This window comes from Sphingobium sp., from assembly GCF_036170395.1.
GTDB lineage: Bacteria > Pseudomonadota > Alphaproteobacteria > Sphingomonadales > Sphingomonadaceae > Sphingobium.
Window position 1 is genome coordinate 1 of the sequence record NZ_JAVHPD010000046.1, and the last position, 55,888, is coordinate 55,888.

Here is a 55,888-nt window from a genome sequence, read left to right on the forward strand (position 1 = left end):
CGCACGCACAGGTCGAGATTGGCGAGCGGCGCGCCATCCGCCAGCACGACATGGATATCGACGCCGAGCAGGTCGGCGTGCATCCCGAGCGGCTTCTTGACCGGCACCTTCCCGTTGATGGTGAAGCAGGTCGGTTGGGCATGGAGGACGATGCGCCCGTCGGGATCGATGCCCTGCTGACCGGTGGTGAGCAGATCGTCGATATCCGCCTGCTCGACGCGGTAGCCGCCCATGTCGCGCTCGACCGTAACGACATCGCTGACGAGGGAGCCGCCCGAGAAGCTGACCCACACATCCTCGATATTGGTGCCAGCGACCCGCTCGGCCTGCTCCACCGTCTCGCGCACGGCGAGTTCGGTGCGCTCCATGTCGGCGATGAAGCCGCGCCGCACCCCCCGGCTCTCGCGCTGGCCGGTGCCCAGGATCGCGAGTTCGCCGGTGTCGGTGCGGCCAGCGATCAGCGCCGACACTTTCCAGGAGCCAATGTCGACCGCCGTGATGAGCTTTTCGACCTTGGGCTGCGGCATGGTTTAGCCTTCCTCGCCTTCGCCCGAGCGCTTCGCCGCTGCGCCGTCCGCCGGCTTCTCCTCGACCCGGCCCTGCGGCAGGCGGAGGACGAAACGGTCCGGATCGCGCATGTCGAACTTCACAATGCCGCGCCCGAGCAGCCGGTTGACCCCGTCCATCCGCGCGAAATTGACCAAGGCCGACGCCGAATCCTTCGCGCCCTCCGGAAGGGAGAGCGTCTCGCCCGATTGAAAGCGCAGATCCCAGCGCCGGTTCCCGACCCAGGTCGCGCCCGCCAGCATCGGCTTCAACGCCGGCGCATTTTCCATCAGCGTGTTGAGCCCCGCCGTCTGGCGGTTGGCGTTGGGACCGACGACCAGCGGCAGATCGGGCATGGCGCTGGCCGATACCGACTGGAGCACCACGCCGTTGACGTCGATCAGATGCAGCTGGCCGCCATGCTGCCACACCGCCACCGGATCGCGCTCGACGATATCGACCACCAGAGTATCGGGCAGGCGGCGAGAAATGCGGGCGTCCTTGACCCAGCCGAGCTTCAGCATCTCCTGCCGCACCCTGGGCAGGTCGAGCGAGAGCATCGAACGGTCCACCTGGCCGAGAGCAATATTATAGACGGGCAGCTCGTCCATCCGCTCGACGCCGCGCACCTCGACCTTGTCGACCTCGAAGCCCGCGCGGGCCGCGATCTCGGCCGCCTGCTGCTTCGCCATGCCCGGCAGGCCGGCGAAAATGGCGATACCGATGGCGATGCCGCCGACGATCGCGACGATCGCCCAGCTCGCCAGGCGCTGGAGCGTCGCTTCGCTGACCGGCAGCATCTCGATCAGCCGGTCGATGCTGCTCTGGCGTTTGAGCGCGCGGCCGCCACCGCGGGTCGCCCGTCCCTTGGCGCTGCTGAGGCGAGCGGCCCCGCCGCGCCGGATGCGTGCATCAGCCATGTCTCTCACCCCCCATTGCGGTACTGGGGGCGCGGCCCAGCGCCTCCTCGACGATCATCTCGACCAGAGTCGCATAGTCAATCCCCAGCTTCGCCGCCTGTTCGGGGACGAGGCTCAAAGGAGTCATGCCGGGCTGGGTATTGACCTCCAGCAGGAACAACCCTTCAATCCCCTGCGTGTCGTCCCAACGGAAGTCTGACCGCGACGCGCCCCTGCAACCCAGCAACTGATGCGCGCGCAGCGCGATCGCCTTGCACGCCTCGCCGATCTCCGGCGGAATGTCGGCGGGGCAGACATGCTCGGTCATCCCGTCGGTATATTTGGCGTCGAAATCGTAGAAGCCGCTCTTGGGCCGCAATTCGGTGACGAGCAGCGCCTCATCGCCAAGCACGGCAGTCGTGAGTTCGCGGCCCCGGATATAGGGTTCGGCCAGAAGCTGGGGGAAATCCTGCCACGGCCCCACGCTGTCGCGGGCGATGGGATTGCCGTAATTGCCCTCCGCCGTGACGATGGCCACACCGACAGAGCTGCCTTCGTTGACGGGTTTCAGCACATAGGGGCGCGGGAGAGGATCGGCCGTGAACAGGCTTTCGCTGTCCACGATATGGCCGCCGGGCACGGGGATGCCATGCGGCACCAGCGTCTGCTTGGTCAGCTGCTTGTCGATCGCGATGACGGAAGTGGCGAGGCCGCTATGGGTGTAGGTGAGACCCATGAGGTCCATCAGCCCCTGGATCGTGCCATCCTCGCCGGGGACGCCATGCAGCGCGTTGAACACCACGTCGGCCTTCGTTTCTGCGAGGCGTTGGGCGACGTTACGGTCCATGTCGATCCGCGTGACGCGATGGCCGCGCTCCTCCAGCGCCTTGGCGACGCCCTCCCCGCTCGACAGCGATACGGGGCGCTCCGCCGACCAGCCGCCCATAAGGACCGCGACATGCCAGGGGCCGCGGGTCATGCGAAAAAATCCAGAGGAAAACCGTTCGGGCTGAGCAAAGTCGAAGCCCCGGACAGAGCCGCAGGCGAAGTCGCTTCGCTCCGCTCAGCAGAGCCCTTCGACAGGCTCAGGGCGAACGGGGTTTGGAAGGGGCTCACTGGCTCACCCCCACACGCTGGATTTCCCATTCCAGCTCTATTCCGCTTGTCTCTCTCACCCGCCGCCGCACTTCCTCGCCCAGCGCTTCGATATCGGCGCTGGTGGCGTTGCCGAGGTTGAGGAGGAAATTAGTGTGCTTCTCACTGACCTGCGCGCCGCCGATCGTCAGGCCACGGCAGCCGGCTTCGTCCACCAATTGCCAAGCCTTGTGACCGGCCGGGTTCTTGAAAGTCGATCCGCCGGTCTTGCTGCGCAGCGGCTGGCTTTCCTCGCGCGCGGCGGCGATGCGGTCCATTTCGGCCTGGATCCCGGCGGGTTCGCCGGGATGGCCGCGAAAGGTGGCGCTGACCACCACCGCGCCTTCGGGCAAAGTGGAGTGGCGATAGGTATAGCCGAGGTCGGCGTTGGAGAGCGTCACCTGCTCGCCTGAGCGAAGGACGACCTGCGCTTCGATCAGGATGTCGCACGTCTCCCGTCCGTAGGCGCCGCCGTTCATCCTAACAAAGCCGCCGACCGTCCCGGGAATGGAGCGCAGAAATTCGAGGCCAGCGATCCCAGAGTCGCGCGCCGTCGAAGACACGAGAATGCCGGACGCGCCGCCCCCGCAGACAAGGCTAGTGGCGTCCTGTTGCTCCACCGTTGCGAAAGGCTTGCCGAGGCGCACGACCACGCCTGGCACGCCGCCGTCCCGAACGATGAGGTTGGAGCCGAGGCCGAGCGCCATCACCGGCACCGACGGATCGAGGTCTCGCAAAAAGGCGGACAGGTCATCGGCATCCTTGGGCTCGAACAGCCATTGCGCCGCGCCGCCCGCCTTGAACCAGACGAGCGGCGCGAGCGGCGCGTCGGCTTTGAGCGAACCTCGCACTGCGGGCAAGTCCCCCTCCCGCTTGCGGGAGGGGCTAAGGGAGGGCATGTTCGGGGCGGCGGTGGTCAAGTAACAAGCCCTCCCCCGACCCCTCCCGCAAGCGGGAGGGGAGCTTTATGCTCTACCCTTTCAGTTACCGCTGCTGCGAGCCCCGCCGCCCATTTGGTGATATCGCCCGCACCCAGGCAGATGACCATATCGTCCGCCTGGATGTCGGCGGCGAGATGCGCGGCGAGATCGGCGGCGTCGGCCACGGTGGCGGCGTTGCGATGCCCGCGCCGCTTCAATCCCGCGACAAGCGCGGCGCTGTCCACGCCCTCGATCGGCTGCTCGCCGGCGGTATAGACGGGCGCGGCATAGACGATGTCGGCATCGTTGAACGCCTGCTGGAACTCGTCCATCAGGTCATGGAGGCGGGTGAAGCGATGCGGCTGAACCACGGCGATGACGCGCCCCTTCGCCCCTTCGCGCGCGGCGGCCAGGACGGCCTTGATCTCGACCGGGTGGTGGCCGTAATCGTCGATGACGGTGGCCACGCCGTCGCCCACCGCGATTTCGCCAACCTTGGTGAAGCGGCGCTTGACCCCGCCGAACTTGGCGAAGCCGGTCTGGATGGTCGCGTCGTCTATGCCCATCTGGAGGGCGACGCCGATCGCGGCCATGGCGTTCAGAACATTGTGGCGGCCCGGCATCGGCATCTCGATTCCCTCGATGCGGCGGGTAGAGCCGTCGCGCTCGCGTATCTGCACGTCGAAGCGGTTGCCGCCGGGGATGGGCTGGACATTGTCGCCGCGAATATCGGCCTGCGCCGAAAAGCCGTAGGTGACGATGCGGCGGTCCTGCACGCGCGGCAGGATCGCCTGCACTTCGGGATGATCGAGGCAGAGCATCGCCGCGCCATAGAAGGGCACATTGCCGACGAACTCGACGAAAGCGTCCTTCACCTTGTCGAAGCTGCCATAATGGTCGAGATGCTCGGGATCGATATTGGTGACGACCGCCAGCGTGCCGTCCAGCCGCAGGAAGCTGCCGTCGCTTTCGTCCGCTTCCACCACCATCCAGTCGCTGTTGCCGAGCCGCGCGTTGGACCCGTAGCTGTTGATGATGCCGCCGTTGATGACCGTCGGGTCCACCCCGCCCGCGTCGAGCAGCGCCGCCACCATGGAAGTCGTCGTCGTCTTGCCATGCGTCCCCGCGACCGCGACGGTGGATTTGAGGCGCATCAGTTCCGCCAGCATCTCGGCGCGGCGGATGACGGGGATGCGGTTTTCCAGCGCCAGTTCGACCTCCGGGTTGCCGCGCTTGATCGCGGTGGAGGTGACGACCACCGCCGCGTCGCCCAGATTTTCGGCCTGGTGGCCGATCATCACCTTGATGCCCTTTTTCCGCAGCCCCTCGATCACATAGCCTTCGGCCATGTCGGACCCTTGCACGGTGTAGCCGAGATTGTGCATCACCTCGGCGATGCCGGACATGCCGATGCCGCCGATGCCGATGAAATGGATCGTGCCGATGTCGGTGCCGACACCCTTCATATACGGGATTCCTTAAATGTAGAACCGTTCGGGCTGAGCGAAGTCGAAGCCCCCCGCTGAGCCGAAGGCGAAGTGCCTTCGCTCCGCTCAGGCGAGCCCTTCGACAGGCTCAGGGCGAACGGGGGTTGAGCCTCTTCGTTCACGCCGGAACCCCCGCCAGATTGAGCGTCGTCGGCACCGGCCCGACCTTGACCGGATCGTTCATGACCGGCGCCTTGCCGATGCTTTCGAGCAGGTCGGCCATGTCGCGCGCGGCATTGGGGCGGCCGCAGGTCCAGGCGCGTTTGGCCGCATTCTGCAGCGCGCCCGGTTCCATCGCCATCTTCTGCATCTGCTTGGCGAGTTCGACCGCGGTGAAGCGGCTCTGCGGGATGGTGCGCGCGCCGCCGGCCTCGGTCATCTCCTTGGCGTTGGCGGTCTGGTGATCGTCCATTGCGCTGGGCAGCGGAATGAGGATCGCGGGCCGGCCGGCGCAGGTGAGTTCTGCGAGCGTCGACGCGCCTGCGCGCGCGATCACCAGATGGGACCAGCCGAGCTTTTCAGGCACGTCATTGAAATAGGTGGCAAGATCGGCAGGAATCTCCATCTCCGCATAGGTCTTGCGCACCCGCTCTATGTCCTCAGCGCGGCATTGCTGCGTCACCTGAAGCCGGCGGCGGAGCGCGACGGGCAGCATGGAAAGACCCTCAGGCACCACGCTCGACAAGATGGTCGCCCCCTGGCTGCCGCCGATCACCAGCACGCGGAACACGCTTTCGTCGGTGAGGGCGGGAAATTCCTCCTCGCGCAGCTGCTTGACTTCCTCGCGGACGGGATTGCCGACCAGATGGACCTTGTCGGCATATTTGCTTTTGAGGCGCTGCAAGTCGGGATAGGCGGTGGCGATGGCGTTGACCCGCCCCGCCAGCAAGCGGTTGACGCGACCCAGCACGGCATTCTGCTCATGGATCGCGGTCGGCACGCCATCCGCCAACGCACCCAGCAGCGCGGGCATGGCGGGATAGCCGCCGAAGCCCACGACTGCGGTCGGGCGGAAGGTTTCGTTCAAGCGGCGCGCCATCGCCCGCCCCGCCAGGATCGCTTTCAACGCGCCCGGCCAGCTCATCGGGTTCTTCGTCATGCGCCCGGCGGGCATGACATGCACTTGAGCCGCCTCAAAGATGCCGGGGATTTTCGCGCCCCGTTCATCGGTAACCAGCGCCACGCGATGACCGCGCGCCATCAGTTCCTCGGCAACCGCATGGGCGGGAATCATATGGCCCCCCGTCCCGCCAGCGGCGAGGACGAAGTGACGGGAAATGCTCATCGGCCGCTCCATTTGACGACGGTATGCCGGCCCATGAAGGGATTGCGCCGCGTGAAGGCGAGCAGCAGGCCGACCCCGATACAAAGCGCCAGCATAGAGGAGCCGCCATAGCTGATAAAGGGCAGCGTCATGCCCTTCGATGGAAAAATCTGCGCGTTGACGCCCATGTTGATGATCGCCTGAAGCCCGAACTGGGTCGTAAGGCCGGCGGCGGCGAGGATGGTGAACACATCCTCCTCGTCCAGCAGGCGCAGCAGCACCCGCACCACGATGGCGAGATAGACGCAGGCGATGGCGATGCAGGCAAGCAGGCCGAACTCCTCGCCGATCACGGAGAAGATATAGTCGGTATGCGCTTCGGGCAGGCGGAACTTGTTGAGGCCCCCGCCCGGCCCCACGCCGGTAAAGCCGCCATGGGTGATGGTGCGGAAGGCAAGGTCGGTCTGGTCCGGCCCGGTGTCCATCTGCACCCCGATGCCGAGGAAATCGTTGATCCGCTGGCGGCCATTTTCATAGAACATATAGGCCGCGACCAGCCCGGCGAGACCCGCGCCGCCGAGCATCGCGATCCAGCGCATTTCGAGGCCCGATAGCAGCAGCAGGCAGCCCCAGCAGGCGAGGAAGATGACGGTCTGGCCGAAATCGGGCTGCTTCATCAGGATGGCGGCGATTAGCAGCGTCAGCGCGCCGGTCAGCGGCACGACCGGCAGACTCGCATCCTTTGCGCGCAGCGAGAGCAGCCAGGCGAGAGTCACGACATAGGCCGGTTTCAGGAATTCGGACGGTTGAAAGCGGAAACCGGGCAGGTCGATCCAGCGCTTCGCGCCGTTCACCACCGATCCGAGCAGCGGCACGCACAGCAGCATGACGAAGAAGAAGGCGCACAGGAAGATCGCCAGCCGTCGCGCCTGCGGCCGGGGCAGCATGGAGATGACGAGCATGACGGGCAGGCCGAGGAACACCCACATCAGCTGGCGGTAGAAATAGATGAGCGGGTTGACCGCGACCGTCGCCGTCGAACGGTCGATCGCGGCAACGGGCGAGGCGGCGGCGACGGCGACGAGGCCGATCGCCATCAACGTGACGATCAGCGACAGGAGAACGCGGTCGATCTCCCAGAACCAGATGGCGAGCGCGGTGCGCTCGCGCGGAACGGTGCGGCCCTTGAAGCCCTTCACCAGTTCGCCCGGTCTGAACATTCCTGTCGTGCCTTCCCTGTTCATGGCCCCTGCCCCCAAGCCTTATTCCAGCGCCTCGACGGCCGCGACGAACGCATCCCCACGCGCCTCGAAGTCGCGGAACTGGTCGAAACTGGCGCAGGCGGGCGAAAGAAGCACGACATCGCCCGGCTGGGCGATGCGCGCGGCGCGGCGGACGGCGGCGCTTAGCATCTCGCTGTCATCGACCGCCATATGGGGGCGGAGCAGGTCGGCGAACATATGCCCCGCTTCGCCGATGGTATAGGCGTGGGCGATGTTGCCATAATGCGGCACGCACTCGTCCAGATTGTCCGACTTGGCGACGCCGCCCAATATCCAGTGGATGCGGGGCTTGCCGTCCTTCGCCGGCCATGCGGCGAGAGCGGGCGCGGTCGAGGCGGCATTGGTCGCCTTGCTATCGTTGACGTAGAGGACGCCGTTGTGGGTGCCGACCGCCTGCATGCGATGGGGGAGACTGGCGTAGCTGGTCAGGGCGTTGAATATGGTAGGCAAATCAATGCCAAGCGCGCGACAACAAGCAATCGCAGCTTGTGCATTTTGCAGATTATGCGGCCCTTGTAGGGACGGCCATCCCGACTGGTCTGTCACGGCCACACTGTCGAGTTCAACAGCCTCCTGTCCCGACCAATCATCTAGTATTTGATAATTTGCCTCGGTAGCAGCATCAACGATCGCAATACCGGTTGCAGACTGCATCGCAAACAGCCGCGCCTTCGACGCGACATAGCCCTCAAACCCGTCATAGCGGTCGAGATGATCGGGCGTGATGTTGAGCAGCACCGCCACGTCGCAATCGAGGCTGCGGGTCAGGTCGATCTGGTAGCTGGACAGTTCCAGCACATAGACGCCCACGCCGTGCAGGTTCGGCTCCAGCGGCGGTTGGCTGAGGATCGGCAGGCCGATATTGCCGCCCATCACCGTGGGATAGCCCGCCTGCTCGATGATATGGTGGATCAGCGCCGTGGTGGTCGACTTGCCGTTGGTGCCGGTGATGCCGACGACCTTGTGCGGGGGCAGTGTCGGGCGGGCGAGTGCGAACAGTTCGATATCGCCGATGATCGGCACGCCGGCGATCTTCGCGCGCACGGCGATGGGGTGGCGGTTCAGCGGTACGCCCGGCGACACGACGATGCCGTCGAAACCGGCAAGGTCGATCTCCATCGGATCGCCGAGTTCCGCCTTGCCGTCCACCAGCGCCCGTGCTTCCTCGCGGCTGTCCCACGCTACCACGCGCGCGCCGCTCGCCACCAGCGTCTCGACCGTGGCGAGGCCGGACCGCGCCAGCCCCAGCACGGCATAGGTCTTCCCCGCAAAGGCGCTGCTGACGATCATCGCAGCTTCAACGTCGCAAGGCCGGCAAGCGCCAGCACGAAGGCGATGATCCAGAAGCGGATCACGACGGTCGGCTCGGCCCAGCCCAGCTGTTCGAAATGATGGTGGATCGGCGCCATCTTGAAGACGCGCTTCCCCGTGCGCTTGTAGAAGAAGACCTGGATGATGACGCTCATTGCCTCCACGACGAACAGCCCACCGATGATCCCGAGCACGATCTCATGATGCGCCGTCACCGCGATCACGCCGATCGTCCCGCCTAACGCAAGGCTGCCAGTGTCGCCCATGAACACCGCGGCGGGCGGCGCGTTGAACCAGAGGAAGGCGAGACCCGCGCCAATGATCGCCCCGCACAGGATCACGAGATTGCCCGCGCCCGGCACATGCGGGATGCCAAGATATTCGGCGAAGTCCGCGCGGCCGACCAGATAGACGATAGCCAAGAAGGCCAAGCTGGCGATGATGACCGGCATGGTGGCGAGGCCGTCCAGCCCGTCGGTCAGGTTCACCGCATTGCCGAACGCCACGATGACGAAGGCGGCGAAGCAGAAATAGAGGGGGCCAAGCTCGATCGCGGGACCATTGTAGAAGGGCACGTAAAGCGCCGTGTTGCCGTGGCTGTGGACGATCATCCAGGCGGCGACGCCGGCGATCAGGAACTCGAACAGCAGGCGCATCCTGCCCGACAGCCCCTTGTGGCTGGCCTTCGTCACCTTGTCATAATCGTCGAGGAAGCCGATCGCGCCGAATCCCAGCGTCACGAACAGGCAGGCCCAGACATAGATGGAGCTGAGGTCCATCCACAGGAGCACCGAGGCGACCATCGAGGTCAGGATCATGAGGCCGCCCATTGTCGGCGTGCCACGCTTGGCGAGGTGGCTTTGCGGGCCGTCGTCGCGGATCGGCTGGCCCTTGCCCTGGCGCACGCGCAGCCAGCCGATGAATTTCGGGCCGATGACAAGGCCGATGACGAGCGCGGTAAAGATCGACGCGCCCGCGCGGAAGGACAGATAGCGGACGAGGTTGAACACCCCCGCGAAATCAAGCGTCTGGGCAAGCCAGTAGAGCATCAGTTACTATCTCCGTCGCGGGCGGCGTCGGCAAGCGCGGCGACGAGGCGGGAGAGGCCCACCCCGTTCGAGCCCTTGACCAGGATCGCGTCGCCCGCGCGCATTTCATTCTGGATGAGAGGGATGGCCGAGGCGGTGTCGGGCACATGGGCGTGGGGCACGGCGCCGAGTGCGCTGGCGAGCGGCTGCATCTCGTCTCCGACCAATATGGCATAATCGACTTGGGCGCCCTCGATCGGCGCGGCGAGGCCAGCATGGAGCGAGGCGCTCTGGTCGCCCAGCTCGCGCATTCCACCGAGAATGGCGATGCGCCGGTCGGCCTTCTCACGGCCGAGCTGCTTCAGGGTCGCCGCCATGGAGAGCGGATTGGCGTTGTAGCTCTCATCGATCAACAGCGCTTCGCCGCCCGCAACCGGCAAAATGCGGCGCTCGCCCCGCCCCGGCAGGCCCGGCATTTCCGCGAGCGCGAGGCCGGCGGCAGCAAGATCGCCCCCCACAGCCTCCACCGCCGCCAGCACGGCGAGCGCATTCGACACCCAATGGTCGCCGGGCGCGGCAATGGTGAAGCAGAGTTCGGCGTCGGGCAGTCGCGCCGTAACCAGGCTGCCGCCCCCCGGCGCCGGCACCGCTTCGATCGCCCGGACATCGGCCTCGCCGCTCATGCCGAAGGTCAGGATGCGCGCGGCATGGCGCTCCGCCTTGTTGTAGAGCAGCGCCACATGCGGGCTGTCATAGGGGATGATCGCGGTGCCGCCGGGCTCCAGCCCCTCGAATATCTCCGCCTTCGCCTCGGCGATCTTCGCTTCGGTGCCGAAAAATTCGATATGGGCGGGCGCGATCGCGGTAACGATCGCGACATGGGGCCGCACTTGCCGGGTGAGCGCGGCGAGTTCGCCGGCATGGTTCATGCCCATTTCGAACACGCCATAGGCGCTGTCACGCGCCATCCGCGCGAGGCTGAGCGGCACGCCGACATGGTTGTTGTAGCTTTTGACCGATCGGTGGGCTTGGCCCGGCGCGGCGCGGTCCAGCGCCTGGAACAAGGCCTCCTTCGTGCCGGTCTTGCCGACCGATCCGGTGACGCCGATCACCTTGCCCGCCATCCGCCTGCGCGACGCCTTGCCCAGCGCCTCGAGCGCGGCGGCGCTGTCGGGGACGAGAATGTGGGGATGATCGACCGGACTGCTGACGATCGCGCCGGCCGCGCCCTGGTCGAACGCCTTGGCGACGAATTTGTGGCCGTCGGTCGTCTCGCCCTTCATCGCGACGAACAGGTCGCCAGGGCCGACCTCGCGGCTGTCGAAGGCGACGCCCGAAACGGCGAACGGCGCCGACGCGGCGCCGCCCGTGGCTTCAGCGATCTCGGCCGAGGTCCAGAGCGGCATCATTGAACCCGGAAAGCCGTTCGGGCTGAGCCTGTCGAAGCCCTCCACTGAGCGCAGCGAAGTAGCCTCCCTACCGGTCGGCCGAGTCCTTCGACTTCGCTCAGGGCGAACGGATTGATTTGCGCGCACTGCATCACCCCGCGCACTCCCGCGCGACGGTCACGTCATCAAACGGCAGCACGCGGTCGCCGATGATCTGGCCCTGTTCATGCCCCTTGCCCGCCAGCAGGACGATGTCGTCCGCACCCGCCATTTGAATCGCGGCGGCGATGGCGGCGCGGCGGCCGCCGATTTCTTCACCATCCGGCGCGCCCGCCAGCACGGCGGCGCGAATGGCGGAAGGTTCTTCAGAGCGGGGATTGTCATCGGTCACGATCACATGGTCGGACAGCTCGGCGGCGACCTTGCCCATCAGCGGGCGCTTGCCCGCGTCGCGATCCCCCCCTGCGCCGAACAGCGTGATGAGCCGCCCGCGCGTATGCGGCCGCAGCGCCTCGATCGCGGCGCGCAGCCCGTCGGGCGTGTGGGCATAGTCGACATAGACCGGCGCGCCCGCCCGGGTGATGACCGCCCGCTCCAGCCGCCCCCGCACCGGCTGGACGCGCCCGAGCAGTTCCAGCACCTTGGACATATCGCCACCCGTCGCAATGACGAGGCCGGCCGCGACCAGCGCATTGGCCGCCTGATAGGCGCCGATCAGCGGCAGATTGACCTTGTAGCTTTTGCCGTCCGCCTCGATTTCCAGAGTCTGCCCCAACTGTGTCGGCGTGCGACTGACGAGCCGAAGTCCCTGCCCCTGCACTCCTACGCTCAGCAGACGCAATCCGCGCTTCGTAGCGCGCGCGATTGCCTTGGCCGACCATTCGTCGTCCGCCCAGATGACGGCGTGGCCATCGGCATTCACCACTTCGTCGAACAGCCGCATCTTGGCGTCGAAATAGGCGTCCATGTCGCCATGATAATCGAGATGGTCGCGCGACAGGTTGGTGAAGGCGCCGGCCGCGACCGGCAGCCCCTCGGTGCGATACTGGTCGAGGCCGTGGCTCGACGCTTCGAACGCGGCATGGGTGATGCCCTCGCGCTTCAAACCCGCCATGTTGGCGAGGAACGTCACGATATCGGGCGTGGTAAGGCCCGTCGACACCTGATCGACCGAGGTAGTGACCCCCAGCGTGCCGATCGAGGCCGACTTGTGCCCCAGCATCCGCCACAGTTGTCGGGTCAGTTCGACCGTGCTGGTCTTGCCATTGGTGCCGGTGACAGCGACCGTCACGTCCGGGAAGGGCGCGAAATAGCGCGCCGCCATCAGCGCGAACAGGCGGCGAGGATTGGCATGGGCGATGTGGATGGCGCCTTCCACCTTCGCCTCCGGCCGGGCGACGACTGCAACCGCGCCGGCCCGCACCGCGTCGGCGATGAAATCCTCGCCATTGACGCGCAGCCCCTGGAACGCGCCAAACACGGTGCCCGGCGCGACCTTGCGATTGTCGATCGCGAAGCCCGAAACAGGAATGTCGAGGCCAGCGCCAGCCTCGACACCCAGCCCCTCGATCAGCGACCCGAGGCGCATCATTCCTTCTCCTTGTCGCCGTGCAGCAGCGGCATCAGGTCGGATATGTCGACGTCGCGCCGCTCGTCTGGCATCACACCCAGCATCGGGCCGGTGCGCTCGATCACGCGCTTGACCACCGGCGCGGCGGTCCACGCCGCCGTGCGCAGGCCGAAGGTCTGGGCGTTACCTTTGGGCTCGTCCATCATCGCGAGCACGACATAGCGGGGATTGTCCATCGGAAAGGCGGACGCGAAAGTCGTCACCAGCGAACTCTTGTTGTAGCGGCCCTCTTCGGGCTTTTCTGCCGAACCCGTCTTGCCGCCCACCCGGTATCCCTTGGCGTCGGCGCTTCGCCCTGTACCCGCCGCCACGATCATCCGCAACAGCTGGCGCATCCGCGCGCTGGTGGCGGCGGAAAAGACGCGGCGGCCTGCTGGCACCTCGCTGGGCTCCAGCTTGCGGAGCGTCGCGGGCCGCCACAGCCCGCCATTCACCAGGGCGGCATAGGCGCTCGCGAGATGCAGCGGGGTGACGGCGATGCCATGGCCGTAGGACACGGTCATCGTCGTGATCCGCCCCCAGTTGGTCGGCCAAAGCGTGCCCGCCCGTTCCTTCAGCTCGATCGGCGCGCGCTGGTCGAAATGGAGGCTGCGGAACATGTCCTGCATCGGCTGCGCGCCCATTTCGTCGGCGATGCGCGCGGTGGCGATATTGGAGCTGTGGACCAGCGTTTCGGGCACGTTGATCCAGCGGCCGAGCGGATGGTCGTCCTTGATGCGGAAGCCGGCGACGGCGAGCGGCGCGGTGGCGTCATAGCGCTTGCTCATCGAGGTGACGACGCCGCGGTCCATGGCGGTCGCGATCGACAGCGGCTTGAAGGTCGATCCCAGTTCGTAGCGCGCCTGGACAATATGGTTGCACAGCGGCGAGTCGCTGCATTTCTTGCCAGCGTAATTTTGCAGCTTGTTGGGATCGAACACCGGAATCGACGCCATGGCGATGATCTCGCCGCTATTGGCGTCCAGGATGATGCCGCCCGCGCCCTTGGCATTGTGCGCCACCATCTGGGCATAAAGCTCGCTTTCCAGCGCGCCCTGAACCCGGCTGTCGATCGACAGGGCGAACGGCTTGCCGCGCAGCGCCGGGTCGATCAGGCGGTCGTTGAAGGCCGCCTCCACCCCCATGCCGCCCGTGCCTTCGCTATTGGGCGCAAAGCCCAGCACATGGGCGGCGAGCGAGCGCTGCGGATAGAGTCGCTCCTTCTCACGGGGGAATTCGATGCCGATCTCGCCCAGCGCATTCACCGCCGCCACTTCCTCGGGCAGCGCGCGGCGACGCAGATAGGCCCAGCCCTTGCCGGACAGCTTCTTGTAGAAGGCGGCTTCCGGCTCGTCAGGGAAGATTTCGTGCAGCTTGCGGGCGAGTTCGGCGGGCTCGCCGATCAGCTTGTGCGGGCGCACGGCGATCGAATAGGCGTCCATCGTGCGCGCCAGCGGCACGCCGTTGCGATCGACAATGTCGGCGCGGGCCGGGACAAAGGCTGACAGCACATCGTCGCCCGCCGCCCCGTGCGTGAACACGCCGACCCAGGCCAGGCGGCCGATCAGGATGGCGGTGATTGCCATGAACAGGATCAGCAGCAGCATCAGCCGGTTGTGCGCGATCGCGGTCAGGCTGACCCGCTGGCGACCCGCGCGCGCGCCGCCGGGCTGGACGATGATCGTCGCCATCAGCGCGCCCCTTTCCGTTTTTCGCGCGCAGCCCGCGCGGTGAGATCGCCGAGCGTGCTGTCGTCGAGCAGCTTGGCGTCGAGCATCGCCATCCGCTCCGCCTTGCGCGCGATCGGGTTGGGCTTGCTAACGTCTGCGTCGGCTTTGGCCTGTTGCACCGGATCGCGCTTCGCGGGCTTTTCCAGCTTGTCGACATTGTCGGCGGCATGGGCTTCGCGGATGACGGCGATGTCGCTGCGGATCTGGGTCGCGGCGGGGCTTTCGGGCGCTTTCTGCGGCGCGGAAGGCAGGTCGGCCGGCGTCTCCACCATCGCCACCATCACCGGCGGCGCGACATAATCCGGACCGTTGGGCTGCACCCCGTCGAGATGCGCGAGCGCCTGCTCCCCGCCCAGATATTGCTGCGCCGTGGGCGTCGCATAGAGAAAGTCGTGCTGGTTCCAGCTTTCGAGCTGCCGCATCGAGGCGCGGGCGCTGAATTCGGTCTCCAGATAGCGGATGTCGGCCTTGGCCCTGGCGATCTGCGCGCGCACCTTCATCAGGTCGTTGCGCTCCGTGGCGACCTTCAAGGACACCATATAGGCCCCGAGCGCGCCCAGCGCGACCAGGATCACCCAGATCAGGCTCTGCAATCTCTTGACGGCGATCATGCGCGGACACTCCGGGCGGACGGGGGGACGGGAGCAACGGTGCGGACGGCGCTGCGCAGCGTGGCGGACCGGGCGCGGGGGTTGCGCGCCAGTTCGGCCTCGCTTGCGCGCACCGCCTTGGCGGGCTTGGCGAAGGTCGGCGCGGCGGCGGCCGCGCGTTCGGGCAGATGACGCGAGCCCCCCGACTCGCCGCCGCTGCGGTTGCGGAGAAATTGTTTGACGATCCGGTCTTCCAGACTGTGGAAGGTGACGACCGCCAGCCGGCCGCCCGCCTCCAGCAGCGCCTCGGCCGCCTCCAGCCCGCGCTCCAGCTCCTCCAGCTCGCGGTTCACGTGAATGCGGACCGCCTGGAAGGTGCGGGTGGCCGGGTCTTTCTTGTCGTGCGGCTTGTGGCCGAGCGCCCGGCGCACCACGGCGGCGAGCTGGCTGGTGCGCTCCAGCGGGCGCCCATCGACGATGGCGCGGGCGACGCGGCGCGAGCGCGGCTCCTCTCCATAGCGATAGATGACGTCGGCGATCTCCTCTTCCGGGGCGGTGTTGAGGAAATCGGCGGCGCTCATCCCGCTCTGCGCCATGGTCATGTCGAGCGGGCCATCGGCCTGGAAGGAAAAGCCCCGCTCCGCCCGGTCGAGCTGCATCGAGGAGACGCCGATGTCGAGCGTGATGCCGGCGACCTTGTCCACGCCCCGCTCGGCGAGCAGCGACTCCATCCGCGAAAATTCGCCGGGGATGAGGGTGATGCCTTGCGCCTGCGCGAGCGCCTGCCCTTCGCGGATCGCATCGGGGTCGCGATCGAAGGCGAAGACGCGGGCGCCGGCGCGCGCCATGGCGCTGGAGTATCCGCCCGCCCCGAACGTGCCGTCGACATGAACCTCACCGGAGCGGATGGCGAGGGCGTCGAGCACTTCATCGAGGAGAACGGGGATGTGCGGCGCGGCGGCGGACGCGGGCGCGCTCACTTGGTGGCTCCCGCAGCGCGCGCTTCGATCCAGCGCTTCACCTTGTTACGGATCAGCGCCGGGCGATCCGAGCTTTCGACCAGCCGCTCGGGCTTCCAGATCTGGAAATAGCGGCCTACGCCGTAGAAAAAGACCGCGTCGGTGATGCCCGCTTCGTCCTTGATATCGGGGTGCAGGAAGAAGCGGCCGCCATCGTCGAAATTCACGTCCTCGATCATGCCGAGGCGATTCTCGCGCTCCAGATCGCCATTGAAGTCGCGCCCCGCCTCGCGCGCCAGCCGCTCCAGTTCCTCGACCTCGTCGAACAGGAACTGCTTGTGCGACAACCCAAATCCGGTGGCGCAGCCATTGTCGAGATGGATGGACAGGCAGAGTTTGTTGGCGCCGGCGCTAGCCTGAACGACGAGTTTCCGCATCTCCAGGGGCAGCACGAACCGGCCTTTGCCGTCCGCGACGCTGAATGCGTTGCCCGAATAGAGAATGGCGTCCGACACGGTGAAAAGTGGCCCCTTTTCGATGGGGCACAGACTTCCCGCCGCCGGAATCGCGATCACGACTCCGAGCCCCAGGACTGATCGACGCCTGAAAACCCCAATGCCGGTTACCTACCAAGCATGAGGCGAAGTGGGAAGGGATTTTTTGGGTAGAGAAGGGAGAAGCAGGTCAGAAACGGGATCAGTTGTTTTCTTGTCCTTTTCTCCTGGTTCGCGCTGGTCCGGCACGGGCCTCAAAAAGCGCCGAAACACGCGGCAGCAGCAGCGCGCCCAGGATGGCCCAGATCGTCCCGGCCAGGAGCGCGCCGCGAACCCCCGCGAGCACATCGGGCAGCGCGCGCATCCAGCGCCGCTCGCCGAGCGGCGCGCCATCGAGCCATCGCACCAGCAGCGCAGGCGTGTCCGCGCTCCACACGCGCGGGTCGAGCGGCCGGGCCGGATCGGCCAGCCAGAGCCGGTCATCGATGGCATCCGCATCGCCCAGCAGGGTTACGGCCCCCTGCCCAACCCATTGAGTCACAGGCGTATCGCGATCATAGCCTGACAGGACGAGCAATGCTCGGCTGGGCAAGAATTGGCGAGTTTCTGCGCTTTCTGGCGCCCCCGGCGCAAAGCCCCACCGTGTCAGAAGCGGCTCGAGCAGGCTGACAGCCGGCGGCCGGCGGCGATCGCCGATCGGCAGGTCGGAGGGCCAGCGCAGCATCGGGTCCGCCAGCACCAAGGCCCGGCCGCCCCCGCGCACCCAGCGGTCGATCGCCACCATCTGCGCGGGCGTCAGCGCGCGCGGTTGCGCCAGCAAGAGGCGGCGCGCGCCTGTTTCGGGCAACCGCGCCGGATCGTCGAGCGGCTCGACATTGAAGCGGGTGCGCAGCAGCGACAGGATCGGCGCGTCGCGCCGCTCGCCCGCCTCATCCCAGAACAGCGGCAGCGCGGTGACGACGGCAAGGCCGGGACGATCCGGGACAGGCTGGACCGGCTGGGACGGCCCGCGCCAGAGGAGCAGCGCGCTGACAGCAAGCAGCCCAACGCCGACCACCGACCGCAGCCGCGCGCCAGCGAATGTCGCAGTCAGAGCTACGGCGAGCAGCCCTAGCGCAGCGCTGGCCTCCGGCCCACGCCCCGCCGCTACCGCGCAGAAGATCAGCACCATCCCGGCGCTGCCCAGCGCCACCCAGACGAGCGCCGCGCTATCTTTTCGGCGCATCACTCCGACCACCGCCAGCACCAGCGCGGCGGCGATGCTCCAGTCCCACGGATCGGTCTGCCCGGTCATCCAGGCGCGGCGGAGACCGGCCGGGAATATGCCAAGCGTCGGCAGCCAGAGCCAGAGGAAGCGCCCGAGCCCCCGGCGCAGCGCGGCCATGCTCAGCGCTGCTGCTGCGCGTCGCGGTTGCGGATATTGGGGTCGGGCTGAAGGTCGGGGACGATCGGCGTCTGCTCGGGCGCGGGCTGGACGCCCAGTTCAGCCAGGGGATCCTTCGCCGACACGGCGTTCTGGGTGAGCGTAGGGACGACCGGCGGCGGCTGCGTCGCGTCGTCGATCCGCGCCTTTTCGATCACGATATTGGCGAGGCCGACGAGCAGCACGACGCCCGCCAGCCCAGTGAGGCCGATCTGGACGCGCTGCAACCCTTCCTGTCGGCGGGGTGTCTCAGCCATGCAACCCTATTCTCTCATTCGCCCCGGCGGATGCCACGGATTCAGCTATGTTGCGCCAGCCAGGGGAAAACCGTCAAGCCCTTAGATTCGAGCCATTGCCGGTTGTAGAGGGTCGAAAGATAGCGGAAGCCGGTGTCGCACAGGATCGTGACGACCCGCTTGCCCGGCCCCAACTGCTTCGCCAGCGCCACCGCGCCCGCGACGTTGATGCCGGACGAGAGACCGAGGCACAGCCCTTCCTCGCTCAGCAAGCGGTTGACCCAGTGCAGCCCCTCTTCGTCGGAGATGCGGAACTGGGTATCGATCGGCGCGCCCTCCAGATTGGCGGTGATGCGGCCCTGGCCGATTCCTTCGGCGACGCTGCTGCCCTCCGCCTTCAATTCGCCATGGGCGTAATAATTGTAGAGCGCCGCGCCGTGGGGGTCGCTGAGCGCGATGACGATCGCCTCATCCTTGGCCTTGAGGCCCAGGCCCACGCCCGCGATCGTGCCGCCGGTGCCGGCCGCGCAGGTGAAGCCGTCCACGCGCCCCTCCATCTGCGTCCAGATTTCTTCGGCGGTGCCGACGATATGCGCCTTGCGGTTGGCGATATTGTCGAACTGGTTGGCCCAGATCGCATTGTCCGTCTCCTCCGCGATGCGGCGGCTGGTGTGGACGAAATGGCCGGGATTGGAATAGGCGGCGGCTGGCACCGTCACCAGTTCGGCGCGCAAAGCCCGGAGCGTATCCATCTTCTCCCGGCTCTGGGTTTCGGGCATGACGATGATCGTCTTGTACCCCTTGGCATTGGCGACCAGCGCCAGGCCGATGCCGGTATTGCCCGCCGTCCCCTCGACGATCGTCCCGCCGGGCTTGAGCAGCCCCTTCTCTTCGGCGTCGTTGACGATGAACAGCGCCGCGCGATCCTTCACCGATGCGCCGGGATTGGCGAATTCGCATTTGGCGAAAATGTCGCAGCCGGTCTCCTGCGACGGGCCGGCGAGGCGGACGAGCGGCGTGTTGCCGATAAGGGCGAGGCTATCGGGATGAAGCAGCATGGTCCTTCGCATAGCGGAGGCGGCGCGGCTTTGCCAAGCAAGCGAATGATGGCGGGGGCCAAGGGGTGATTTTAACCTTTGCCGCGCGCGCCGTCCCATCGCGGCACAGCGGCAAATGCGGGGCAGCAGCGCGGCGGCCTTTGGTGTAAGGGCCGGTCTGGGACGATGCAGCGACCGGGTGATTGGTGCGGTTTTTTAAGGGCTTGAGCGGGTGGAAGGGGCGCGGCGCGATCATCGCTATCGCGCTGGCGCTGCTCGTCGCGCCGCGCCTCATCACCGCAGCGCCGCTCGACATGCTGGACGGCGGTGACGCGCGCGCCGTGATCGACCCGGCTGAGGAGTCGGACGCGAACTTCCCCGGATCGGCCTTCTTCTTCGCCGAGGGGGCGTTCGATCCCGCGCCGGGGGTCGAAACGGTGAAGACCGCGCATGTGCTGGGGCTGGACGCGGTCAAGGCCGCGCCGGCGGCGGTGTTCCGGGGCGTCACCGCACTTGACAGCTATCGCGCGCTCAACTGTCTGACATCGGCTATTTATTATGAAGCGGGCAACGAGCCCGAAGATGGGCAACGCGCCGTCGCCCAGGTGGTGCTGAACCGGGTGCGGAGCCCGCTCTGGCCGAACACGGTCTGCGGCGTCGTCTATCAGGGGTCGGAACGGACCGACTTCCGCTGCCAGTTCACCTTCAGCTGCGACGGGGCGATGGCGCGGGTGCCGATGGCGGCCGCCTGGGCGCGGGCGCGCCGGGTGGCGGCCGATGCGCTGGCGGGCCAGGTCTATGCGCCGGTCGGGCTTGCGACCCATTATCATACGCTGGCGGTTCGGCCCGACTGGTCGGGCAGCCTGCGCGCCGTGGCGGTGATCGGGGCGCATATCTTCTACCGCAATCCGGGGTTCAACGGCACCGAGGCGGCGTTCCGCGACATCTATCTGGGGCGGGAGACGATCTCCGGCCCGGCGCGCACCAGCTGGCCCGCCCGTCCGGTTCGTGCGCCTGCCGAACTGCTCGCGCCGCCCGCGCCGCTCTTCGCCGCGCCATCCGTTCCCGCCGCGCGGGGCTGGAGCCCGCCGCCGGTTCCACTGCCGGTCGACGACGGCTTGCCGCAGTCCACGATCCGGCCGGAATATCGCAATAGCGGACGCCCGCTCATCTGATATCCGCGTTTTTTTCCGACTTAATCCCCGCTAACCAACGAAGTAGCTGGAATCAGCCGGATAAATTATTTTCATTTTTCTCGTCGGCGCGGGAACCGATCCGCGGCCTTGGGGGTTCTACATTTCGGATAGCAAATCTTTTGCCCCCCGCTCTTGCTATCCGCAAAATATGAGCCCGGAACGTCTCCCCCCCCGACGCGTTCCGGGCTCAGACTTTTTCAGGGCAATTTTTCCAGCAAAATCATTATCTTTCCGGCACCGGAACGGAATGGACGGGCGCGGGTTCTTGGCTGTGTCACCGCCACGGGCGGTCACCCAAGTTTTGAGGAGATTTTCCATGACGAAGAAGATCCTGGCCGCTCTGCTGCTCACCGGCTCGCTGATGGTCGCGGCGTGCAACACGGTCGAAGGCGCGGGCAAGGACGTGCAGAGCGCCGGCAAGGCGGTCGAGGACGCGGCCGACTGAGCAGCGACTACCCCAGTTTCAAAAGTCCCCTAGCATTGGCCCGCCGGTCTCCGGCGGGTCTTTTTTGGTGGCGCGGATCAGGCCGCCGCCTCTTCCACCTCATCTTTGGCCTGTCGGCGGTCGGTGAACCAGATGGCGACGATCGTGATTTCGTAGAGTAACAGCAGCGGGATCGCCAGCATGAGCTGCGACACGACATCGGGCGGGGTCAGCACCGCCGCCAGCACGAAGGCCGCGACGATCATGTAGCGGCGCAGGCCGATAAGCTGCGCGCGGGTGACGAAACCGGCGCGGTTGAGCAGCATCAGCAGCACCGGCATGAGGAAGCTGATGCCGAAAGCGAGGATGAACTGCATGACGAGGCCGAGATAGGCGTCGGCGCTGGGCAGCGCCTCGACCGAAAGGCCGCTGCTGTTCCCCTGAAATTCCAGGAAGAAATGGAAGGCGGTGGGCATCACCACGAAATAGGCAAGGCTCGCCCCCAGGCCGAACAGGAAGGGCGTCGCGACGAGGAAGGGCAGCAGCGCCTTCTTCTCCTTCGCGTAGAGGCCCGGCGCGACGAAGGCCCAGAGCTGGTTGGCGATGATCGGGAAGGACAGGCAGAAAGCGCCGAAGAAAGCGATCTTCACCTGCACGAAAAAGGCTTCGTACAGCTTGGTATAGACCAGCTTCCCGCCGCCGTCGCCGAACGCTTCTTTCAGCGGATGGACCAGCACCGCGAACAGTTGTTCGGAAAAATAGAAGCAGAATGCCCCGGTAATCACCAGCGCATAGACGCATTTGAGGAGGCGGCTGCGCAATTCGATCAGATGGTCGAGCAGCGGCGCCTTGCTGTCGTCAATGTCGCTTATCATGCCGCGGCGTCGCCCTTATGCGGGGCTTCGGCCAGATAAGGCGGGCCTTGGGTGACGGTCGGCGCAACAGGCGCGGATTGGGCCACGAAGGCCGGGGGATCGGCCGGAGCTTCTTCCACCGGCGCGGACTGCGCGACGAAGGCGGGGCTTTCCGTCTCGATCGGCGCGGGCAGAGCACCGGGCACGGTCTCGGGCGGATGCTCGTCCATGATGCGTTTATTCTGCGCCGCCCATTTCTTTTCCAGTTCCTCCAGCTCGACCTCGCGCACCATTGCGTCGATGCCGGTGCGGAAATGGCGGGCCATGCCCTGCGCCTTGCCGACGAGTTGCCCAACCTTGTAAAGCGCGCGCGGCAAGTCCTTCGGCCCGATCACGATCACCGCGATGATCACGATCACCAGAAGCTCGGTCGAATCGATCCCGAACATGCGCGCCTATCGCCCCGGTATGCGCGCGATCAGGCCTTGGTCTTTTCTTCGGTCGGCGTCGGCGCGTCCTGCTCCGGCACGCGATGGCCCTCGATACGGGTCGCGGGCTTGGCGGGCGTCACCTCGTCGTCCTCGGCCATGCCCTTCTTGAAGCTCTTGATGCCCTTGGCAACGTCACCCATCAGGCCGGAAATGCGGCCGCCACCGAACAGCAGCATGACGACCAGGAGCACGATCACCCAGTGCATCAGCGAAAAGGAACCCATTTTTCAATACTCCTAGCAGAAGCCCTATCTAGGCCTCTTCATCGTCATTTTCCAGAACGGATTGGCCGGCCAGACCCTCCAGCGCCAGATCGACCGGATCGAGCAGGCCGGCGGCGCGCAGATCGTCCATCCCCGGCAAGTCCCGCCGGCTGCTAAGCCCGAAATGTGACAGAAATTCGAGCGTGGTCGCGTAGATGAGCGGACGGCCCGGCACTTCGCGCCGGCCAGCGGGGCGGACCCAGCCCGCCTCCATCAGCACGTCGAGCGTCCCCTTGGCGACCTGAACGCCGCGGATCGCCTCGATCTCGGCGCGGCTGACCGGCTCATGATAGGCGATGATCGCCAGCGTCTCCATCGCCGCGCGGGACAGGCGGCGCATCTCGTCCTTCTCGCGGCGCAATATATGGGCGAGATCGGCGGCGGTCTGGAAATGCCAGCGCCCGCCCCGCTCGACCAGGTTGACGCCGCGCCCGGCATAATCGGCCTGAAGCGCCGCGAGCGCCGCGTTCAGATCGCCCGCCTCGCCGACATGCAGCTTGAGGTCGGCCGGCGTCAGCGGCGCTTCCGCCACGAACAGGGCCGCCTCCACCGCGCGACGGAAATCGTCGGGTTCCTGCGTCATAGCAGCGGCCCCGCCGGGTCGGCGGGCTGGTGCGCACGCAGATAGATGGGCGCGAAGATCGCCGCCTGGTCGATCTCCAGCCGCCCCTGTCGCGCCAGTTCCAGCGCCGCGACGAAGCTGCTTGCCAGCGCCGACTTGGCCCGCTCCGGGTCGAGCGCGGGCGGCAGGAAGGCTTCGAGCCGGGTCCAGTCGAGCGCCGCGCCGACGAGCGACCCGACCCGCTGGATCGCTTCATCAAGGGTCATCACCGGGCGCACCGCGATGGTGTGAACCACAGTGCGGGTGCGGGCGCGCACCTGGCCGTAAGCGGCGATGAGGTCATAGAGGCTCGCCTGCCACTGCGCCTTGCGGACGAGGCGCAGCCCTTCGGGCGCGCGGCGGCGGAACACGTCGCGGCCGATCCGGTCGCGCGCCATCAGCCGGGCGGCGGCGTCGCGCATGGCGTGGAGCCGCTGGAGCCGCAATTGCAGGCGGAGCGCCAATTCCTCGGGACTGGGATCGGGCTGCTCGGCCTTGGGCAGCAGCAGCGCGGATTTGAGGTAAGCGAGCCACGCCGCCATCACGAGATAGTCGGCGGCCAGTTCCAGCTTCAGCTGCCGCGCGCTGTCGATGAAGGCGAGATATTGTTCGGTGAGCGCGAGGATGGAGATTTCGCGCAAATCGACCTTCTGCCCCCGTGCGAGCGTCAGCAGCAGGTCGAGCGGCCCCTCCCAGCTGTCGAAGCTGACGGTGAGGGTGTGCGGCGAGGGGACGGCCGGGCTGGTGAAGAGGTCGTCCATTTACATCCTCCCCTGCAAGGGGAGGTGGCAACCCGAAGGGTTGACGGAGGGGTGTCGCCCTATCGAGAGCGGGACACCCCTCCACCACTTCGTGGTCCCCCTCCCCTTACAGGGGAGGAATGAGTTGGCCTTCACCCTCAAGCCGGCACCAGCCCCAGCAGCGTGTCGCGGGTTGCGAGCAACTCTTCGATCGGCGGCTGGTCCGCGCCGCACGTTACCGACGTCATGGCGCGGTCGAGCCGGGCGCGAGAGACGTCGGTGATGTCGGGCAGCCGCTCGGCGATGCCGATCATGTCGTCCATCCGCCCCCAGCAGTTGAGCGCGAGGTCGCATCCCGCCGCGACCACGCCGGCGGCGCGATCGGGGATCGTCCCGCTGAGCGCCTGCATGTCGAGATCGTCGGACATCAGCAGCCCGGTGAACCCGATCGAGTCGCGGATGATCTCGCCGATGATCGCGGGCGACAGGCTGGCGGGCCGCTCGGCGTCCCATTCGGTATAGACGACATGGGCGGTCATGCCGATCGGCGCGTTCCGCAGCGTGCGGAACGGCGCGAGATCGGTTTCGAGGGCGTTGAGATTGGCGTCCACCACCGGCAGGTCATGATGGCTGTCGACCATCGCGCGGCCGTGCCCCGGCATATGCTTGATGATACCGACGACGCCGCCCTCGGCCAGCCCCTCCAGCGTCGCGCGGCCCAGCGCGGCGACGCGCATCGGGTCGGCGCCCAGCGTCCGGTCGCCCATGATGTCGCTCGCGCCCTCCTGCCGCACGTCGAGCAGCGGCAGCGCATCGACGCTGATGCCGACCTCCGTCAGCATCAGCGCGATGGCGCGGGCATTGGCGCGCGCAGCGGCGATGGCGCTCGACGGCGCGAGGTCGTAGAGCCGGTCGAACGCCGCGCCGGCGGGGAAAGCGGGCCATATCGGCGGCTGCATGCGCGCGACCCGGCCGCCCTCCTGATCGATCATGACGAGCAGGTCGTCGCGGCCATGCAGGCTTCGCAGATCGTCGGTCAGAGCGCGCAGTTGCGCCCGATCGACGCAGTTGCGCTTGAAGAAGATATAGCCCGCCGGCTCCGCCTCTGCGAAGAAGGCGCGCTCATCAGCGGTCAGATTCTCGCCGGAAAGGCCGAAGATTACCGGTTTCATGGGGCCGATGGTAGCGGCTGCGGCCGGCCCTGTCGAAGGGCTTTGTGCGCCTCAGTTCACCACGATGCAGCTTTCGCCCGCGACCTTGAGCTTGCCGCAGATCATAGCCGCCTGCCCGCCGGCGCTGGCGCGCAGGCGATAGACGGTCCCGCCGCCGACCTGCGCCGGTTCGACCGAGGTAGCGAGCGGGGCGAGATAGGCGAAGCGCTTGGAGAGCTTCGCCCATGCCTCGTTCGCGCCCTTTTCGCTGCCATATGCGCCGAGCTGGATCAGGCCACCCCCAACGACCGCCCTGGGCGCGGCGGCGGGGCGCGCGGCCGATTCGTCGGCGACGCGCGCGGTCAGGCTGGGCGCGGCCTTGGTCGGCGCAGGCTTGGCCGGAGCGGGCGCGGGGCGGGTCGCGGTGATCGGCGCTTCGGGCACGCGGCTGGGATCGATGCGGCCGTCGCGCGTGACGCCTTCGCTCGCGGCGTAGCTGGCATCGCCCTCGCCGTCGAACTTCTTGGCGTCCGCCTCATTGGCGGCGATCTTGTAGTCGCCCGCCGGCGCGGCGATCAGCGTGCCCTCGCCCGCCGTGCCGCCCCCGGTCCGGTCCTTCACCAGCCAGACGCCGCCGACCACCGCGCCGATCAGGACGAGGCCGAGCAGAATGAGGCCGAGCAACCGCAGCGGCGAGATGCGCTCGTCGTCCGTATCGTCCACCGCCGGTTCGAGCCAGGGCAGGCGATCCTCATCATCGAGGTCCAGCCGTCCGCGCGCATAATCGCCCATAGTCTTCAGCGCCTCACTGCATTTCCGTCAAAGCGGTGACGCCCATCAGCGCCAGCCCGTTGCGGATAATCTGCCCTATTCCGCGACTTAGGAAAAGCCGCGTCGCGGTGAGCGCCGGATCGTCGGTAAGAATGACGCGGGCGCGGGGATCGTCATTGCCCATATTCCACCAGCCATGGAAGGCGGAGGCCAAGTCATTGAGATAGAAGGCGATCCGGTGCGGTTCGCGGGCCTGCGCCGCACCGTCGACCACGCGCGGGAACTGAGCGGCGAGCTTGACAAGGGCCAGCTCCGCCGTCCCAAGCAGGGACAGGTCGGGCGCGGGCAGATCAAGCCCCGCCTCTTCCGCGCGCCGGCCGAGCGAGGAAATCCGCGCATGAGCGTACTGCACATAGAAGACCGGATTGTCCTTGGACGCCTCCACCACCTTGGCGAAATCGAAGTCCATCTGGGCATCGGCCTTGCGCGTCAGCATGGTGAAGCGGACGACATCCTTGCCGACTTCGCGCACGACATCGGCCAGCGTCACGAAATTGCCGGCGCGCTTGGACATCTTCACCGGCTCGCCGTCGCGCAGCAGGCGGACCATCTGGATGAGCTTGACGTCGAACCGCGCCCGCCCTTCCGTCAGGGCGGCGACGGCGGCCTGGATGCGCTTGACCGTGCCGGCATGGTCCGCGCCCCAGATGTCGATCAGCTGGTCGGCCGACTGCGCCTTCTGGAAATGATAGGCCATGTCCGCGCCGAAATAGGTCCATGCCCCGTTTGACTTCTTGATCGGCCGGTCCTGATCGTCGCCGAACCTGGTCGAGCGGAACAGCGGCAATTCCACCGGCTCCCAATCGTCGGGCAATTCGCCCTTGGGCGCTTCCAATACCCCGTCATAGACGAGATCATGCGCGCGCAGCCAGGCTTCGGCCTCATCGGGCTTGCCCGCCGCCTGCAATTCGGCTTCGGACGAAAAGATGTCGTGATGGATGCCGAGCAACGCCAGGTCGCTGCGGATCATGTCCATCATCCGCGCTACGGCGAAGGTGCGGAACAGGACCAGCCAATCGGCTTCGGGCGCGCCGATGAAGCGGTCGCCATATTCGGCGGCCAACGCCTTCCCCACCGGCACCAGATAGTCGCCGGGATAGAGCCCTTCCGGGATCGCGCCGACATCCTCGCCCAGCGCTTCCCGGTAGCGCAGATGCGCCGAGCGGGCGAGTACGTCGACCTGGCCGCCCGCGTCGTTGATATAATATTCGCGGATCACCTTATGCCCGGCATATTCCAGCAGCGTCGCGAGCGCGTCGCCCACCACCGCGCCCCGGCAATGGCCCATATGCATCGGGCCGGTCGGGTTGGCGGAGACATATTCGACATTGACGGTGACGCCCTGCCCCGCGTCCGACCGGCCATACTCATCGGCGTCGGCATGGATCGCCGCCAGCTCCGCGCGCCAGGTCGCGTCGGTGAGGCTGAGGTTGATGAAGCCGGGGCCGGCGATGGCGGCGCTCTCGACCTCATCGAGCGCCTGGAGCTTCGCGACGATCACCTCGGCCAGCGCGCGCGGGTTTGTGCCGGCAGGCTTGGCCAGCACCATCGCCGCGTTGGTGGCAAGGTCGCCATGGCTCGCGTCGCGCGGCGGCTCGACCGTCACGGGCTTGCGGTTGAGGCCGGCGGGCAGCACGCCTTCGGCCTCCAGCGCGTCCAGCACGGCGTCGAGATGAGCGGTGAAACGGGTGTAAAGGGACACGGAAATTTTCCTTGAAACAGAAAGGCGCTGCCGCGCGCTTCATGTTCCCCGGCGAAGGCCGGGGTCCAGTTCAGACCGTGGAACTGGACCCCGGCGTTCGCCGGGGAACAGCTCCTTGCGGGCTTTTGGTCAACAGCCCTTCGCCGCCGCTCAGCCCGAACGGATATGGTTCAATGGGCGTCAGCGCGTCGCATTATATCGGAGCTGGTCCTGAGTCAGGTTGAAGCCCACGAGCAGTTCGAAGCTGGTGCGTTGCAGCGCCGCCTTGACGTCGGGCTGGGCGAAGGGGTCGATCGCGGCGTCGGCGTCGCCCGCCTTGCGCTTCTGGGCGATTTTTGCCTGGATGTCGGCGGGCAGGGTCGCCGCGCTCTTGTTGACATAGGAGCCCGCCTTCGCCTGCGCGCTGGCGCGATAGTCGCCCGGCGCGAAATTGAGCGTTACCTGGCCGATCCGCTTGGCGACGACATTGGTGCCGCCCTGCACCACGGCGGAGAAATAGGGCAAGGTCACCTGCCGCGCGGCGCTGGCGTCGCTGCGGCGGGCATTCACGGTGAAGCTCGCCTCGGTATAGAATTGCGCGCCATCGGCGCAGGTCGAGCGCAGGTTGGTGATGTTCGCCACGACATCGATCGCTGCCGCGTCGGTGCTGCCCGCCGGATTGAACAAGGTGATGTCCCCGGTCTGCGCCGGGATCGCCGCCACCGGACAGGCCGACCGCACCGCGACGATGCCGCCCGACGCATCAATCTCCCCCCGGCGCGAGCAGCCCGCCAGAGCCAGGGCCAGCATTGCGGTCAGGGCTACAGATGACAGTTTCACTAGGCACATATTCCTTCGATCGGGCCGCATGGCCGACGCTTTGCGCTTCCTTATCCATCCCCCGGGCCCCGCGCAACCTATAGGCTCTTTCTTCACGGGCGACATTGGCTTAAGCGCCGGAGCATGACGCAAGCGCCCGCCAGCCGCCGCCCCATGACCCTGCTGATCGCCGCGCCACGCGGCTTTTGCGCCGGGGTCGATCGCGCCATCATCATCGTCGAAAAGGCGATCGAGAAATATGGCGCGCCCGTCTATGTCCGGCACGAGATCGTCCACAATAAATATGTGGTGGACGGGCTGAAGGCCAAGGGCGCGATCTTCGTCGATGAACTGGATCAGGTGCCCGACGGCGTGCCGGTCGTCTTTTCCGCCCATGGCGTGCCCAAGGCGGTGCCGGCGAAGGCCGAGGAGCGCGGCCTCGACTATCTCGACGCCACCTGCCCGCTGGTCAGCAAGGTCCATCGCCAGGCCGAGCGGCAGGTCGATGCCGGCCGCCACATATTGTTCGTCGGGCACCGGGGTCATCCCGAGGTCATCGGCACTTTCGGCCAGGTGCCCGAAGGCTCAATGACACTGATCGAGACGGTCGAGGATGCCGAAGCCTTCCAGCCCGCCGACCGCGACAATCTCGCTTTCCTGACGCAGACCACCCTGTCGGTGGACGATACCGCCGCGATCGTCGCGGTGCTGGAAACGCGCTTTCCCACCATCGCCGCGCCCAAGGGCGAGGATATCTGCTACGCCACGTCCAACCGCCAGACGGCGGTGAAGGCGATCGCCGCGCGCTGCGATGCGCTCTACGTCATCGGCGCGCCCAACAGCTCCAATTCGCTGCGGCTGGTCGAAGTGGCGGAGCGCGAGGGCACGCGCGCGCGCCTCATCCAGCGGGCGGACGAGATCGACTTCGACTGGCTGGCCGACGTGCGGACGCTGGGCCTGACCGCCGGCGCCTCCGCCCCCGAAATATTGGTGCGCGAGGTCGTGGACCGCATCGCCGAACGGTTCGATGTGACCGAGGAACAGATCGAAACCGCGCGCGAAAGCATCGCCTTCAAACTGCCGCGCGGGCTTGAGGCCGCCTGATCCATGGCGGTCTATACCCATGTCCCGGCAGAGGACATTGACGCTTTCCTTTCCCGCTATGATGCCGGGCGGCTCGTGTCGGCGAAGGGCATTGCGGAGGGCGTGGAGAACAGCAATTATCTGCTGGAAACCACCGGCTCGGACGGGCGCGGCCACCGCTATATCCTGACCCTCTACGAAAAGCGGGTGGACGAGGCCGACCTGCCCTTCTTCATGGATCTGCTCGATCATCTGGGCGCGCGCGGATGCCTCGTCCCGCGCTTCATCGCCGATCGGGAGGGGCGGCGCTTGCAGCAGCTCGCCGGCCGCCCAGCCTGCCTGATCGAGTTTCTGACCGGCATCAGCGTCACCGAGCCGACCCCGGCGCAGGCGTGCGCGGCGGGCGCGGCGCTGGGCGAATTGCATCGCGCGGCGCAGGGCTTTGGCGGCAGCCGGCGAAACGCGCTCGACAAGCAAGGCTGGCATGGGCTAGCGGACAAATGCGGCGCGGATTTCGACCAGATCGCGTCGGGGCTTGGCGAGCGGGTGCGCCAAGAACTAGCCTTTTTGGACGCGCACTGGCCGGCCGACCTGCCGCAATCGGTGATCCACGCCGACCTGTTCCCGGACAATGTGCTGATGCTGGGGGACCGGGTCACGGGCCTGATCGACTTTTATTTCAGCTGCACCGATATCCGCGCCTATGATCTGGCGGTGACGCACAGCGCCTGGGTGTTCAGCCATGACGGCGCGCGTTGGTTCGGCGACCGGGCGGCGGCGTTGGGCGCGGGCTATGGCGAGACGCATGGCCTGACCGATGCGGAGCGTGCCGCCTTTCCGATCCTGTGCCGGGGCGCGGCTTTGCGCTTCCTGCTGACCCGCGCCTATGACTGGATCAACACGCCCGCCGACGCGCTGGTGACGCGGAAAGACCCGCTTGCTTATCTGCGGCGGCTGGACTTCTACGCCCAGGCCGACGCGGCGGAGCTGCTCGGCGCATGAGCGATCTTCCGCAGGTCGAGATTTTCACCGACGGCGCGTGTAAGGGCAATCCCGGCCCCGGCGGCTGGGGCGCAGTGCTGCGCTTCGGCGAGACGGAGCGAGAGATTTCCGGCGGCGAGGCGCAGACGACCAACAACCGCATGGAGATGATGGCCGCGATTGAGGCGCTGGGGCAGCTCAAGAAGCCGTGCAAGGTAACGCTCTACACCGACAGCAAATATGTGATGGACGGCATCACCAAATGGATCTTCGGCTGGCAGAAGCGCGGCTGGCGGACGGCGGACAACAAGCCGGTGAAGAATGTCGAGCTGTGGCAGGCGCTGATCGCCGCCGCCGCGCCGCACACGGTCACCTGGCAATGGGTCAAGGGCCATGCAGGCCATTCCGAAAATGAACGCGCCGACAAGCTCGCCTGCGCCGCGGCGGAAGGGTATCGGAAGTAGCGTAGGAACGCGCCTTCCTTCCCGGTAAGGGAAGGTGGCTCGCCAGAGGCCAGACGGAGAGGAGCCCCGCTGTCGAGGGGGTTGAGCAGGTCGGTCATGGCCCCGGCATGACCTCCGCGTCGATCAGGGCAGTCAGCTGATCCGCAAGCTGACACTGTCCCTGCCCAACCTCAATACGATGCCCGCCGTCCAACTCGTCTGCCGCGATAAGCGGGCCATCGATGCCGCCAAAGCCTGTCGCGAGCTAAGCTGAGAAGGCCTATGCCAAGCGGGCACGCCATGACTGGTTGCGTACGCAGGCCATCCAGCAACTTCCGCAAAAACCCAACTCCGCACCGATCCTCTGTAACGGAAGAGGAGGAGTCCTGGTCAATGCAGCCCGGTCTCAATTCATCGCCAGGATCATGTTCCGCACCTGCGGATAGACCTGATTTTCCCATTTGCTGCCCGAAAAGACGCCATAATGGCCGACGCCCGGCTGGAGATGGTGGCGCTTGAGATGCGGCCGCAAGCCCGTGCACAGCGCATGGGCGGCCGAGGTCTGGCCGACGGCGCAGACATCGTCCTTCTCGCCCTCCACCGTCAGCAGCGCGGTCTTGCGGATCGCGCCGGGATTGACCTTGCGCCCGCGCACGGTGAGTTCCCCCTTCGCCAGCAACGTCCGCTGGAACACCATGTCGACGGTTTCGAGGTAGAATTCCTTGGTCATGTCGAGGACGGCGAAATATTCCTCGTAGAAGCCCTTGATCTTGTCGGCCTCCACTTTCTTGCCGTCTGCCAGCAACTGGTAAAGTTCGCGATGCTGCGCGCCGTGCCGCTCCAGGTTCATCGACATGAAAGCCGACAGCTGGAGGAAACCCGGATAGACCTCCCGCCCGCGCCCGGCGTAACGGAAGGGCACGACCGAGATCAGATTCTCCTCGAACCATTCGATCGGCTTTTCGTTGGCAAGGTCGTTGACGGCGGTCGGCGCGGCATTGGGATCGATCGGCCCGCCCATCAGCGTCATGGAGCGCGGCGTCGCCTTGTCGCCATCTTCCGACATCATCGCCACGGCAGCAAGCGCGGGGACGCAGGGCTGGCAGACCGACACGATATGCGCGCCCTCGCCCAGTTCCTGCACGAACTGGATCACATAATCGACATAGTCGTCGAAGCCGAAGCGCCCCGCCTCCAGCGGCACGTCGCGCGCATTCTTCCAATCGGTGATGTAGACATCATGGTCCTGGAGCAATGTTGCAACCGTGCTGCGCAGCAGGGTTGCGAAATGGCCTGACATCGGCGCTACCACCAGCACCTTGGGCTGCGGCGTTTCGACGTCGTCCTTGGCGAAGTGAAGCAAATCGCCGAAGGGCAGCGCCATCGCGATCTCCTCCCGCACTGGCACCTGCGCATTGCCGCACTGGACCATGTCGATGCCGTAGGCGGGGCGGCGATGGGTGAGTTTCGCGCCCTGGAACACGTCCATCAGGGCGAACATACGGCGCGGCATGGCCCATTCCGCCATCGGCCCCATCCGGTCCCGCATGGCAAGCGCCCATTGCGCGCCGAGGCGGGCGGGAAGCAGCATGTCGTTCCAGGCCTGATAGCCGCTGTAAAGCATCCGCATCGTCGTAAATTTGCCCTATACCATCGTCGCCAACCGAATCGGCCGTTCCAAACAAACGCTATACATGCATTTTGTGTTGCACCGCATCATCATAAATGTGAGTTAATGGAGAGAGCGGGAGGCAAGCCATGGCAGTCGCGGAACTCACCCTGTCCAGTAAAAATTATTCGTCCTGGTCGCTCCGGGGCTGGCTTTTGTGCCGGCTGGCGGGGCTGAAGGTGCATGAGACGATCGTCGCCCTGGACGACCCGGAGAATCGCGCGGAACTGCTGCTCCTCTCGCCGTCCGTGCTGGTGCCGCGCCTGACACATGAAGGGGCAAGCGTTTGGGACACGCTGGCGATCGCGGAATATCTGCATGAGCTGTATCCGCAAGCGGGCATGTATCCCGCCGACCGGATTGCCCGCGCGCATTGCCGGTCGGTGTCGGGCGAGATTCATTCGGGCTTCGCCAACCTCCGTTCCGCGCTGCCGATGAACCTCAAGGTGCGGCATGTCCGCTTCCCGATCTTCTCGGGCGCGAAGCCCGACATCGACCGGGTCGAGACGATCTGGCGCGAATGTCTCGAAAGCTATGGCGGCCCTTGGCTGTTCGGAGACAAGCCGACTGTCGCCGACGCGATGTTCGCCCCCGTTGCGCAGCGTTTCCTCACCTATGCCGTCCCGGTATCGCAGAGCGCGGCCGCCTATTGCCAGACGATCAACAGCTGGCCGCTGATGCGCGAATGGATCGACGCGGCCCGCGCCGAGCCGGAAGAGATGATCGAGCTGGAAGTCGAATTCTAGATATTCAGGGGCGCAGGTCGGCCAGCCATGCGCCGATCATCGCCCGCCCCGCCGCAACCGCGCCCGGCCCATGGGTCGCATGGTCGCGCCGCAGCGCGTTAACGCATTGCCGGGCGGTGTCGAGATCGGCCCAGAAATGGGTCAGCCAATCCTCGAAGCGCGGGTCTTCGCCCATTTCGGCATGGAATTGCAGCGCCAGCAGGTTGCTTCCCCGCCGGAACGCCTGATGCGCATAGCTGTCGGTCGAGGCGAGCAGTTCGACCCCGGCCGGCAGGTCGAACGTGTCGCTGTGCCAGTGCAGCACCGGCACCGTATCGAGATGGCGCAGCGGCGAGGTCGCGCCTGCCGCGTTCAGCTGGACCGGCGCGAAGCCAAGTTCCATCCGCCCACCCGGATAGACGGGCGCGCCGAGCGCCGCCGCGATCATCTGACTGCCCAGGCACACGCCCAGCGTTGGCCGGTCGGCGGCGAGCCGCGCGGCCAGCTTCTCGATCTGGAGGCTGATCCAGGGATGGCGATCGGTCTCATAGACCCCCATCGGCCCACCCATCATGATGAGCAGGTCGGGGCTGCACAGATCGACATCGGCAAAATCGGCGCTGGCGACATCGACACGGTCAATCTGATAGCCCGCCGCCTCGATCGGCTGGAGATAACCGGCCGCGCCTTCGCGCGGGACATGACGGACGATCAAGGCTCTCTTCATTGCTGACCGAACGAATAGACAATGAACCCTGCCGACACCAGCCCAGCCTTTCTTGGCTGTAGGCAAACCCAGCTATGGCGTGGGGACTTGCCGCTCTTTGCGGCTCCGCCACAGAGCGACAAAACCGATCGCGCTCCAGATGATGTTGAGCGCCATCGACGGGATCGCGCCATGCCACCAGGTATTGAGCACGAAGAAGCCCGCGCCGATCGCATTCATGAGCTGGAAGGCCAGCGACGTACCCGAAAGCCGGCCGGTCGAGACGCCGACATAGGCGCCCAGCACCAGCAATGCGCCGGTCCAGCCGACGATTTCAACGAACAGCGCCATTCGGCCCCCGCATGAAAAGGGCTCCTCCTTACCGGAGAAGCCCTTCCTTCTTACGGTCGCTGGAACCGCGATCAAGCCGCCAGCTTGCGCAGCACATATTGGAGGATGCCGCCGTTCAGGAAATAGTCCAGCTCGTTGACGGTATCGATGCGGCAGAGCGCCACGAAGCTGAAGGTCGAACCGTCGGCGCGGGTGACGTTCACCGTCACGTCCTGCCGGGGCTTCAGGTCAGCGACGCCCTCGATCGTGAAGCTGTCGTCGCCCTTCAAACCCAACGTCTCGCGGGTCTCGCCATTCTTGAACTGGAGCGGGAGGACGCCCATGCCGACCAGGTTGGAGCGGTGGATACGCTCGAAGCTCTCGACGATGACTGCGCGGACGCCGAGCAGGTTGGTGCCCTTCGCCGCCCAGTCGCGCGAGGAGCCGGTGCCATATTCCTTGCCGCCGATCACGACCAGCGGCGTGCCGTCCGCCTTGTGCGCCATCGCCGCGTCGTAGATCGGCAGAATCTCGCCCTTGTAAAGCGTCAGGCCGCCCTCGACGCCGTCCAGCATCTGGTTCTTGATGCGGATATTGGCGAAGGTGCCGCGCATCATCACTTCATGATGGCCGCGGCGCGCGCCGTAGCTGTTGAAGTCGGCCTTGCTGACCTGATGCTCCATCAGCCACTTGCCCGCCGGGCTGTCCGCCTTGATCGAACCGGCCGGCGAAATATGGTCGGTGGTGATCGAGTCGCCGAAGATCGCGAGCGGCTTGGCGGCGATAATGTCGGTGACGGGCGCGGGCGTCATGCTCAGCCCCTCGAAATAGGGCGGATTGGCGACATAGGTCGAACCGGCGCGCCAGGTGTAGGTGTCCGAACCCGTCACCTCGATGGCCTGCCAGTGAGCGTCGCCCTTGTAGACATTGGCGTAGCGCGCCTGGAACATGCCCCGGTCCATGCAGCCCGCCATGGTCGTGGCGACCTCGTCATTGGTGGGCCAGATGTCCTTGAGGTAAACGGCTTCCCCTTCCTTGCTGGTGCCGATCGGGGTGGTGATGAAATCCTCGATCACCGTGCCCTTCAGCGCATAGGCGACAACCAGCGGCGGCGAGGCGAGGAAGTTGGCGCGCACGTCGGGCGACACGCGGCCCTCGAAATTGCGGTTGCCCGAGATCACGGCGGCGGCGACCAGACCGTTGTCGTTGATCGCCTTGCTGATCGGTTCGGCGAGCGGACCCGAATTGCCGATGCAGGTGGTGCAGCCATAGCCGACCAGGTTGAAGCCGATCGCGTCCAGATGCGTCTGAAGGCCGGCCTTTTCGAGATAGTCGGTGACGACCTGGCTGCCCGGCGCAAGGCTGGTCTTGACCCATGGCTTGGGCTTGAGGCCCAGCTCGTTCGCCTTCTTGGCGACGAGGCCCGCGGCGACGAGAACGCCGGGGTTCGACGTGTTGGTGCAGCTGGTGATCGCGGCGATGGTCACGTCGCCGTCGCCGATGTCGAAATCCTTGCCCTCTACGGGCACGCGCTGCTGCGCTTTCTTGTAGGTTTTTTCCATGTCGGCGTTGAACACATCGTCAACCTCCGGCAGCGAGACGCGGTCCTGCGGGCGCTTGGGGCCGGCGAGGCTGGGGACGACGGTCGACAGGTCCAACCCCAGCGTGTCGGTAAAGACCGGCTCGATCGACGGGTCGATCCAGAAGCCCTGTTCCTTGGCATAGGCTTCGACTAGCGCGATATTCTCCTCGGTGCGGCCGGTCAGGCGCATGTAATCGAGCGTCTTGTCGTCGATGCCGAAGAAGCCGCAGGTCGCGCCATATTCGGGCGCCATGTTGGCGAGGGTTGCGCGGTCCGCCAGCGACAGGCTGGCGAGGCCGGGGCCGAAATATTCGACGAACCGGCCGACGACGCCACGCGCGCGCAGCATCTGAGTGCAGGTGAGGACGAGGTCGGTGGCGGTGACGCCTTCCTTGAGTTCCCCGGTGAAGCGAAAACCGACGACTTCGGGGATCAACATGGACACGGGCTGGCCGAGCATGGCCGCCTCAGCCTCGATCCCGCCGACGCCCCAGCCAAGGACGCCGAGGCCGTTAATCATCGTGGTGTGGCTGTCGGTGCCGACGCAGGTGTCGGGATAGGCGACCAGCGCGCCGCTGGCGTCTTCGCTCGACCAGACGGCCTGGGCGATATTTTCCAGATTGACCTGATGGCAGATGCCGGTGCCGGGCGGGACAGCGTAGAAATTGGCGAGGCTCTTGCTGCCCCATTTCAGAAAGTCGTAGCGCTCCATGTTGCGCTGATATTCGATCTCGACATTCTGCTCGAAGGCCTTGGGATGGCCGAATTCATCGACCATGACCGAATGGTCGATAACGAGGTGGACGGGAACCTGCGGGTTGATCTTGCTGGCGTCGGCGCCCAGCGCGTTCATCGCGTCGCGCATGGCGGCAAGGTCGACCACGCAGGGAACGCCGGTGAAGTCCTGGAGCAGCACGCGGGCGGGACGATACTGGATTTCCCGCTCCGACTTGCCCTTGTCCTTCGCCCAGTCGACGATCGCCTGGATGTCGTCGGTGGTGACGGTCACGCCATCCTCGAAGCGGAGCAGGTTTTCGAGCAGCACCTTCATCGAGAAAGGCAGGCGGGACACGTCGCCGAGCTTCGCGGCGGCCTTGTTCAGCGAATAATAAGCGATGTCCTTGCCGCCGACATTCAGCGTGTCGCGCGTGCCCAGAGTGTCCTGTCCGATGGCGGTCATAAGATGTGCGTCTCCTCGCATGGCCCGGCCAGCGGATGACGCATTTCCACCAGAAGCTCGCCGATCAGGGCAAGGTGGCGGGCAAGCGCCCCAACCGTTGGTCGAAGCAGGTATGTCCCGATGCTGCGGTGCCATACAGATTGGAGGCCCCGAGTCAAATGGACAAAGCGCCAAGCGACCCCGCCTCATCCGCCCATTTTTCTACGGTAGCGCTACCACGTGGGAAACAAATCGCGATTGCGTCGTTGCCCTCTCCGAACGAGGGGAATCCTGCCATGCCGCGATCCTTTACGGCTGCCGTCGCCGAAACTCAGCCCTTTGCGGTCGCCTATCGGCCCGGTCGCGGAACCCCCTGCCCCGCGTGCGGCGAACGGCAATGGCTGGTGGGCCGGATCATGGCCGAATGCGCGTTTTGCGAGACCGCCCTGCCGCTCGACTTGGGTTATCGGGGCTGGCTCGGGCTGCGGTCGCCGACCGCCGCCTGACTAGCCCGTTCGGCCGCGATCCAGCCATCGATCTGGCTTTCCAGCACCGTCAGCGGCACAGCGCCTTGCACCAGCACGGCGTCATGGAAGCGCCGCAGGTCGAATTTGGGACCAAGCGCCGCTTCCGCCTTTGCCCGCAATTCCCTGATCCTGATCTCGCCCAGCTTGTAGCCGAGCGCCTGGCCCGGCCAGCTGATATAACGGTTGACCTCCGCGTCGATATTGGCGTCGGTGAGCGCGCTATTCGCGCGCATGAAAGCGACCGCCCGCGCCTTGTCCCAGCCCTTGGCGTGGATGCCGGTGTCGACGACCAGCCGGCAAGCGCGCCACATCTCGTAGGACAGCCGCCCCATCATCTTTTCGGGCGTGTCGTAAAGGCCCATCTCCTCGCCGAGATACTCGGTATAGAGCGCCCAGCCCTCGACATAAGCGGTGAAACCCGCGAGATATTTGCGGAAGGGCGGCAGCGGCAATTCCTGCTGGAGCGCGATCTGATTGTGGTGGCCGGGCACGGCTTCATGCGCCGTCAGCGCAGGCAGTTCCCAGAAGGGCCGCTGGTCGAGCTTGGACGTGTTGACCCAATAGGTGCCGGATATGCCGCTCTCCGGCGCGCCGGGGCCGTAATAGGCGGTGGTCGTTCCTTCCGCCTCCGCCGCCGGGATCGCTTTCAGACCATAGGGCAGGCGCGGCAACGTGCCGAAATAGCGGGGCAGCAGGCCGTCGATCGCCTTCGCCTGCCGCGCCGCGACGCGGAGCAGTTCCTCGGGCGTTTTGGCATAGTAGGACGGGTCGGTGCGCAGATGCTGGATATAGGCGGCACGGCTCGGATAGCCGGCTTTGGCTGCAATTTCGTCCATGCGCTTGCCGATGCGGGCGACCTCCGCAAGGCCGATTTGATGGATCTGGTCGGGCGTAAGGTCGGTCGTGGTGTGCGCTTTCACCCGCGCCGCATACCAGGCCGCCCCGCCCGGCAGGGTGGAGGCGCTGTCGCTCTTGCGGCACCGGGGGAGATAGTCGCTGACGAACAGCTCATGCCATTTGCGATACTCGGGCGCCAGTACGTCGCGGATGATCGTGACGGCGCGCGCCTGCATCGCCGCCCAGTCGGCGTCACTGATGTCACGGGGCTTCGCGCGCGTGAACGGCTCGTAGAAGCGCGTCTCTTCCGGCTTGCCCGCGACGATGCCGATGATGCTCGGCGCGTAGTTTTGCAGCACCGAACAGGGCTGGGTGTAGCCCCCGTTGATCGCGTGCCGGGTGATCGCAAGCGCATCGCCATTCATCTGCGGATAGAGGGCAAGACGTTTGAGATAACTCTCATAATCGGCGCGATTGTAGAAGGGCAGGCCGTCCGCTATGCCCGAAAAGCCCTGATGCCAGCCATAATAGCTGGTGAAGAGCATCAGCCGCTCAGCCTGATGGCGGTCGCCGTCAATATCGTCGCGCAACATCCACAGCAGCACGTCGCGATTGACCCGGTCGGCAGGATCGAGACTGCCCGGCACAAGCGCTTCCAGCCGGGCGGCGAAGACCTTCTCCGCCTTCACCTGCGCGTCGCGAGCGGCGAGCGACATGTCGGCGATCCGGTCATCATAGGCGCGCACGCCGCGCGCGGTCGCTTCGACGGGGTGGGTGGACAGATGCCAGGCCCAATGATCGTCCATGATCCTGGCGAGTTGGTCATGGGGCGTCTGCGCCAGCGCGGGCAGGGCGGCGGCAGCGAGGAAGAGAGACAATATCTTGCGCATGGGCGCAATGGTTCGCCTGTTGGGCGGCCCTTGGCAAGAGGGTCAGGCGGGCGCGACCCCGTCCGCCTCGACGATACCGTCGCCGGCATAGAAGCCGCGCACCCGCACCCGCTTCTCGACATGATCGACCGGCACGCGCAGGAGGACGAGGCGGTAGCTGCCGCCCAGATCGCGCTGGAGCAGGAAGCCCGCCGCGTCGCGCAGCAGCCTTCCCGTTTCGTCAACGCCCGCGCCGATCTCCATGGGCGTCAGTCTATCGCGTCCTTGATCCCCTTGCCAGCCATGATGCCCAGGATGAGGAACAGCACGAACACGGCAAGCGCGATGAAGAACAATATCTTGGCGATGCCGACGAACGCGCCGGCCGCGCCGCCGAAGCCGAGCAGCGCCAGCACGGCGGCGATGACGAGGGAAATAATCGCGAGCTTAATCATGGAACGGGCCTTTTGAACGGAGGATGATGACTCCAACCGTCCCCTGCCCCGCTTGTTCCTCAGACCCAGCCTTCGAGCACCTGATTAGGGGGGCGATGCCCATCGACCCAGGTGCGGATATTGGCAATGACCCGCGCGCCGGTGGCGTCCCGCCCCTCGAACGTCGCCGATCCCATATGGGGCAGCAGCACGACATTGGAGAGCGCCATCAGGCGCGGATCGACCGCCGGCTCATGGGCATAGACGTCCAGGCCCGCGCCGGCGATCCGCCCTTCCTCCAGCGCCGCGATCAGCGCCGGCTCGTCGGTGATCTCCGCCCGCGAGGTATTGATGAGATAGGCGTCGGGCCGCATCAGCGCGATGCGCCGCGCGTCGATCAGGCTGCGGCTGTCGGCGTTGAGCGGACAGTGAATCGACACGATGTCGCTCGCCGCCAGCAGCGTATCGACATCCTCCTGCCACTGCGCCTCATGTTCCTGCTCCACCTCGAAGGGCAGTCGATGGCGGTTATTATAGGCGACCGACAGGCCGAAGGCGCGGGCGCGGCGGGCGACAGCGCGGCCGATGCGCCCCATGCCGATGATCCCCAGCTTCTTGCCGCCGATGCGATGGCCCAGCATCCCCGACGGGCTCCAGCCGCGCCATTCGCCGCTGCGCACCAGCTTCTCGCCCTCGGCCAGGCGGCGCGGCACCGACAGGATCAGCGCCATCGTCATGTCGGCCGTGTCCTCGGTCAGGACGCCGGGCGTGTTGGTGACGATGATCCCCTTTTTCCGCGCCGCGACCAGATCGATATGGTCGACCCCGCTGCCAAAGCTGGCGATCAGTTGCAGGCGGTCGGGCGCGCCGGCGATCAGCGCGGCGTCGATCGTGTCGCCAATGGTGGGCACCAGAACGTCGCACTGCGCCATGGCGCGCGCCAGTTCCGCGCGGCTCATCGCCACGTCGCCGACATTGAAGCTGGCGTCGAACAGGTCCGCCATGCGCGCCTCCACATTGGGCGGCAGGCGGCGCGTGACGATCACGCGCGGCTTGGCGGGGCGCGGTTGCCTCTTGCGCGGTTCCTGGACCATGAGAAGGCCGCTATTCCGGGGCGTCCTGCCGGTCAAGCGGATTAGGCGGACGGCGATATGAAAGATTGTGGCGACGGCGCGGGACGCGCTATGGGGCGCTATGACTGACAGAGTCCAATGCTTCGGGATCAAGCACATGGCGGGGTGGGCTTTGGCGGCAGCCAGCCTTTTCGCCAACCCGGCGGCTGCCGCGCCGGGCAAGCCGGTGCCTTATTGGGCGTCGCTCTCGCAGGACGAAGCGCGGATGCGGGTCGGGCCGAGCCTCGATTATCCCTCGAGCTGGGTCTATCGCCGCCGCGACCTGCCGGTGAAGGTGGTGCAGGTGCTCGGCCTCTGGCGCAAGGTTGAGGATCCCGACGGAGCGCAGGGCTGGATGCACGTCCGGCTGCTGAGCGACACGCCCACCGCCATCGTTCGCGCACCCGAAGCGCCGATGCACGAAGCGCCCAGCGACGGATCGCGCGCGCTGTTCCGCGCCGAACGCGGGGTCGTGGGACGATTGAGCGATTGTTCGGACGGCTGGTGCGCCTTCGATGTGAAGGGCCAGCGCGGCTATGTGAAGGCCGCCGACATCTGGGGGGCGACCGCGCCCTAAACTCGACAGGGCCATGCGGTTGCGCCAAAGGGCCGGGCATGTTCGCTGCGCTCGCCTCCATCCTGTTCGTGCTCATCTGGTCCACCGGCTTCATCATCGCGCGGGCGGTGGCGCCGCATGGCGCGCCGGAACTGATCCTGGCGATCCGGCTGTCGCTCGTCGCGCTGCTGCTGGCGGCGGCGAGCCTCTACGCCGGGCAGGCATGGCCGCGCGGGCGGCGGCTGGCGCTGCATCTGGCCGCCGGCGCGATGCTCCACGGCCTCTATCTGACGCTCAGCTGGTGGGCGATCCACAGCGGAATGCCGGCCGGGATCATGGCGCTGATGGGATCGCTCCAGCCGCTCGGCGTGGCGGTGGCGAGCGTCCCCCTGTTGGGCGAACGGCTGCCGGCGCGGAGCTGGGCCGGCCTCGCCATCGCGATCATCGGCGTCGCGTGCGTGCTGGAACCGGCCATCGCGCGCGGCGGCGCTGGCGGCGCGACATTGTGGCCGGCGGTGGCCGGCGTGATCGCGATCGTCGCGATGACCGGCGGCACGCTGATCCAGCGCGGGCAGATCAGCGGCGACCCGATCCTCGTGTCGGGCGCGGCGCAGAATATGGGCGGCGCGCTGGTCGCGATCGCCGCGACGCTGATCGTCGGCGACTATCGCTGGGACGGCGCGCCGATGCTGTGGATCGGGCTCGGCTGGTCGGTGCTGGGGCTGTCGGCGGCGGGCCTGAGCCTACTCATCTGGCTGGTGCGGCATCAGGGGCCGACGCGCATGTCTATGCTGCTGCTGCTCGTGCCGCCGCTGGCCGCGACCGAAGCCTGGCTGCTGTTCGGCGAGCGGCTGGGGCCGGTGCAGCTTGTCGGCTTTGCGCTGGCGCTGGTCGGGGTACTGCTCGGCCGGTCGCAGGGCCGGCGCGCCGACGTCGCGGAACCCGCCTGACGTCAGCCCTCGCGCAGCCGCTCATGATGGCGGATCACCTCGTCGATGATGAAGCGCAGGAATTTCTCGGTGAAATCCGGATCGAGCTTGGCGTCGGCGGCGAGCTGGCGCAGGCGCGCGACCTGACGCTCCTCACGCCCCGGATCGGCCGGGGGCAGCGCATGGCTCGCCTTATATTCGCCGACCGCCTGGGTGATCTTGAACCGCTCGGCCAGCATGAAGACCAGCGCCGCGTCGATATTGTCGATGCTTTCGCGATAGCGCTGCAAAGTGTCGGTCACAGACCTGCCCCCTCGATTGAACGCCGGCTTTTTGCGTCATCTTGGCCCGCGCGCAAGCCATTACCGCTTGCCTTCCGCATTTTGCGCCGCCACATGGACCGGGTCATGACAGCATCCGTTCCCGGAAACGTCCACCCGATCGGCCGCGCCAGCGCGGCACCGTCGCTCGCCCCCATCATGAACCTGGTCGCAGACGGCATGAACCAGGTGAATGCCGTGATCCTGGACCGGATGCAGTCGCGCATCCCGCTGATCCCCGAACTTGCCGGGCATCTGATCGCGGGAGGCGGCAAGCGGCTGCGGCCGATGCTGACGCTCGCCTGCGCGGACCTCGTCGGCTATGCCGGCACGCGCCATTACAAGCTCGCCGCGGCGGTCGAGTTCATCCATACCGCGACCCTGCTGCACGATGATGTGGTCGATGGATCGGGGATGCGCCGGGGCCGCAAGACCGCCAACATCATCTGGGGCAATAGCGCCAGCGTGCTGGTCGGCGACTTTCTCTTCTCCCGCTCGTTCGAGCTGATGGTCGAGGCGGAGTCGCTGAAAGTGCTCAAAATCCTCTCCGGCGCGTCGGCCGTGATTGCCGAGGGCGAAGTCAACCAGCTGACCGCCCAGCGCAAGATCGACACGAGCGAAGAGCAATATCTCGACATCATCGGGGCCAAGACCGCCGCGCTGTTCGCCGCCGCCTGCCGCATTTCCGCCGTGGTCGCCGATCGCAGCGAGGCGGAGGAGCAGGCGCTCGACGTCTATGGCCGCAATCTGGGCATCGCCTTCCAGCTGATCGACGACGCGATCGACTATGAGTCGGACGAGGCGACCATGGGGAAGGACGCCGGCGACGATTTTCGCGACGGCAAGGTAACGCTGCCCGTCATCCTCGCCTATGCGCGCGGGTCGGAGGAGGATCGCGCCTTCTGGAAGGCCGCCATCGCCGGCCACCGCATCGGCGACGCGGACCTCGCCCATGCGACCCAGCTGCTGCGCCGGACCGGCGCGATCGCCGACACGCTGGCGCGCGCCCGCCATTACGGCCAGCGCGCGATCGACGCGCTTGGGATGTTCGATGCCGGCAAGGCCAAGGCGGCCCTTACCGAAGCGGTGGAGTTCGCGATAGCGCGGGCTTATTGAGGGCGCAGGCGGGTTCGTTGTTCAACTTGTCATCCGTTCGCCCTGAGCGAAGTCGAAGGGCTTGTCTGAGCGAAGCGAAGTCACTTCGCCTCGCTCAGTGAGGGGCTTCGACTTCGCTCAGCCTGAACGGAGAAACGTAATTGATCCTCTCCCCGGAAACCATCGCCTTCCTGTCCGCCGCCGCGATGATGGCCGCGTGCATCGATGCGATGGCGGGCGGCGGCGGACTCATCACCCTGCCCGCGCTGCTGGCGGCCGGCATTTCTCCGGTGCAGGCGGTGGCGACCAACAAGCTGCAAAGCTGTTTCGGCACCTTCGGCGCGTGCGTCGCCTATGCGCGCAAGGGGCATATGGACCTGGCCACCTATAAATGGCCGGTGATGGCGGCGTTCGCCGGATCGGTCGGCGGCGCATGGCTGCTCCAGCGGGTCGATCCCTCGATCCTCGCCGGCCTCATGCCCGCGCTGCTGATCGCCATGGCCGCCTATTTCACCTTCTCGCCAAAGCTAGGCGACGCGGACCGGCACGCGCGCGTGGGCATGAGCGGGCTGGCGGGCCTCATCGGCATCGTCGGTTTTTATGACGGCTTTTTCGGGCCAGGCGCGGGCGCTTTCTACACCACCATCTTCCTCGTGCTCGGCGGTCTTTCGATCCTGCGGGCAACCGCGCAGACCAAGGCGGCGAACTTCGCCAGCAACCTCGCCGGGCTGCTGACAATGCTCGCCGGCGGGCATGTGATCTGGATCGCGGGCCTCGCCATGGCGGCGGGCAGCATCGTGGGCGGGCAGATCGGATCGCACCTCGCCATGCGCTTCGGGTCGCGGCTCATCAAGCCACTCCTGATCCTCATGTCGCTGGCGCTGACCGCCAAGATGCTGCTGGACCCGAAGAACCCGATCCACCTCTATCTGTTCGGCTGACTATTCCGCCTTCAGCAGCGTCGCCACGCGCCGCCGCAATTCGTCCACCGCGAAGGGCTTGGTCAGCACCTCCATGCCCGGTTCGATATGGCCGTGGTTCAGCACCGCATTTTCGGCATAGCCGGTCACGAACAATATCTTGAGCCCCGGCCGCAGCGCCCGCGCCGCATCCGCCACCTGCCGCCCGTTGAGCCCGCCGGGCAGCCCAACATCGGTGACGAGCAGGTCGATCCGCGCCTTCGATTCGAGGATGCGGAGCCCCGACGGGCCATCGCCCGCCTCCAGGCAATGATAGCCCTGATCGCCCAGCGCATCGGCCACCAGCATCCGCACCGATGGCTCGTCGTCGATCACCAGCACCGTCTCCCCCGCGTCGATCGGGATCGGCACGTCGCCGACGATGATCGTCTCTTCCTCCTCCTCGCCGCGATGGCGGGGCAGGTAGATGCACACCATCGTGCCCTGTCCGACTTCGGAATAGATGCGGACATGGCCGTTGCTCTGCCGGGCGAAGCCATAGACCATGGAGAGGCCAAGGCCCGTGCCCTCGCCGATCGGCTTGGTCGTGAAAAAGGGGTCGAACACCCGGTCGAGGATCGCCTTGTCGATGCCGGTGCCGGTGTCGCTGGTGCAGACGGTCACATATTGGCCGGGCGTCAGCCCATGTTCGCGCGCGGTACGATCGTCCAGCCAGCGGTTCGCCGTTTCGATCGTGATCGTGCCGCCATGGGGCATCGCGTCGCGCGCGTTGATGCAGAGGTTGAGCAGCGCGTTTTCCAGCTGGTTGGCGTCCACCAGCGCAGGCCAGAGGCCGCTCGCCGCGATCGTCTGCACGTCGATCTGCGGGCCGACCGTGCGCCGCACCAGTTCGGACAGGTCGCCCAGCAGCCGGTTGATGACGATCGGCTTGGGCGACAGCGTCTGGCGGCGCGAAAAGGCGAGCAGCCGGTGGGTGAGCGCCGCCGCCCGCCGGGTCGCGCCCTGCCCCGCCGCCAGATATTTCTCGACCTCCGCCGTCCGGCCCTGCGCCAGCCGCACCCCGATCATCTCGAACGCGCCCGAAATGCCGGCAAGCAGATTGTTGAAGTCGTGCGCGAGACCGCCGGTCAGCTGCCCCACCGCCTCCATCTTCTGCGCCTGCCGCAGCGTGCTTTCCACTTCCTCCCGCTCGGCCAGCGCTTCGGCGATGCGCGCTTCGAGCGTCTGGTTGATTTCCTGCTGCGCGCGCTCGGCAAGGACACGGTCGGTAATGTCCTTGAACAGCACCGCGACCTGGCGGTTCTCGAAGGGACCGACGCGGAAACTATGGACTTCGAGATGATGGCCGGTCGCCACCAGTTCGCGCTCGAAGCGGATCGGCTTGCCGGTCCGCAGCACCTCGCCATATAGTTCGGCCCAGCCATCGGCTTCGTCGGGAACCATGTCGCGCAGCTTCTGCCCTACGACATTGGGGATGCCGGCGTGCCGTTCATAGGCGGCGTTCGCCTCGATATGGATATAGTCGCTTAAGGGGCCGTGCGGACCATCGAGAAACTCGATGATGCAAAAGCCCTCGTCCATCGTCTCGAACAGGGCGCGATAGCGCTCCGCATCCCCTGGCAGGCTTGCCATTTTTCTTGTCGCCCCTTCGTCGCGGCGCGCCCTGCCGCTTGTTTTGACAAACATGGATCAGTCGTTTGTGCGCGCGAAACGTCCAGCCGCGCAACTGTTTCCATGAGGATCGGCAAAATCGCGCCGCCTTGCGCTTCGGCGCGCGCCGGGCGAGAGGGGGGCATGACCGACCTGCCCATTCATGCCGTGCTGCCCGACCTGCTCGCCGCCTTGCGGGCGGGGAGCAACGCCGTGCTGGTGGCGCCGCCGGGGGCGGGCAAGACCACGGCGGTTGCACCCGCTTTGCTGGATGAGCCCTGGTGCGATGGGCAGGTGCTGATGCTTTCGCCGCGCCGGTTGGCGGCACGCGCAGCGGCGGAGCGGATCGCCGAACTGATGGGCGAGCAGCCGGGCGGCACGGTCGGCTATGCGACGCGGATGGATAGCAGGGCGAGCGCCAAGACCCGCCTGCTGGTGCTGACCGAGGGCATTTTCGTGCGGCGGATACAGGATGACCCGGAACTGTCCGGCGTGTCCGCCGTGCTGTTCGACGAAGTGCATGAGCGCAGCCTCGACAGCGATTTCGGGCTGGCGCTGGTGCTGGATGCGCAAGCTGGGTTGCGGCCCGATCTGCGGATCGTGCCGATGTCGGCGACACTGGATGGCGCGCGCTTCGCTGCGTTGTTGGATGCTGCGCCGGTGATCGAGAGCGAGGGCCGCATCCAGCCGCTTGAATTGCGCCATATCGGCCGCGCAGCCGAGAAGCGGGTCGAGGACGAGATGGCGGCGGCAATCCGTCGGGCGCTCGCCGAAGAGGCGGAAGGCGATCTGCTCGCCTTCCTGCCCGGCGTCGCGGAGATCGAGCGAACGGCCGAGCGAATCGAAGGCGTGGCGGAAGTCCATAAGCTCCACGGTTCGCTGGACCCGGCGGCGCAGCGCGCGGCGATCCGCCCGTCACGCGAGGGGGCGCGCAAGGTGATCCTCGCCACCTCGATCGCGGAAACCAGCCTCACCATCGACGGCGTTCGGATCGTGGTGGATAGCGGCCTCGCGCGGCGGCCCCGCTACGATCGGCCGGCGGGCGTTACCCGGCTGGTGACCGAACGCGCCAGCCAGGCGGCGGCGACCCAGCGCGCCGGCCGTGCCGCGCGGCAGCGGCCCGGCGTCGCCTATCGCTTGTGGGAGGCAGCCGCGACGGCGGGGATGCCGCCGTTCGACCCGCCGGAAATATTGGAAAGCGATCTTTCCAGCCTGCTGCTCGATTGCGCGCTCTGGGGCGTCAGCGACCCCACGACCCTGCGCTGGCTGGATCCGCCGCCCGCCGCCGCGGTGGAGGAAGCGCGGCGACGGCTGATGCGGCTGGACGCGCTGGACGCGGACGGGCGCATCACTGCGCATGGGAAGGTGCTGGCGACGCTGCCGCTCTCCCCGCGCCTCGCCCATATGCTGGTGCGCGCGGGCGAAATGGGACTGGCGGACATTGCGGCGGAGGTCGCCGTGCTGCTCGGCGAGCGCGGCATCGGCGGGCAGGACATCGATCTCACCCTCCGCCGCCAGCGCTGGCGGCGCGAGAGCGGCAAGCGCGCGGATGCGGCGCGCGCGATGGCGAAGCGGTGGGCCGGCCTGGTCCCCCCTCCCGCAAGCGGGAGGGGGTTAGGGGGTGGGCAAACGCGCAACCTAAGCGCAAACCCACCCCCTCGATCGGAGTCACGGACCTCCGATCGACCCCTCCCGCTTGCGGGAGGGGGAGAAGGCCGCTGCCTCGCCCTCGCCTTCCCCGATCGTGTCGCCAAGCGCCGTTCCGCCGATGGCGCGGACTGGGCGAGCGTGGGCGGGCGCGGCTTCCGCCTCGATCCCTTGTCGCCGCTCGCGCGCGAGGAGTGGCTGGCGGTGGGCGAGGTTCAGGGCAGCGCGGCGGGTGCGCGTATCCTGTCGGCCGCCCCGCTCAGCGAGTCGGACGTAATCGCTCTCTACGGCGACCAGATCGCCGAGCACCGCACCGTCCGCTTCCGCTCGGCCAATGGCGGGATCGAAGCCCTGCGCGAGCGTCGGCTGGGCGCGGTGCGGCTGTCGAGCGGATCGGACGACCGGCCCGATCCGCAGGCGGTGGTCGCCGCGCTGCTGGACGGCGTGCGGCAGGGGGGCCTTGCCCTGCTACCCTGGTCGGATGCGGCGCAATCGCTGCGGATGCGCGCGGGCTTCGCCGGCGTGGAAGCGCTGTCGGACGACGCGCTGCTCACTACGCTCGACGACTGGCTGCCACCTCTGCTGGCGGGAAAACGCCGCCTGTCCGACATCGACCGATCGCAGCTTTCAGGCGTGTTGGAAGGACTGATCGGCTGGGAGGGCAAGCAACAGCTCGATCGCCTCGCTCCGCCAGACTTCCGCTCCCCCGCCGGCAGCACCCACGCGATCGACTATGCCGCCGAGGGCGGTCCGCGCGTCGAGTTGCGAGTGCAGGCGCTGTTCGGTCTCGCCGAGCATCCGACCGTTGGGAGCGAGCACTTGCCCCTTGTCCTCTCGCTCACCTCGCCAGCCGGCCGGCCGATCCAGACGACGCGCGACCTGCCCGGCTTCTGGGCGGGCAACTGGCGCGATGTCGCCAAGGAAAAGCGCGGCCGCTACCCGCGCCATCCCTGGCCCGACGATCCCGCTTCCGCCAGCGCGACGCTGCGAACGAAGAGAGCCGATGCGCGGGCCAAGCCTTGACTTGAACGAGCCGGCTGGTGCAACGCAGCGATAGTTTCACGGAGTTCCTTGCGATGACCGCGCGCATCTACCAGATCCAGAAAAACGCCATGCAATCGGGCAAGGCCCGGACCGACAAATGGATGCTGGACTTCGCGCAGACCGAACCGCGCAAGCCCGATCCGCTCACCGGCTGGACCGGCTCGGGCGACACGCAGAGCCAGGTGAAGCTGACCTTCCCGTCGAAGGAGGCCGCGATCGCCTATGCGGATAAATACGGCATCGCCTATGACGTCATTCCGACCCCGCCCAAGACGCTGAAAATTCAGGCCTACGCCGACAATTTCCGCTGAACGCACGCGCCGCGCCGCATATTCGGGCGCGATGCTGCCCGATTGCCGCCTTATTCGCTTGCCAAAGGGCGGGTCGAGGCGGCAAAAGCCGCGTTTTGACGGAAAGATTTTGACGATAATGACCGATCGCAGCGCCATTTTCGAGAGCGTCGCCGCCCAGATCGAACCCTTCAACAAGAAGAGCGTCGCCTTGACCGAAGCCACGACCTTCGCCGGCGATCTGGAGTGGGATAGCCTGACCGTCATGGATTTCGTCGCCGCGATCGAGGATGAGTTCGACATCATCATCACCATGAACATGCAGGCCGAGATCGAGACCGTGGGCCAGCTGGTCGACGCGGTGGCGAAGCTCAAGGCCGCCTGAGTTGAGATTTCCCGTTCGCCCTGAGCGAAGTCGAAGGGCGTTGCTGAGCGAAGGCGAAGCATGAGCCTCGGCTCCGCTCGGCAAAGGGCTTCGACTTCGCTCAGCCTGAACGGCTATGGGATACGACATTTATGACCGACGCAGCCGCCACAGCCAACGACGCGCGCACCCCCGCCGAAACGAGCAATGCGCGCGACCTCTTCTCCAAATTCGACGCCCTGATCGCCGAGCGCGAAGCGCTGCTGGCGACGGGCGTGCGCGATCCTTTCGCGATCGTGATGGACGAGGTGAAATCACCGACCCAGGCGGTCATCAAGGGCAAGGATACGATCCTGCTCGGCACCTATAACTATATGGGCATGACGTTCGACCCGGACGTGGTGGCAGCCGGCAAGAAGGCGCTCGACGAATTTGGCGCGGGCACCACCGGCAGCCGCGTGCTGAACGGCACATATCAGGGGCATCGGGAAGTCGAGGACGCGCTCAGGGATTTCTACGGCACGTCGGGCGCGATGGTCTTTTCGACCGGCTATCAGGCGAATCTCGGCCTCATTTCCACGCTGGCGGGCCGGGGTGACTATGTCGTTCTGGACGCCGACAGCCATGCGTCCATCTATGACGGTTGCTTCCTGGGCGATGCGGAGATCGTCCGCTTCCGCCACAACAGCGTCGAGGATCTGGACAAGCGTCTGGGCCGGCTCCCGGCCGACGCGCTGAAACTCGTCGTGCTGGAGGGCGTTTATTCGATGCTGGGCGACGTGGCCCCCCTGCCCGACATGGTCGCGGCGGTGCGCAAGCATCCCAACTGCATGATCCTGGTCGACGAAGCGCACGGCATGGGCTTCTTCGGCGATCATGGTCGCGGCGTCTATGAGGAGCAGGGCGTCGAAAAGGACGTGGACTTCGTCGTCGGCACCTTCTCCAAGTCGGTCGGCACGGTCGGCGGCTTCTGCGTGTCCAACCACCCCAAGTTCGAGATTTTGCGCCTCGTCTGCCGTCCCTATGTCTTTACCGCCTCGCTGCCGCCCAGCGTCGTCGCCACCGCAGCGACCAGCATCCGCAAGCTGATGCACGCGGGCGAGAAGCGCGCGCATCTGTGGAAGAACAGTCAGCGGCTGCACAAGGGGCTGACCGACCTCGGCTTCACGCTCGGCACCAGGACGCCGCAATCCGCGATCATCGCTGTCATCCTGACCGATCAGGCCCAGGCGGTGGCGATGTGGCAGACGCTGCTGGAACTCGGCCTCTACGTCAACATGGCGCGTCCCCCGGCGACTCCGGCCGGCACCTTCCTGCTGCGCTGCTCGCTCTGCGCCGAACATAGCGACGATCAGGTCGAACAGATCATCGGCATGTTCGCGGCCGCGGGCAAGGCGACCGGCGCGCTCCGCTGAGGCAACCGCCGCGACCGGAATGCGACCCATGTTAAGGAAGTTTTTCCCTCCCCCGTTTCTTCATTAACCTTGTTGGGCTAGTGTAACGGTCCCATGGCGCATGGCGATCATCTGGATGGACGGGAAAGCCGCTGGCGGGTCGGTGCGCGCCGGGCCTTGCCGTTCCTCCTCGTCGCTCTGCTGGTCGGCGCGCTCGGCGCGTTGCTCTACACAGCGAGCAATGCCACGCGCGATCATCAGCGCGCCCTCGAGGAGCAGCAGCGCAGTTTCGAGGTGATCGCGCTCGCCCGCGGGTTCGAGGCGCAGGTCGCCCGCGCCGAGGTGACGCTGGCGCGCTATGTCATCAGCCTCGATCCCGACACCGGCCGGCTTTTTCAGGACCAGTGGCGCGGCGCGGCGCGGCAATTGCGGGCGCTCAGCTACGCTACGCGCCGGTCCGGCTGGCAACGCGGGCATCTCGAAGCGCTCGAGCGCGCGTTCGCGGAGCGGGGACGGACGCTGAACGAGATTGGGCTGCGCACCGCCTATGACCAGAAGATGGCGGCGCTCGCCCGCTTCCACCAGGCTGGCAAGAGTCGCGACCTGCGGCGGATCACCGCGCTGCTCGACATGGTTATCCGGGCGGAGAACAGCCGGCTGCAGGAGCGAAGCCTCGCCGTCAGCCTCGCGGGCGACCGCACCGAGCAGGTCGGGCGCACGTCGCGGCTGCTGGGGCTGGTGCTGCTGGTGTGCGTGCTGTTTGCCGCCTGGCTTGCCAACGCCGCCTATAGCGAACGGCGCAAGGCCCGCACGCTCGCCGAGCTGGAAACCGAACGCGCCGACCGGCTGGAGGCGGCGGTGCAGGCGCGCACCGCCGAACTGTCCGCCGCCTATGACGAACTGAAGCGCGAATCGGCCGAGCGCGCCGCCGCCGAGGATAATCTGCGCCAGATGCAGAAGATGGACGCGGTCGGGCAGCTGACTGGCGGCATTGCGCATGATTTCAACAATATGCTTGCCGTGGTCGTAGGCGGACTGGAACTCGCCAAGCGCAACCTCCGGCTCAAGCCCGAGGACGCCGCGCGCCACCTCGACAATGCGATGGAGGGCGCGAACCGCGCCTCCGCCCTCACCCGTCGCCTGCTTGCCTTCGCGCGATCCGAACCGCTGCTGCCGAGCGCGGTCGATCCCGATGCGCTGATCGCGGGCATGGCCGACCTCATCGACCGCACCATCGGCGACCAGATCATCGTCAGCTTCTCGCATCGCGCAGAGGGCTGGCGCATCTTCGTCGATCAGCATCAGCTCGAAAACGCGATCCTCAACCTCTGCGTCAACGCGCGCGACGCGATGGAAGGGCGGGGGCGGCTCAGCCTGTCGACCGATCGCATCGCGCTGAAGGCCGGCGAGATCGGCGATTGCGCGGCGGGCGACTATGTGGTGCTGACCGTCACCGACGATGGCTGCGGCATGACACCCGAGGTGCTCGCCCGCGTGTTCGAGCCCTTCTTCACCACCAAGCCGGTCGGCAAGGGGACGGGCCTCGGCCTCAGCCAGATATTCGGGCTGGTGCGCCAGTGCGCGGGCGAAATCCGTATCGATTCGACGCCGGGCGAAGGCAGCAGCGTTCATATCTACCTGCCCCGTTGCCTTGGCGAAGCGGCCGATGGCGATGACGGCGCGGCGTTCGCGCAGGGGCCGGTGCGCCAGCCCCCTACCCGTATCCTGGTGGTCGAGGATGATCCGCGCGTGCTCAACCAGACGATGGCGGCTTTGAGCGAACTCGGTCACCTGCCGGTCGCCTGCGACCACCCGGCCAAGGCGGCGAAACTGCTCGCCAACAACGCAGATATCGGCCTTATCATCAGCGACGTGCTGATGCCCGACATGACCGGGCCGGAAATGGTGAAGGCGCTCCCCGCCCAGTTTCGCCATCTGCCGGTGCTGTTCGTCACCGGCTATGCGGGCGATGTCGGCGAAAGCGCGGACTTTGCCGGCCATGCCGTGCTGCGCAAGCCCTATACGCTGGCTGCGCTCGGGCAGGCGCTCGGCGACGCGCTCAGCGTATCGCCCCTCCCCGGAACAGCCGCGGCAGCAGAGTGAGCGCGCCCACCAGCGGCCAGCGCCGCTGCCACGGCTTGATCGCGATCCTGGTCCCGGCATGGCGGTTGATCTTCCAGGCGAGATAGTCGATCCCGCCGGCATAGGTGAAGCTCGCCTTGGCAAGGCGCAGGACCGACAGCCGCTTGCCCCGGCGCTGGAGCCGCCGCCAGACCGACGCAGCGTCCGCAGGCGACGGCGGCAAGCCATCGTCCAGCGCCGCCTCGCCGAAGCGGCGATAGCGATCGGGATCGGCATCCACGATGGACAGCGAACGACCGGTTTTCTCGGCTCGCAGTTCGGCATTGTAGGTCAGGGTGAAGCCGGTCTTCCAGAGGCCGAGCACATCGCCCCCCCCTCTCGCCATCGGCCGGGCCAGCGACAGCAAAGTCGGCGCGGCCTGCGCCACCGCCGCCACGACGCGCTGCCGCGCGAGATCGTCGGCGACCCAGAGCAGCCGCGAGGGCTGCGCGAAGCGCGCCCAAACCGACACATTGTCCGCCGCCGGGCTGTTGAGCCGCGCGAAATCGGCTTCGGACAGCACCGCATATTTCGCCATCAGCCCCTGATGCTCGAACGGAAAGACGTTGGGCGGGATCAGCCGATTGGCGGTCGCCAGCCATGTCCGGCCATAGGCGGCGGGATAATCCGATACGATCAGATAGAAATCGAGCATCAGCCCGTCGAGATTGGCCTCCCGCAGGCAGGAGCCGTAAAAGAGCACGGCGCGAGCCGCGCCGGGATATCGCGCCGCCAGCGCTCCGGCCATCGCGGCGGCGCGCGGATCGGCGGGCTGGTTCAGTTCCGCGCAAACGAGATCGGGGAGGCGATCGGGCATCGCCCTGCCCTATATCGGCGCGCGGGCGAAATGAAGCCGGTTCAGTCCCAGCGCAGCGGCAATTGCGTGCAGGCGCCGACATTGCCGCCCTTCATCCGCACCGGCCGATCGGGATCGAGGCGGAAGGCCGGCATCGCCGACAGCCATTCCTCCAGAAAGACGATCATCTCCATCCGCGCCAGTCCCGCCCCGACGCAGCGATGCGCGCCGACGCCCATGGTCGTATGCCGCGTCGGGTTGAGCTTCCGGTCGAAACGCACCGCGTCGGGCGCGTCGAAGCTCGCCGGATCGAGATTGTGGAGGATGCTCGGCAGATAGATGATGTCGCCGCGCTTCAGCGTCACGCCGTCCACCGCCACATCCTCGATCAGGTTGCGGCTGACCGACACGGTCGGATAGCGCCGCATCAGTTCGTCGGCGGCGTCCGGGATGCACGCGGGATCGGCGCGCAGCGCGGCCTGATCGTCCGGGTGCCGCGCCAGGTGCAGCGCCGCCATGCCCACCGCAGCGACCACCGTATCGAGACCGCCGAACAAAAGGTTGCGGCACATGCGGCGGGCATCGTCCACGCTCCAGGGCTGGCCGTTCACAGGTTCGGCAAGGATGCGGCTGAACAGATCGTCGCCCGGATGCGCCATGCGCTCGGCGATATAGGGGGCGAGATACGCATCGGCGGCGTCGCGCAACTGCTCGACGCTCATCGACCCATCGGGCCGCGTCAGCTGCGCGCCCAATGCCCGCAACCGCGGCCGATCGGTCAGCGGCACGTCGATCAGGGTCAGGAAGATATGGAGGGGCAATATCTCCGCGAACTCCTCCATGAACTCGCATTGTCCGCGCGGCGCGAGCCCGACGATCAGGTCGCGGGCCACGTCGCGCACTCTGGGCTCCAGCGCGACGATATGCCGCGAGGCGAAACCCTTCATCACCGCCATGCGATAGGCATGATGTTCGGGTGGATCCTGCTGGAGCGGGATGAAGCGCATCACCTCCCCCAGCCCCGGCGTGACCGCCAGCACTTCGCTGGAAAGCCGGGCGGTGTCGGCCCAGAGCGCGCGGACGATCTCGCCTCGCGTCGCGATCCAGTGGCCGCCATTGGCGGTGGTCCACACGATGCCCGGCCCGTTGGGGCGGGCAAGCCCTTGCCAGGCTGCGAAATAATCCTGCTCGACGCCCGGCGGGTTGAAGATGTCGAAATCGACGATCCGATCCGCCGGCACATGCGCCGGCACGCTGGTCACGGTCATCACCCCTCCTCCGATTATCGTCGGAAGAGTAGCCGCCGCAGGGATCTAGCGAAGCTGGGACTTACGCCAGCTTCACCTCACTCCGCCGCTTGCGCCAGCGCCTGCTCGCTCCAGGTCAGCACCGGCTTGCGCGCCGCCAGCGTCTCGTCCAGGCGGCGGCGCGGCGCATGATAGGGCGCGCCCTTCAGCGCCTCGTCCCCCGCCTTTGCGCGTTCCGCCAGGCTGCGGAGCGCCAGGATGAACTGGTCGAGCGCCGCCTTGCTTTCCGTCTCGGTCGGTTCGACCAGCATCGCGCCATGGACGACCAGCGGAAAATACATGGTCATCGGGTGGAAGCCCTCGTCGATCAGCCCCTTGGCGATGTCGAGCGTGGTAAAGCCTTCGGCCAGCCCCTTGTCGCTGAACAGCGCCTCATGCATGCACGGGCCGCTCGCGCCGAACGGGGCGTCGAGCACATCCTCCAGGCTGCGCAGCACATAATTGGCGTTGAGGACGGCATCCTCCGCCACCTGCCGCAGGCCATCCGCGCCGTGGGACAGGATATAGGTCAACGCGCGGGTGAACATGCCCATCTGCCCGTGGAAGGCGCACATGCGGCCGAAGCTCTGCGGCATCTCCTCGCCGACATTATCCTCCTCAATGAGGTGG

Annotated in this window: 56 protein-coding genes (1 of these 56 cut by a window edge); 16 read left to right on the forward strand and 40 right to left on the reverse strand. The window is 66.6% G+C overall.

From position 1 onward, the window contains the following. The 18 genes from V2B31_RS11925 to V2B31_RS12010 all read right to left on the reverse strand — a co-directional run. Window positions 1-527, reverse strand: a 527-nt coding sequence (locus tag V2B31_RS11925; protein ID WP_328278710.1) for a cell division protein FtsA, incomplete at its 3' end; no start/stop codon positions are given. Window positions 528-530: 3 nt separating this feature from the next. Continuing rightward, complete coding sequence (locus V2B31_RS11930) at window positions 531-1,466, reverse strand: cell division protein FtsQ/DivIB (RefSeq protein WP_328278712.1); 936 nt, start codon at window positions 1,464-1,466, stop codon at window positions 531-533. Further along, on the reverse strand, window positions 1,459-2,424 hold the full coding sequence (locus V2B31_RS11935; protein ID WP_328278714.1) for a D-alanine--D-alanine ligase: 966 nt from the start codon (window positions 2,422-2,424) through the stop codon (window positions 1,459-1,461). The genes V2B31_RS11930 and V2B31_RS11935 overlap by 8 nt, the downstream gene beginning before the upstream one ends. Before the next feature lie 133 nt (window positions 2,425-2,557). Then, window positions 2,558-3,478 carry a UDP-N-acetylmuramate dehydrogenase gene (gene murB, locus V2B31_RS11940; RefSeq protein ID WP_422247554.1) on the reverse strand — a complete coding sequence of 307 codons (921 nt, stop codon included), beginning with the start codon at window positions 3,476-3,478 and terminating at the stop codon, window positions 2,558-2,560. A 17-nt stretch (window positions 3,479-3,495) separates the two neighbouring features. Beyond that, a complete protein-coding gene (gene murC / locus V2B31_RS11945) occupies window positions 3,496-4,965 on the reverse strand; it encodes a UDP-N-acetylmuramate--L-alanine ligase (RefSeq protein ID WP_328278718.1) in 1,470 nt (489 codons plus the stop codon). A gap of 139 nt (window positions 4,966-5,104) precedes the next feature. Beyond that, window positions 5,105-6,271 (reverse strand): undecaprenyldiphospho-muramoylpentapeptide beta-N-acetylglucosaminyltransferase, encoded by a 1,167-nt coding sequence (gene murG / locus V2B31_RS11950; protein ID WP_328278720.1) that lies wholly within the window; start codon window positions 6,269-6,271, stop codon window positions 5,105-5,107. Next, a complete protein-coding gene (locus V2B31_RS11955; protein WP_328278722.1) occupies window positions 6,268-7,470 on the reverse strand; it encodes an FtsW/RodA/SpoVE family cell cycle protein in 1,203 nt (400 codons plus the stop codon). The genes murG and V2B31_RS11955 overlap by 4 nt, the downstream gene beginning before the upstream one ends. 42 nt (window positions 7,471-7,512) lie before the next feature. Continuing rightward, complete coding sequence (gene murD, locus V2B31_RS11960) at window positions 7,513-8,823, reverse strand: UDP-N-acetylmuramoyl-L-alanine--D-glutamate ligase (protein WP_328278724.1); 1,311 nt, start codon at window positions 8,821-8,823, stop codon at window positions 7,513-7,515. After that, window positions 8,820-9,893: a phospho-N-acetylmuramoyl-pentapeptide-transferase gene (mraY, locus tag V2B31_RS11965; RefSeq protein WP_328278726.1), complete on the reverse strand. Its 1,074-nt coding sequence runs from the start codon at window positions 9,891-9,893 to the stop codon at window positions 8,820-8,822. The genes murD and mraY overlap by 4 nt, the downstream gene beginning before the upstream one ends. Further along, the gene (locus V2B31_RS11970; protein WP_328278728.1) at window positions 9,893-11,281 is read right to left on the reverse strand and encodes a UDP-N-acetylmuramoyl-tripeptide--D-alanyl-D-alanine ligase; all 1,389 of its coding nucleotides are present in this window, start codon (window positions 11,279-11,281) and stop codon (window positions 9,893-9,895) included. The genes mraY and V2B31_RS11970 overlap by 1 nt, the downstream gene beginning before the upstream one ends. A gap of 130 nt (window positions 11,282-11,411) precedes the next feature. Continuing rightward, a complete protein-coding gene (locus tag V2B31_RS11975; RefSeq protein WP_328278870.1) occupies window positions 11,412-12,848 on the reverse strand; it encodes a UDP-N-acetylmuramoyl-L-alanyl-D-glutamate--2,6-diaminopimelate ligase in 1,437 nt (478 codons plus the stop codon). Further along, window positions 12,848-14,560 (reverse strand): peptidoglycan D,D-transpeptidase FtsI family protein, encoded by a 1,713-nt coding sequence (locus tag V2B31_RS11980; protein WP_328278730.1) that lies wholly within the window; start codon window positions 14,558-14,560, stop codon window positions 12,848-12,850. Before V2B31_RS11980 ends, V2B31_RS11975 begins: the two co-directional genes overlap by 1 nt. After that, window positions 14,560-15,210, reverse strand: a complete 651-nt coding sequence (locus V2B31_RS11985) for a colicin transporter (protein ID WP_328278732.1) — start codon at window positions 15,208-15,210, stop codon at window positions 14,560-14,562. The genes V2B31_RS11980 and V2B31_RS11985 overlap by 1 nt, the downstream gene beginning before the upstream one ends. Next, complete coding sequence (gene rsmH, locus V2B31_RS11990) at window positions 15,207-16,169, reverse strand: 16S rRNA (cytosine(1402)-N(4))-methyltransferase RsmH (RefSeq protein ID WP_328278734.1); 963 nt, start codon at window positions 16,167-16,169, stop codon at window positions 15,207-15,209. The genes V2B31_RS11985 and rsmH overlap by 4 nt, the downstream gene beginning before the upstream one ends. Continuing rightward, window positions 16,166-16,663, reverse strand: a complete 498-nt coding sequence (locus V2B31_RS11995; RefSeq protein ID WP_328278736.1) for a division/cell wall cluster transcriptional repressor MraZ — start codon at window positions 16,661-16,663, stop codon at window positions 16,166-16,168. Before V2B31_RS11995 ends, rsmH begins: the two co-directional genes overlap by 4 nt. Before the next feature lie 181 nt (window positions 16,664-16,844). Beyond that, entirely contained in the window at window positions 16,845-18,026 is a 1,182-nt protein-coding gene (locus V2B31_RS12000; protein ID WP_328278738.1) for a Gldg family protein, read from the reverse strand. Window positions 18,027-18,028: 2 nt separating this feature from the next. After that, complete coding sequence (locus tag V2B31_RS12005) at window positions 18,029-18,322, reverse strand: hypothetical protein (protein WP_328278741.1); 294 nt, start codon at window positions 18,320-18,322, stop codon at window positions 18,029-18,031. Between the two features lie 41 nt (window positions 18,323-18,363). After that, window positions 18,364-19,359: a cysteine synthase A gene (locus V2B31_RS12010; protein ID WP_328278743.1), complete on the reverse strand. Its 996-nt coding sequence runs from the start codon at window positions 19,357-19,359 to the stop codon at window positions 18,364-18,366. 203 nt (window positions 19,360-19,562) lie between these two features. Here V2B31_RS12010 and V2B31_RS12015 point away from each other — a divergent pair, with 203 nt between their 5' ends. Further along, window positions 19,563-20,513: a cell wall hydrolase gene (locus V2B31_RS12015; protein ID WP_328278745.1), complete on the forward strand. Its 951-nt coding sequence runs from the start codon at window positions 19,563-19,565 to the stop codon at window positions 20,511-20,513. Between the two features lie 337 nt (window positions 20,514-20,850). Beyond that, window positions 20,851-20,979, forward strand: a complete 129-nt coding sequence (locus V2B31_RS12020; protein WP_328278747.1) for an entericidin A/B family lipoprotein — start codon at window positions 20,851-20,853, stop codon at window positions 20,977-20,979. A gap of 77 nt (window positions 20,980-21,056) precedes the next feature. Here the strand turns inward: V2B31_RS12020 and tatC are convergent, their stop codons facing one another. The 9 genes from tatC to V2B31_RS12065 all read right to left on the reverse strand — a co-directional run bounded on the left by tatC (window position 21,057) and on the right by V2B31_RS12065 (window position 28,380). Beyond that, entirely contained in the window at window positions 21,057-21,833 is a 777-nt protein-coding gene (gene tatC / locus V2B31_RS12025) for a twin-arginine translocase subunit TatC (protein ID WP_328278749.1), read from the reverse strand. Further along, a complete protein-coding gene (gene tatB / locus V2B31_RS12030) occupies window positions 21,830-22,261 on the reverse strand; it encodes a Sec-independent protein translocase protein TatB (protein ID WP_328278751.1) in 432 nt (143 codons plus the stop codon). The genes tatC and tatB overlap by 4 nt, the downstream gene beginning before the upstream one ends. 29 nt (window positions 22,262-22,290) lie before the next feature. After that, a complete protein-coding gene (locus tag V2B31_RS12035; RefSeq protein WP_328278753.1) occupies window positions 22,291-22,527 on the reverse strand; it encodes a twin-arginine translocase TatA/TatE family subunit in 237 nt (78 codons plus the stop codon). A 28-nt stretch (window positions 22,528-22,555) separates the two neighbouring features. Further along, window positions 22,556-23,149, reverse strand: a complete 594-nt coding sequence (gene scpB, locus V2B31_RS12040) for an SMC-Scp complex subunit ScpB (protein ID WP_328278755.1) — start codon at window positions 23,147-23,149, stop codon at window positions 22,556-22,558. Next, a complete protein-coding gene (locus V2B31_RS12045) occupies window positions 23,146-23,928 on the reverse strand; it encodes a segregation and condensation protein A (RefSeq protein WP_328278757.1) in 783 nt (260 codons plus the stop codon). Before V2B31_RS12045 ends, scpB begins: the two co-directional genes overlap by 4 nt. A gap of 137 nt (window positions 23,929-24,065) precedes the next feature. Further along, window positions 24,066-25,079, reverse strand: coding sequence for a beta-N-acetylhexosaminidase (gene nagZ / locus V2B31_RS12050; protein ID WP_328278759.1), 1,014 nt, complete (start codon window positions 25,077-25,079; stop codon window positions 24,066-24,068). Between the two features lie 51 nt (window positions 25,080-25,130). Then, window positions 25,131-25,850, reverse strand: a complete 720-nt coding sequence (locus tag V2B31_RS12055) for an SPOR domain-containing protein (protein ID WP_328278761.1) — start codon at window positions 25,848-25,850, stop codon at window positions 25,131-25,133. 13 nt (window positions 25,851-25,863) lie between these two features. Beyond that, window positions 25,864-27,591 (reverse strand): arginine--tRNA ligase, encoded by a 1,728-nt coding sequence (gene argS, locus V2B31_RS12060; RefSeq protein ID WP_328278763.1) that lies wholly within the window; start codon window positions 27,589-27,591, stop codon window positions 25,864-25,866. 180 nt (window positions 27,592-27,771) lie between these two features. Continuing rightward, window positions 27,772-28,380, reverse strand: a complete 609-nt coding sequence (locus tag V2B31_RS12065) for a hypothetical protein (RefSeq protein WP_328278765.1) — start codon at window positions 28,378-28,380, stop codon at window positions 27,772-27,774. 153 nt (window positions 28,381-28,533) lie between these two features. On the opposite strand from V2B31_RS12065, the gene ispH reads away from it, so the two are divergent. The 3 genes from ispH to rnhA are packed head-to-tail and all read left to right on the forward strand — an operon-like array spanning window position 28,534 to window position 30,917. Continuing rightward, a complete protein-coding gene (gene ispH, locus V2B31_RS12070; RefSeq protein ID WP_328278768.1) occupies window positions 28,534-29,493 on the forward strand; it encodes a 4-hydroxy-3-methylbut-2-enyl diphosphate reductase in 960 nt (319 codons plus the stop codon). A 3-nt stretch (window positions 29,494-29,496) separates the two neighbouring features. Continuing rightward, a complete protein-coding gene (gene thrB / locus V2B31_RS12075; protein WP_328278773.1) occupies window positions 29,497-30,474 on the forward strand; it encodes a homoserine kinase in 978 nt (325 codons plus the stop codon). Then, window positions 30,471-30,917: a ribonuclease HI gene (rnhA, locus tag V2B31_RS12080; RefSeq protein ID WP_328278777.1), complete on the forward strand. Its 447-nt coding sequence runs from the start codon at window positions 30,471-30,473 to the stop codon at window positions 30,915-30,917. The genes thrB and rnhA overlap by 4 nt, the downstream gene beginning before the upstream one ends. A 385-nt stretch (window positions 30,918-31,302) precedes the next feature. On the opposite strand, the gene V2B31_RS12085 is transcribed toward rnhA, so the two are convergent. After that, window positions 31,303-32,526 (reverse strand): polyhydroxyalkanoate depolymerase, encoded by a 1,224-nt coding sequence (locus tag V2B31_RS12085; RefSeq protein ID WP_328278780.1) that lies wholly within the window; start codon window positions 32,524-32,526, stop codon window positions 31,303-31,305. Between the two features lie 128 nt (window positions 32,527-32,654). Here V2B31_RS12085 and V2B31_RS12090 point away from each other — a divergent pair, with 128 nt between their 5' ends. Continuing rightward, window positions 32,655-33,311, forward strand: coding sequence for a glutathione S-transferase (locus V2B31_RS12090; protein ID WP_328278784.1), 657 nt, complete (start codon window positions 32,655-32,657; stop codon window positions 33,309-33,311). Between the two features lie 4 nt (window positions 33,312-33,315). Here the strand turns inward: V2B31_RS12090 and V2B31_RS12095 are convergent, their stop codons facing one another. The 3 genes from V2B31_RS12095 to acnA form a co-directional block, all read right to left on the reverse strand. Then, a complete protein-coding gene (locus V2B31_RS12095) occupies window positions 33,316-34,017 on the reverse strand; it encodes a glutamine amidotransferase (protein ID WP_328278788.1) in 702 nt (233 codons plus the stop codon). Between the two features lie 72 nt (window positions 34,018-34,089). After that, complete coding sequence (locus V2B31_RS12100; RefSeq protein ID WP_328278792.1) at window positions 34,090-34,347, reverse strand: CBU_0592 family membrane protein; 258 nt, start codon at window positions 34,345-34,347, stop codon at window positions 34,090-34,092. A gap of 71 nt (window positions 34,348-34,418) precedes the next feature. After that, entirely contained in the window at window positions 34,419-37,088 is a 2,670-nt protein-coding gene (gene acnA / locus V2B31_RS12105) for an aconitate hydratase AcnA (RefSeq protein WP_328278796.1), read from the reverse strand. 275 nt (window positions 37,089-37,363) lie between these two features. Here acnA and V2B31_RS12110 point away from each other — a divergent pair, with 275 nt between their 5' ends. After that, on the forward strand, window positions 37,364-37,573 hold the full coding sequence (locus V2B31_RS12110) for a hypothetical protein (RefSeq protein ID WP_328278800.1): 210 nt from the start codon (window positions 37,364-37,366) through the stop codon (window positions 37,571-37,573). Here V2B31_RS12110 and V2B31_RS12115 read toward each other — a convergent pair. Genes V2B31_RS12115 through V2B31_RS12130 form a run of 4 tightly spaced genes read right to left on the reverse strand, consistent with a single transcriptional unit; the run spans window position 37,531 to window position 40,828 of the window. Further along, window positions 37,531-39,321, reverse strand: a complete 1,791-nt coding sequence (locus tag V2B31_RS12115) for a DUF885 domain-containing protein (protein ID WP_328278803.1) — start codon at window positions 39,319-39,321, stop codon at window positions 37,531-37,533. The genes V2B31_RS12110 and V2B31_RS12115 overlap by 43 nt on opposite strands. Window positions 39,322-39,363: 42 nt before the next feature. Then, on the reverse strand, window positions 39,364-39,564 hold the full coding sequence (locus tag V2B31_RS12120; RefSeq protein ID WP_328278807.1) for a DUF5818 domain-containing protein: 201 nt from the start codon (window positions 39,562-39,564) through the stop codon (window positions 39,364-39,366). A 5-nt stretch (window positions 39,565-39,569) separates the two neighbouring features. After that, the gene (locus V2B31_RS12125; protein WP_328278811.1) at window positions 39,570-39,755 is read right to left on the reverse strand and encodes a DUF1328 domain-containing protein; all 186 of its coding nucleotides are present in this window, start codon (window positions 39,753-39,755) and stop codon (window positions 39,570-39,572) included. Window positions 39,756-39,814: 59 nt separating this feature from the next. After that, window positions 39,815-40,828: a 2-hydroxyacid dehydrogenase gene (locus tag V2B31_RS12130; protein ID WP_328278813.1), complete on the reverse strand. Its 1,014-nt coding sequence runs from the start codon at window positions 40,826-40,828 to the stop codon at window positions 39,815-39,817. Between the two features lie 136 nt (window positions 40,829-40,964). Here V2B31_RS12130 and V2B31_RS12135 point away from each other — a divergent pair, with 136 nt between their 5' ends. Then, window positions 40,965-41,423: an SH3 domain-containing protein gene (locus V2B31_RS12135; RefSeq protein ID WP_328278872.1), complete on the forward strand. Its 459-nt coding sequence runs from the start codon at window positions 40,965-40,967 to the stop codon at window positions 41,421-41,423. Window positions 41,424-41,461: 38 nt separating this feature from the next. Continuing rightward, on the forward strand, window positions 41,462-42,352 hold the full coding sequence (locus V2B31_RS12140; RefSeq protein WP_328278816.1) for a DMT family transporter: 891 nt from the start codon (window positions 41,462-41,464) through the stop codon (window positions 42,350-42,352). 2 nt (window positions 42,353-42,354) lie between these two features. Here V2B31_RS12140 and V2B31_RS12145 read toward each other — a convergent pair whose 3' ends face one another. Beyond that, a complete protein-coding gene (locus V2B31_RS12145; RefSeq protein WP_328278817.1) occupies window positions 42,355-42,633 on the reverse strand; it encodes a chorismate mutase in 279 nt (92 codons plus the stop codon). Window positions 42,634-42,738: 105 nt separating this feature from the next. Here V2B31_RS12145 and V2B31_RS12150 point away from each other — a divergent pair, with 105 nt between their 5' ends. Together V2B31_RS12150 and V2B31_RS12155 are read left to right on the forward strand one after the other, a co-directional pair. Further along, window positions 42,739-43,767, forward strand: a complete 1,029-nt coding sequence (locus V2B31_RS12150; RefSeq protein WP_328278818.1) for a polyprenyl synthetase family protein — start codon at window positions 42,739-42,741, stop codon at window positions 43,765-43,767. Window positions 43,768-43,907: 140 nt separating this feature from the next. Further along, window positions 43,908-44,687, forward strand: a complete 780-nt coding sequence (locus tag V2B31_RS12155; protein ID WP_328278820.1) for a TSUP family transporter — start codon at window positions 43,908-43,910, stop codon at window positions 44,685-44,687. Here the strand turns inward: V2B31_RS12155 and V2B31_RS12160 are convergent, their stop codons facing one another. Beyond that, window positions 44,688-46,298: an ATP-binding protein gene (locus V2B31_RS12160; RefSeq protein WP_328278824.1), complete on the reverse strand. Its 1,611-nt coding sequence runs from the start codon at window positions 46,296-46,298 to the stop codon at window positions 44,688-44,690. It abuts the gene before it with no gap. A 162-nt stretch (window positions 46,299-46,460) separates the two neighbouring features. On the opposite strand from V2B31_RS12160, the gene hrpB reads away from it, so the two are divergent. The 5 genes from hrpB (at window position 46,461) to V2B31_RS12185 (ending at window position 53,158) form a co-directional block, all read left to right on the forward strand. Continuing rightward, window positions 46,461-48,986: an ATP-dependent helicase HrpB gene (gene hrpB, locus V2B31_RS12165; RefSeq protein WP_328278829.1), complete on the forward strand. Its 2,526-nt coding sequence runs from the start codon at window positions 46,461-46,463 to the stop codon at window positions 48,984-48,986. Between the two features lie 53 nt (window positions 48,987-49,039). Further along, entirely contained in the window at window positions 49,040-49,318 is a 279-nt protein-coding gene (locus tag V2B31_RS12170) for an ETC complex I subunit (protein WP_328278834.1), read from the forward strand. A 118-nt stretch (window positions 49,319-49,436) separates the two neighbouring features. Further along, window positions 49,437-49,682 carry an acyl carrier protein gene (locus tag V2B31_RS12175; RefSeq protein ID WP_328278838.1) on the forward strand — a complete coding sequence of 82 codons (246 nt, stop codon included), beginning with the start codon at window positions 49,437-49,439 and terminating at the stop codon, window positions 49,680-49,682. Window positions 49,683-49,813: 131 nt separating this feature from the next. Then, a complete protein-coding gene (gene spt / locus V2B31_RS12180) occupies window positions 49,814-51,076 on the forward strand; it encodes a serine palmitoyltransferase (RefSeq protein ID WP_328278842.1) in 1,263 nt (420 codons plus the stop codon). A gap of 93 nt (window positions 51,077-51,169) precedes the next feature. Beyond that, window positions 51,170-53,158 (forward strand): ATP-binding protein, encoded by a 1,989-nt coding sequence (locus tag V2B31_RS12185; protein ID WP_328278846.1) that lies wholly within the window; start codon window positions 51,170-51,172, stop codon window positions 53,156-53,158. Here V2B31_RS12185 and V2B31_RS12190 read toward each other — a convergent pair. From V2B31_RS12190 to gcvPB, 3 genes are all read right to left on the reverse strand, one after another. Continuing rightward, window positions 53,115-53,993, reverse strand: coding sequence for a hypothetical protein (locus V2B31_RS12190; RefSeq protein WP_328278849.1), 879 nt, complete (start codon window positions 53,991-53,993; stop codon window positions 53,115-53,117). The two genes, V2B31_RS12185 and V2B31_RS12190, sit on opposite strands and share 44 nt — an antisense overlap. 41 nt (window positions 53,994-54,034) lie before the next feature. Continuing rightward, on the reverse strand, window positions 54,035-55,240 hold the full coding sequence (locus V2B31_RS12195) for a cytochrome P450 (RefSeq protein ID WP_328278851.1): 1,206 nt from the start codon (window positions 55,238-55,240) through the stop codon (window positions 54,035-54,037). A 77-nt stretch (window positions 55,241-55,317) separates the two neighbouring features. Next, on the reverse strand, window positions 55,318-55,888 hold the end of the coding sequence (gene gcvPB, locus V2B31_RS12200; RefSeq protein ID WP_328278853.1) for an aminomethyl-transferring glycine dehydrogenase subunit GcvPB. Its footprint extends 1,004 nt past the window's final position; 571 of the gene's 1,575 nt are visible here — the last part of the coding sequence; the start codon falls outside the window, past its right edge — the gene reads right to left on this strand; it ends in the stop codon at window positions 55,318-55,320.

Coding starts and splice junctions, on each gene's coding strand:
- V2B31_RS11930 (WP_328278712.1), bottom strand. CDS start 1,466: ATGGCTGATGCACGCATCCGGCGCGGCGGGGCCGCTCGCCTCAGCAGC.
- V2B31_RS11935 (WP_328278714.1), bottom strand. CDS start 2,424: ATGACCCGCGGCCCCTGGCATGTCGCGGTCCTTATGGGCGGCTGGTCG.
- murB (WP_422247554.1), bottom strand. CDS start 3,478: ATGCCCTCCCTTAGCCCCTCCCGCAAGCGGGAGGGGGACTTGCCCGCA.
- murC (WP_328278718.1), bottom strand. CDS start 4,965: ATGAAGGGTGTCGGCACCGACATCGGCACGATCCATTTCATCGGCATC.
- murG (WP_328278720.1), bottom strand. CDS start 6,271: ATGAGCATTTCCCGTCACTTCGTCCTCGCCGCTGGCGGGACGGGGGGC.
- V2B31_RS11955 (WP_328278722.1), bottom strand. CDS start 7,470: ATGTTCAGACCGGGCGAACTGGTGAAGGGCTTCAAGGGCCGCACCGTT.
- murD (WP_328278724.1), bottom strand. CDS start 8,823: ATGATCGTCAGCAGCGCCTTTGCGGGGAAGACCTATGCCGTGCTGGGG.
- mraY (WP_328278726.1), bottom strand. CDS start 9,893: ATGCTCTACTGGCTTGCCCAGACGCTTGATTTCGCGGGGGTGTTCAAC.
- V2B31_RS11970 (WP_328278728.1), bottom strand. CDS start 11,281: ATGATGCCGCTCTGGACCTCGGCCGAGATCGCTGAAGCCACGGGCGGC.
- V2B31_RS11975 (WP_328278870.1), bottom strand. CDS start 12,848: ATGCGCCTCGGGTCGCTGATCGAGGGGCTGGGTGTCGAGGCTGGCGCT.
- V2B31_RS11980 (WP_328278730.1), bottom strand. CDS start 14,560: ATGGCGACGATCATCGTCCAGCCCGGCGGCGCGCGCGCGGGTCGCCAG.
- V2B31_RS11985 (WP_328278732.1), bottom strand. CDS start 15,210: ATGATCGCCGTCAAGAGATTGCAGAGCCTGATCTGGGTGATCCTGGTC.
- V2B31_RS12000 (WP_328278738.1), bottom strand. CDS start 18,026: ATGGCCGCGCTGCGCCGGGGGCTCGGGCGCTTCCTCTGGCTCTGGCTG.
- V2B31_RS12005 (WP_328278741.1), bottom strand. CDS start 18,322: ATGGCTGAGACACCCCGCCGACAGGAAGGGTTGCAGCGCGTCCAGATC.
- V2B31_RS12010 (WP_328278743.1), bottom strand. CDS start 19,359: ATGCTGCTTCATCCCGATAGCCTCGCCCTTATCGGCAACACGCCGCTC.
- V2B31_RS12020 (WP_328278747.1), top strand. CDS start 20,851: ATGACGAAGAAGATCCTGGCCGCTCTGCTGCTCACCGGCTCGCTGATG.
- tatC (WP_328278749.1), bottom strand. CDS start 21,833: ATGATAAGCGACATTGACGACAGCAAGGCGCCGCTGCTCGACCATCTG.
- tatB (WP_328278751.1), bottom strand. CDS start 22,261: ATGTTCGGGATCGATTCGACCGAGCTTCTGGTGATCGTGATCATCGCG.
- V2B31_RS12035 (WP_328278753.1), bottom strand. CDS start 22,527: ATGGGTTCCTTTTCGCTGATGCACTGGGTGATCGTGCTCCTGGTCGTC.
- scpB (WP_328278755.1), bottom strand. CDS start 23,149: ATGACGCAGGAACCCGACGATTTCCGTCGCGCGGTGGAGGCGGCCCTG.
- V2B31_RS12045 (WP_328278757.1), bottom strand. CDS start 23,928: ATGGACGACCTCTTCACCAGCCCGGCCGTCCCCTCGCCGCACACCCTC.
- nagZ (WP_328278759.1), bottom strand. CDS start 25,079: ATGAAACCGGTAATCTTCGGCCTTTCCGGCGAGAATCTGACCGCTGAT.
- V2B31_RS12055 (WP_328278761.1), bottom strand. CDS start 25,850: ATGGGCGATTATGCGCGCGGACGGCTGGACCTCGATGATGAGGATCGC.
- V2B31_RS12065 (WP_328278765.1), bottom strand. CDS start 28,380: ATGCTGGCCCTGGCTCTGGCGGGCTGCTCGCGCCGGGGGGAGATTGAT.
- ispH (WP_328278768.1), top strand. CDS start 28,534: ATGACGCAAGCGCCCGCCAGCCGCCGCCCCATGACCCTGCTGATCGCC.
- thrB (WP_328278773.1), top strand. CDS start 29,497: ATGGCGGTCTATACCCATGTCCCGGCAGAGGACATTGACGCTTTCCTT.
- rnhA (WP_328278777.1), top strand. CDS start 30,471: ATGAGCGATCTTCCGCAGGTCGAGATTTTCACCGACGGCGCGTGTAAG.
- V2B31_RS12085 (WP_328278780.1), bottom strand. CDS start 32,526: ATGCGGATGCTTTACAGCGGCTATCAGGCCTGGAACGACATGCTGCTT.
- V2B31_RS12090 (WP_328278784.1), top strand. CDS start 32,655: ATGGCAGTCGCGGAACTCACCCTGTCCAGTAAAAATTATTCGTCCTGG.
- V2B31_RS12095 (WP_328278788.1), bottom strand. CDS start 34,017: ATGAAGAGAGCCTTGATCGTCCGTCATGTCCCGCGCGAAGGCGCGGCC.
- V2B31_RS12100 (WP_328278792.1), bottom strand. CDS start 34,347: ATGGCGCTGTTCGTTGAAATCGTCGGCTGGACCGGCGCATTGCTGGTG.
- acnA (WP_328278796.1), bottom strand. CDS start 37,088: ATGACCGCCATCGGACAGGACACTCTGGGCACGCGCGACACGCTGAAT.
- V2B31_RS12110 (WP_328278800.1), top strand. CDS start 37,364: ATGCCGCGATCCTTTACGGCTGCCGTCGCCGAAACTCAGCCCTTTGCG.
- V2B31_RS12115 (WP_328278803.1), bottom strand. CDS start 39,321: ATGCGCAAGATATTGTCTCTCTTCCTCGCTGCCGCCGCCCTGCCCGCG.
- V2B31_RS12120 (WP_328278807.1), bottom strand. CDS start 39,564: ATGGAGATCGGCGCGGGCGTTGACGAAACGGGAAGGCTGCTGCGCGAC.
- V2B31_RS12125 (WP_328278811.1), bottom strand. CDS start 39,755: ATGATTAAGCTCGCGATTATTTCCCTCGTCATCGCCGCCGTGCTGGCG.
- V2B31_RS12130 (WP_328278813.1), bottom strand. CDS start 40,828: ATGGTCCAGGAACCGCGCAAGAGGCAACCGCGCCCCGCCAAGCCGCGC.
- V2B31_RS12135 (WP_328278872.1), top strand. CDS start 40,965: ATGGCGGGGTGGGCTTTGGCGGCAGCCAGCCTTTTCGCCAACCCGGCG.
- V2B31_RS12140 (WP_328278816.1), top strand. CDS start 41,462: ATGTTCGCTGCGCTCGCCTCCATCCTGTTCGTGCTCATCTGGTCCACC.
- V2B31_RS12150 (WP_328278818.1), top strand. CDS start 42,739: ATGACAGCATCCGTTCCCGGAAACGTCCACCCGATCGGCCGCGCCAGC.
- V2B31_RS12160 (WP_328278824.1), bottom strand. CDS start 46,298: ATGGCAAGCCTGCCAGGGGATGCGGAGCGCTATCGCGCCCTGTTCGAG.
- hrpB (WP_328278829.1), top strand. CDS start 46,461: ATGACCGACCTGCCCATTCATGCCGTGCTGCCCGACCTGCTCGCCGCC.
- V2B31_RS12170 (WP_328278834.1), top strand. CDS start 49,040: ATGACCGCGCGCATCTACCAGATCCAGAAAAACGCCATGCAATCGGGC.
- V2B31_RS12175 (WP_328278838.1), top strand. CDS start 49,437: ATGACCGATCGCAGCGCCATTTTCGAGAGCGTCGCCGCCCAGATCGAA.
- spt (WP_328278842.1), top strand. CDS start 49,814: ATGACCGACGCAGCCGCCACAGCCAACGACGCGCGCACCCCCGCCGAA.
- V2B31_RS12185 (WP_328278846.1), top strand. CDS start 51,170: ATGGCGCATGGCGATCATCTGGATGGACGGGAAAGCCGCTGGCGGGTC.
- V2B31_RS12190 (WP_328278849.1), bottom strand. CDS start 53,993: ATGCCCGATCGCCTCCCCGATCTCGTTTGCGCGGAACTGAACCAGCCC.
- V2B31_RS12195 (WP_328278851.1), bottom strand. CDS start 55,240: ATGACCGTGACCAGCGTGCCGGCGCATGTGCCGGCGGATCGGATCGTC.